We start from the raw sequence: 55067 nt of genomic DNA on the forward strand, positions 1-55067 counted from the left end.
CATACGATCGGCCGCGTCGATGGGCCGGGCATCACCGACGCCTTCACCCAGAAATATATCTTCCCCGGCGGCTACATTCCCGCCCTGTCCGAAATGATCCAGGGCAGTGAGGGCACGCGGCTGATGGTGACGGATGTCGAAGTGCTGCGGCTGCATTATGGCCTGACCATTCGCCAATGGTATGCCCGCGCGATGGCGCGCCGGGCGGATATCATCGCGCTTTATGACGAACGCTTCTTCCGCCTGTGGACCTTCTATCTGGCGGGCGCGGCGACGGTGTTCGAACATGGCAGCATGGTGAACTACCAGGTTCAATATACGCGCAATCGCCGATCCCTGCCGATCACGCGCGACTATATGGTGTCTGCCGAGGACGAACTGCGCGGCAAATAACCCCCCTGAACGCTGGCTGACAGCGCCGTTCCCGGACGGTTCAGTCAACCCAGTGCATCTTCTCATCCGTAGCCCCACTGAACGCCATGCGTCCGGGGGTGCTAGTGAGGAGAGAGAGGAAATGAACATCTTCGTGAAGGGCGCGACCGCGCTCGGATTGGCGATTACCGCGCTGGGCGCGACTGCCGCGCCCGCCCAGGCGCAATATCGCGGCGGCTATTATGGCTATGGCGACCGCGACTGGCGTGATGGGCGCCATGACCGCGATTGGGACCGTCGCGACGACCGCCGCTGGGACAATGACCGCCGCTATTGGCGCGATGGAAGGCGGAGCCATTATCGCTATCGCCAGCGCTGCTGGACCGAATGGCGCTATGACTATTATCGCGACCGGGACGTCCGGGTGCGTATCTGCCGCTGAGGCATAGCTGTCTGACTTGGAGCATCGTGCCTCTAATCTGAATCACCCAACCCCGTTCGGGTTGAGCTTGTCGAAGCCCTTTACTTCCTAAAAAGAAGTAGAACCCTTCGACAGGCTCAGGGCGAACGGAAATAGGAGGCAGTGCCGATAAACGCACGAAGCTCCGGGCACAGAAACACTTCCGCAACCCGATCCCTGATTGAAGCGGGGATCAGGTTGCGGCATCCTTGGTCGCATGAGCGATCCCATGCCCGTCATCCAAAGCCTTTTATCCGGGCTCCCCATCTTCCTGCTGCACCTCGCCTCCGCAACGCTGGCCTGGCTCGCGGCGTTGGCGCTTTATATGTGGATCACGCCGCACGACGAATTCGCCCTGATCCGCGCGGGGAACGAGGCCGCGGCGATATCGCTTGGCGGCGCCGCGATCGGGCTGACCATTCCGCTGGCGCTGTGTCTTGCCGGGTCGGTCAATGTCTGGGACGTGATCATCTGGGGCAGCGTCACACTGATCCTGCAACTCATCGCCTTCCGCTTCGTGGATTTCCTGCTCGGCTCCCTGTCGGCGCGGATCGAAGCGAATGAGCGGTCGGCCGCCGTCTTCCTTGCCATGATGAAAGTCGCGATCGCCTGCCTGACGGCGGCGGCCGTGGCGGGCTAAGCCATGGCGCGGCGGAGCGTCGGCTGCCTGCCGCTGATGCTGGGCGTCATATTGACGATCGCCTGGATCGGCGAGGTGACGCAACCGACGCCGCTGCGGGTCGAAAGCTTCGATCCCCGATCGCCCCGGCGCCCGATGCCCCAATGGAGCGATGAAGCCTTCGTGATCGAGGATCGGGCGGCCGCGCCATCCGACAGCATGGGCACTGCCTTCGCCGTCGATCGGGACGGCGCCTGGCTGACCGCCGAACATGTCACCCATGACTGCTCCCGCATCGGGCTGGAGGACGGTGGCGTCGCCCGCGCCGTGTCCCGCATCGTGGAGAGCCGGGAAGCCGACGCCGCGCTGGTGCGCGACGGCCTGCCCAGCGATCACGCGCTGCCGCTGTCGGATCGCGTGCCCGCGCCGGGATCGCTCGGTTTCCACATGGGCTTCCCTGCCGGGCACGCGGCGCTTGTCGTATCAGAACTGATCGGCGCGGCCAGCGCCCGGCGCGGACGGACGCAGGAAACCCAGCCGGTGCTCGCCTGGGCAGAAGTCGCGCGCTTGCCCGAAAGCGACGATACATTGTCCGGGATCAGCGGCGGCCCCGTCTTTGCCGAGGATGGCCATGTCATCGGCGTCAACAGCGCGGCGACCGACCGGCGCGGCCGCATTCTGACCACCGCGCCCGACGCCATGATCCGGCTGGTGCACGCCAGCCGTGCCGTCAATGACCAGCCGGTCGCCTATCCCTTCGCGGGGCTGGCCGATGCCGAGACGCGCTTTGCCTCCTGGCTGGAACAGGGGGTGATCCGGCGCATCTTCTGCGACGTGGACGAAGCGCCCCGGTTGACGGCGGCGCGGCCAAAAGGCTAGGCGGCGCGAAACGAAGGATCTGAAACAGCCATGAGCGACACGCCTCCCGACCGCCTCTCCACCAACCCGCGCAGCCCCCATTTCGACATGGACGTGCTGCAACGGGGCATCGGCATCCGCTTCAAGGATCGCGTCCGCAACGATGTCGAGGAATATTGCATTTCCGAAGGCTGGATCCGCGTCGCCGCCGGCAAGACCAAGGACCGCCACGGCCAGCCGCTGACGATCAAGCTATCCGGCCCGGTCGAAGCCTGGTTCGAGCGTGGGGCCGACGGCGAAGAGGAACAGCCCGCCGACGCCGAGTGAGTCGGCCTGGCCTCGATAGGACCGGCACCTCCCAATAACTTCCGTTCGCTTCGAGCGAAGTCGAGAAGCGGTTGCACATAACGGGCCCCGACTTCGCTCGACACGAACAGAGGTCGCTCAAACCCGTCAGCGCAGCCGCGCATCCCGCTTCACATCGGCGATGATGTCGCGCAACGACCGCCCGGAAGGCGCGGCATCCGCGAACTGCATCGCCCGCATATCCATTTCCAGCTTCGGCTCGTGCGCCGCCTTGCGCAAGGATCGGCCAAGGCTCGCAAGGCGCAGAGACGGCTCCTCTCCGTCAGCCTTGATCACCGCCTTTGTCGGCTTCCAATCCTCGGCATCCGCCTTCGCCAGCCGCACGCTAGTGCCAAGCGCGGGATCGGGCTCGAACGCATGCAACTGCGGCTTGGAAGGATAGATGAAGCCAAAGGTCGGATTGGTCCGCGCGCCCATCTGCCCGGTCGGGCTGTGCCATACGCGCACCTGGCTCCAGTCTCCCGCATCGGACACATCCAGCGCCAACACATCTTCCTCAATCGCGCCGGGCACCGACCAGTTGGCATGACGGATCAGCACGCGCCGGTCGTCCAGCACCTTGCTGACCACCGCGACATGACCAAGGGTCATCGGCCCATAGGGGCGAAAGGTCATGACGGCGCCGCGCCGGGGCACGTGCCCACGGGCATAGCGGTCCTGCGCCTGATCCCACCATGTCAGCGCATCGCCCCGGATATTCACGCCGGACACGATCCGCGCATAGGGCACACATTGCAAAGCGGTTGCGCCGAATACCGGCGTGGCGACCAGCGCCGCCAGCAGCCAAGCCGCCCCGCGAACATATCGAAACATTATTTGCGACCTCAAACCACTGAGAATCGCCCCACCGCCGATCACATTATCCGGCGGCTCTTATGAACTGGTTAAACTGTCAGAAAGCAGCGCCAGCGGCGGCAGCGGCCGGGTTCACGCGATCGGCCATGGCGATCTGAACCGGCGCGGCCTCACCGGCATGGCCGGGATAGATGAAGCCCTTGGCGGCGTTCGAGCGCAGGCCAAGGCCACCGATCGGGCCGTACCACACGCGCACGTCGGTCCAGTCATTGTTGGGCGACACGTCGATGGCGCGGACATTGCGCTCGATGCCGCCGCGATAGGACCAGTTGGCGTGGGTCAGCAGCACTTCGCGATCGCTGACCACCTTGCTCACCATGGCGACATGGCCGACGGGCATGGAACGGCTGGCGGCGAAGGCCAGGACAGCGCCTTCGCGCGGCTCATGACCACGGTCATAGCGGCCCTCCGCCTGACCCCACCAGGTATTGGCGTTGCCATAAAGTGCGATGCCGGAAACCTGACGCGCATAGGGTGCGCACTGCAGAACGCCAGCGGCGGCAGGGGTCACGATCAGGGCGCCGAGCGCAAGCACGGCAGTCGCGATAAATGCGCGAAAAGCACCGACCATGTGTGAAACGACCCCCGACTTGTTGTGCGTTATCAGCCCCGTGGCGTCTTTAGCGCAGAGCCAGGATGAGTTGAGAAGCGCCAAGCGGTGAATTGTTGCGGAGGCGGGTTAACCTGCGGAACGAAAAAGCTGGCCCGCCGTTACCGTTAACCGTGTTGCTAGACCCAACGCGTTGAAAAGACTATCTTCCGTTCCCGTCATCCACACCTGCCCGCCGGTTTCTCTTAACCGGCCGAACAATGCAGCTCGCCGCGACGGGTCGAGGTGAGCCGCCACTTCGTCGAGCAGCAAAACCGGCGGCTGGCCGCGATGAGCGGCGACCAGTGCGGCATGGGCAAGCAGGATCGATAACAGCAGCGCCTTCTGCTCGCCAGTCGAACAGAGCGCCGCCCCCTGACCCTTGGCCGCATGGGTGACGGAAAGGTCCTGCCGGTGCGGTCCCGACAATGTCCGCCCCGCCGCCGCATCCCGCCGCCGCTCCCGCGCCAGCCGCTGCGCAAGCGGTCCATCGCCCTCCTCATCCCCGTCGATCGCCAGTAGCGGGCGGGCAAAAGGCTCATCGGGCTGGCCAACAAGTTCCACGCCCAGCCGGGCAACCAGATCGGCCCGCGCGGCGGACAGCAACGCGCCATGCTCCTCCATCTGCGCCTCCAGCGCCGTCAGCCATGACGGATCGGCGCGCGGCAAGTCCGACAACAGCCGATTGCGCGCCCGCATCGCCGCCTCATAACGGGCGCTGTGCACAGCATGTCCCGGATGCAGCGCCAGCGTCAGCCGGTCCAGAAACCGCCGCCGTCCGCCGGGGCTATCCATGAATAGCCGGTCCATCGCCGGGGTCAGCCACACGATCGCCAGATGATCGGCCAGCGCATTGGCCGACGAAGCAACGCCGCCGATCCGCACCTGACGTCGATCGGGCGCTTGGGGCGAAGTGCCGGTCCCCAGCACCACCCCGTCCACTTCCGCCGCGATGCCAAAACTGCCCGGCCCACCCTGCCGCGCCATGTCGCGCAACGCCGCGCCGCGCAGGCCGCGTCCAGGCGCCAGCATCGACACCGCCTCCAATATGTTGGTTTTCCCCGCGCCATTTTCGCCGGTCAGCACGATGAAAGCATGATCGGGAAGGATCAGCGCATCCGCATGATTGCGGAAATCGCTCAAGGTCAGGCGGCCGATCATCGCTCCGCTCTAGCGACGCTCGCGACAAACGGAAAGCGCTTCAGCAGCGCTTGCGCGTCACCGCCGCCCCGTCATTGATGATGGTGAGTTCGCGGCCATTGGCCGATGGGCGCAGTTCCAGCTTCTTGGTCCAGCTATCGCCCTCTCCGGTAAAGGCGGCATCGACCTTCACCTTGCCGCCGACTCCGGTCGCAACCCCCGTCACCGTCCCGACGCTTTCATGGAAGATCAGGCTGTCCGGCGTCACCTTCAATTCCAGTTCAGCCGACCGATCGCCGCAACGGTCGTTAAGGCCGGTCCAGCTCCCCTGCAACGCCGCAGGAATTGCGCCAACGCGCGACGCGGTTCCCGTCCTGTCCGCAGCGGCGGAGGAGACAGATGCGTTGTCGCCCGGTTGGGGCTGCGTCTCATTGCCCGCCGCCAGCGTCTCATCCTGCGCAGGCGTTTCGTTGCTGACATCATAGGTCGCCTGCTCATCGACGATGTTGGTCGACATGCGGGGCTTTTCCCCGCCCTTGTCGTCACATGCGGCGAGCAACAGCAAGGGCATGGCAAAAAGCAGGCGCATCCGTAATGAACCGGCGGGGCGGTGAAGGGTTCCAGCTACAGGCTTGCCACCGGCACGGCTTGGGGTCATCACCCTAGCTCTGCCGCGAAAGATGGAGACGGGTGATGATGAAGCGCGCGATGATCGCAATGGCCGTTGCCGCCACCATGTCGGGATCGACCGGCGCCACCGCGGCGCTGTCGGCCGGTGCCAAGGCGCCCGATTTCACCACGCGCGGCGCGCTGGCGGGCAAGACCTTCACCCTTACCCTGTCCCACCAGTTGAAGCATGGTCCGGTCGTCCTCTACTTCTTCCCCAAGGCTTTTACTCCCGGCTGTTCCGCCGAGGCACGCGAGTTCGCGACACACATCGATGATTTCAGGAAAGCGGGCGCGACGGTAATAGGCATGTCGGCCGATCCGGTGGACGACCTTGTCGCTTTCTCGACCAAGGAGTGCGCGGGCAAGTTCGCGGTCGCCTCGGCCGGGCCAGACATCATCGCGGGCTATGACGTCGCGCTTAAGATGGCGCCGGGCATAACCGACCGCACCTCTTACGTCATCGCGCCCAACGGCCGGATCGTCTTCGTTCACAGCGAGATGAATTATACCGGCCATGTAAAGAGCACCCTCGCTGCCGTACAATCGATGAAGGCGAAATGATCGGATTGTAACGAGAGCCGGTCGAAAGACCCCGTTCGCCCTGAGCCTGTCTAGCCGAAGGCCGGCGAAGCCAACGGCTGTTCTTCTCTTCAAAAGAAAGCTTCGACAAGCTCAGCCCCAACGGGAAACTTCATACCCTTCCCCCACCTTTCACATAGCGCCCAAACCAGTCCAACGTGGCCGCCCAGGCTTCCTTCGCCGCCACCTCATTATAGCTGGGTCGGTAATCCGCCATGAAGCCATGATCAGCCTCCGGATAGACGGTGATCGCGTCCGGCGGCGACTTGCCCGCCTTCTTCAGCGCCGCCCGCATCGTCTCGACATCAGCGACAGGGATGCCCTTGTCCAACCCGCCATATTGCCCCAGCACCGGCGCCTTCAATGCAGCTGCCTGCTCCACCACGCTCAACGGCTGCAACGCTGTCTTCTCACTGACCAGCCGCCCATAGAATGCGACGCCCGCATCCAGTTGCCCACTGTGCGCTGCATAAAGCCACACGATCCGCCCGCCCCAGCAGAAGCCGGTAATGCCCCGCCGTGCCGCATCGCCGCCATGTTTGCCCGCCCAGTCATAGGTCGTGTCGATGTCGGACAACACCTGCGCATCGGGCGCCTTCGACACGATGCTGCTGATCAGCTGCTGGATATCCGCGATCTTGGTCGCATCGCCATGCCGCGCGAACAGATCGGGCGCGATCGCATAATAGCCTTCTCGCGCAAAGCGGCGGCAGATATCGCGGACCCATTCATGGACGCCGAAAACCTCGTGCACTACGACGATAACCGGCGCGTTCTTCACCTTCTCCGGCCGCGCCACATAGGCGGGCATGGCAAAGCCATCACTCGCCGCGATCGAAACCGTCTCCTGCGTTAGTCCTTCGCCCGATGTCTGCACGGCGCTGCTCGACACCGGGCGGCATGCGGCGGCGAAGCCAGCCGCGAAGGCGCCGGTCATCAGCAGCTTGCGCCGGTCGAGCCCGGTGCTGTCGATCCAGCTGCGGTCTTCGGGCAGGCGATCCATGGGGCCGGGTTCTGCATTCTCACTGCTCATCGCGCTTCCTCTCCGCTGCCCCCCGGCCGCCGCAGATTATCGGCCCGTCCGCCCAGCGCAAGCGGTCAGGCCAGGAAATCGCCGCTCGCGATTCGCTCCAGCCCCGCGACATTGCGCGCATAGACATAAGTCCATGCATCGATCGACCCCGCCGCGCTTCGGATCTTAATCTGCTCCCGCGCGAATTCATGAGGCGCGGGAAAATGCGCCGCGCACTCCTCATGCTCGTCAAGGATGGCAAGGATGCCGTCAGGATCAGGCAACCGGTACAGCTCACCCGTGACAATTCCGTCAGCATCGGGAACGAAGCCGGGATAATAATCGATCCGGTAAAGCGCACCGCTCGCAATGGCAGCACCCGCAAATTCCGCCACTGATGCCAGCCAGCGAGCCATATCCCCTGAAAACCCGGGCCGGAGAGACCCGTAGACGAATAGCAGAGGCTGGCTCATTGCGCGTAATCGCTAACAATAAAAAAGCCGCCCTGACAATAGCCGGGCGGCCTTTTTGAAATTCCCCGAAGACGAGGAATGAAGGGGAGCGATTAATCGCTCAGGCGTAGAGCACCGAGTAGAAGGTCAGCAACTGTGCGCCAACCGCAACCATCAAAGCAACGCCCTGCATAGTGTGCCGCATGTTTCGTTTCCTGCAATTTTTGTTTTGCGCCCTGTTTGGACAAGAACGCATATGATGGAACACGCCCTTTGCCTCAATCGCAAAGGACGCGTTCGCAGTTGCAGCAAATGCAACAGCCCTGTCACCCCAATGCAACGATCATCGCTTGGGCCGCGGCGGGCGCACGCACTTTGGCCCCGCTGATGTAGAAAACGAAGACGTCACCATTATCCGCCATCGCTTGCGCCTTTTTTGCCCAGCCGCCAATTTCCCTGGACGAATAGCCGGTCGCTTCCTCCTCCCGCGTGCGCATCAGGCGGCAATAGGAAAAGCCCACATCATGGCCGACAATGGCAGGATATTCGTCATGGTCGGCCAGCACCACCGCCGCACCCGCATCGCGCGCCAGTTGCAAAAAGGCGGGATCATCGAAACTTTCGTGCCGCACCTCCAGCGCATGGCGCAGCGGGACGCCATCGACGCTATCAGGCAGCAGCTTCAGGAAAGCACCGAAATCTTGCGGCTCGAATTTCTTGGTCGGCATGAACTGCCACAGGATCGGACCCAGCCGATCGCCGAGTTCCGCGATCCCCTGCCCCACGAACTTGCCGATCGATTCCCCGGCCTCCCCCAGCACGCGGCGATTGGTGCAGTATCGCGACGCCTTAACCGCGAACTGGAAGCCGTCGGGCACCGCCTTGGCCCAATTGGCGAAGGTCGCGGGCTTTTGCGTGCTGTAATAGGTGGCGTTGATCTCCGTCGCGGTCAGATGCTGGCCGACATAGGCCAGTTCATCCTTCTGCCGCAGCCCTTCGGGATAAAAGGTGCCGCGCCATGGCTCGAACGTCCATCCGCCAATGCCTACCCTGATGCGTCCCGCCGCCATGGCACTCTCCTTTCAGCACTTATCCTGACGGCTGAACGCTGCCCGGAACAGAGCAAATGTCAGGAAGCCGCCTTGCGCCGCAGGCCGATCAGCCACGGCTTCACTCCGCGTGTCGGCCGCGCCGTTCCATCCAGCCTCTTGGCGCGAATGATCGTCACCGGCTTAACGATCATCTGCCCCCGCATCGGCCCCGATCCGCAGCAGGTCGGCATGGCCAGGATGCGGCGCACGACATCCATGCCAGCAACCACATGGCCGAAAGCGGCATAGCCGATATAATCCCCCCGCGCGTCCATATTGGGCGTCGCGCCCGCCGTGATGAAGAAATTGCCCATCGCCGAATTCGGCCGGTTGGGCCGCGCCATCGACAGGGTCGCGTCGAGATGCCGGATGCCGGTCTTGCTGGTCGGCTCATGCGGGATCGGCGGCAGGGACCGGCGCGCATCGGTATCGATTCCACCCTGGATCAGCCCCAGCCTCGCATCGCTCTTGCGCCGCGCCGCCCGGTAAAAGGTGACGCCATCGAACCGGCCGTCATCGACATAGGCAAGGAAATTGGCCGAAGTGCGCGGCGCCCGCTTGTTGTCGACTGCAACCACGATCGTGCCAACCGACGTCTCTATCGCAACGCGCGTATAGCCGGGGGTAGGACGATTGCCGGGCATGCTCCATGCAGCCGCCGGAAACACCATCAACAACAGGGCAAGTGCGCGCAACAGGGCAGCAGAAATCGGCGGTCTAACCAAGGATCTATCGTCTCCATTCCAAAGCACACGGGCGATGATCGCGCTACAGGACGAACCGTGCGCTCGCCAGTGGCCAACGGGACGTCTCCCGTCCCCGATCAGTCCGCCTTATGCCGTCCGTTAAAAAAGGAGGTGAGCCGGAATAAAAGCGCGACGGCACGCGTAAGCGTCGCATCATGGCAACGCTTCTCCACCTCGACCGCTCGCCCCGCCCGCCGATCGCCGCCCGAGATGCAAAGCGGCCAATGCGGGTCGCCCTATTTTCCGGCAATTATGACTGCGTACGGGACGGCGCGAATCAGGCGCTCAACCGGCTGGTGGATTATCTTCAGGCGCGCCATGGCGTAACAGTGCGCATCTACACCCCGCGCGCGCCAAAGCCCGCCTTCGCCGCCGTTGGAGATATCCAGGCCGTTCGTTCGCTCGGCTTGCCGGGACGGCCCGAATATCGGCTGGCCCTGGGCCTTACGTCCGCCGCGTGCGCCGATCTCGACAGCTTCGCCCCCGACATCATCCACCTATCAGCGCCCGACTGGCTTGGATGGCAGGCGCTCGGCTACGCCCGGCAAAATGATCTGCCCGTGATCGCCAGCTTGCACACGCGCTTTGAAACCTATGCGGACTATTATCGCCTGTCCTTCCTGCGCAAGCCGATCGAGCGCTATCTCGACCGCTTTTATGGCCGGTGCGACCGCATATTGGCGCCGACGCTGCCCATCGCCGATGAGTTCGCCAGCGCTTATGGAGAGGCAAAGGTTTCGATATGGGGCCGGGGCGTCGATCGCGCGCGCTTCCATCCGTCACTCCGATCCGACGCGGTGCGCGCGGCCTATGGCTATGATCGCGAGGATGTCGTGCCGCTCTTCTTTGGCCGCCTCGTCCTGGAAAAGGGGCTGGACGTCTTTGCTGAGACGATCGCGCTTCTGCGTCAGCGTCACCCTGGGCTGCGTCCGCTGATCGTGGGAGAGGGACCGGCCCGCGGCTGGCTGGCACAGCGCCTGCCCAATGCGACCTTTGCCGGGCATCTGGAGGGGGAAGCGCTCGGCACCGCCATCGCCAGCGCCGACATATTGATCAATCCCAGCGTCACCGAAGCCTTTGGCAACGTCAATCTCGAAGCTATGGCGAGTGGACTACCCGTCGTGTCGGCAAACGTGCCGAGCGCCGCCGCTCTTGTCACCCATGATGTCACGGGCCTGCTGGTCGAACCGAAAGACGCGGCCGCCTATGCCGCCGCCGTCGAACATTTGATCGGCGACCCCCGCCGCCGCCGCCGCATGAGCGCGATGGCCAGCGCGGCTGCCGAACGCTATGACTGGGACGATGTCCTTGCGCCTGTTTATCAAGCCTATGCCGATTGCCTGGCGGATGCCCCACCGTCCGCCATGGCCCGGGAACTGATATCATGCGCTGGCTGAAAAGCGGGACCGGCGGCCCGATCGGCGACGACCTCACCGCCATGCGCCGCTATGCCCGCTCCCTCGCGCGCGACGATCAGGACGCGGACGACGTGGTCCAGGACGCGCTGGTGCGCGCAATCGAGCGGCAGAACAGCTTTCAACCCAGCCGTAGCAGGCGCCAATGGCTGCTCGCTATCGTCCACAATGTCTTCATATCGGGCAAACGGCGCGAAGCCGCCGAGGCGCGGCGCGACGCGCGCTTTGCCGAAACGGTGATGGCGCATGTCGATGCCGGGCAGGAACATAGGGTGCAGCTTGCCCAATTGGGGCAATCCTTCGCCGCGCTGCCGGACCATCATCGTTCGGTCCTGCACCTGATCGCTGTCGAAGGCATGACCTATCAGGAAGCGGCCGAGGTGCTGGACGTGCCGGTGGGCACCATCATGTCACGGCTGGCGCGGGCGCGGGCGGGCTTGCGCAACTCCGGCAGCGTCGATGGGCGGGCGACGTTGCGTCTGGTTGGAGGACAGGATGACTGAGGAACCCGCCGATCACGAATTGCACGCCTATATCGATGATGAACTGGACGATGCCGGACGTTTTGCCGTGGAAACGCATCTTGCCGCCCGCCCTGATCTCGCGGCGCGAGTAATGGCCGACCTCAGCGCGCGGACCGGGCTCCGTCTGCTGGCGCATAGGAAGGAACAACTCTCCGGCCATTTGCTCGACGACAGCGCAGCGCTTGCGCCTTCGAAAGCCCGGCTTTTCTGGCGCAGGGCAGCGACGGTCGGCGGGACCGGGACAGCGGCCGCGCTGGCATTGCTGCTTGCGACCGGGCCTAGCCCGCCCGATTATGTCGATATGGCCGTCGCCTCTCACCGGGTCGCGCTGATCCGGGCGCACATGGCTTCGCAAATCGAAGGGCAGGCGCTCGACCATCATGAGCTTCTGGCGCGAACCCACATCTTCCTGCCCACACTGCCCGCCGACTGGAACGTGACCGACGTTCAGCTTTTCCCGGCGGGGAAAAGTCCCGCCCTTCTCGTCGCGATCAGAACCGGCGCGGGCGAGCGCCTGTCCATCTTCGCGACACGACAGAAAAGCGACGCCCCCGCCATCCCCGACACGGTACGCGAAGGCAACCAGTCCGTCGCCTACTGGCGACGCGGCGACATGTCCTATGCCCTGACAGGCGAAGGCGATCCCGGCACGATCGACCAGGAGGCGGAACGGCTGAACCAATATTGGTCCTGACCCGGCTGGATACGGAAGCTTTTGATATTAGGTGGCGGAGAGGGAGGGATTCGAACCCTCGGTACCGTTTCCGGCACGCCGCATTTCGAGTGCGGTGCATTCGACCACTCTGCCACCTCTCCGCAGAAGGTCCAGCATGTGCCGTCCCGGTCGAGCGGCGGCCATTAGCGAATGATGACCGGCTTGCCAAGCGGCCCGCACCGTATTTTTCTTGTAACACTCAGCAAGCACCCTAAATTGCTTTTCATGACCGACACCACTGCAATCTTCGGCGCCGATGTCAGCGCGCCACCTGTTGTCCACGCGCATTTCAGCATCGGCGATGTCGTAAAGCATCGCCTCTTCGCCTTCCGTGGCGTGGTGTTCGACATCGATCCCGTCTTCGCCAACAGCGAGGAATGGTATCAGGCGATTCCCGAACAATCCCGGCCGGACAAGCATCAGCCCTTCTATCATCTGCTCGCCGAAAATGGCGAAACCAGCTATGTCGCTTATGTAAGCCAGCAGAATCTGATGGCCGACGACAGCGGGGAGCCGGTGGATCATCCGGCGATCGCGGGGATGTTCGGGACCTATGCCAACGGCAAATATCAGCTGCGCCCGCTCCATCGCCATTAAGGCGCCGTCCCGCGCACGGGCATGGTGGCGGATCGCCGCCGCCCTCGCGCTGCTGCCCGGCCTCGCCGGACTCGCGGCTGCGCAGGCGCCGACCGAGCGCCCCGCGCAGGAACCGCGGATCAATGCCGATCCGACCTTCCCCTTCGCCAATGAAGTCACCGCCTTCGCCAAGGCGAATGAGAGAGACAGCGGCGCGCCCGGCGCCATCCTCTTCCTCGGCAGCTCCAGCATCAGGCTGTGGGACACAAACGCGGGCTTCCCTGACCGAAGCACCGTCAATCGCGGTTTCGGCGGTGCGACGACGCCCGACGTCCTGCGCCACTATGCCCGGCTCTTCCCCAAAGCCGCGCCCCGATCGGTACTCGTCTATATCGGCGAGAACGACCTCGCCGCCGGAGCCACCCCCGACACCGTCGCGCGCAACATACTCACGCTGCTGAAAAGGCTGCGCGCCGATTATCCCAAGGCGCGCATCGCCTATCTGTCGCTCAAACCCTCGCCCATCCGATGGACGCTCTGGCCGAAAATGGCGGCGGTCAACATGACCGTCGCAGCGCGCAGCCGGGTCAGCGGTTTTGAATATCTCGATGTCGGCAGCAGCCTGCTCGCCCATGACGGCCTGCCCGACGCATCACTGTTCGGCCCGGACGGGCTGCACATGAACCCGCGCGGATACAGCCGCTGGAACAGGTTGGTCGATGGCTGGCTCGACCGGATGGAGATGGCGGCGGCACCGGCATCGCGTTCGGCATCACTTTCCAATTGATCCACGGCCCAGCAACATTATTACCATACATCTGTAAAACACACCCAAAGGGGGACGATGCTGGTGACCACTGATTCGGCCAAGGCCCTGCCCATGCCCGCTCCCATGGCGGAACTGACGCTTCGCGGTGTCATTCTGGGTGCGCTGATCACGCTGCTCTTCACGGCGGCCAACGTCTATCTGGGGCTGAAGATCGGCCTTACCTTCGCGACCTCCATTCCCGCCGCCGTCATCTCCATGGCGGTGCTGCGCCTGTTCGCGACCGGAACGATCCTTGAAAACAACATCGTCCAGACGATCGCGTCGGCGGCGGGCACGCTCTCGGCGATCATTTTCGTCCTGCCCGGCCTCGTGATCATCGGCTGGTGGCATGGCTTTCCCTATTGGCTGTCCGCCTTCACCATCGCGCTCGGCGGCATATTGGGGGTCATGTATTCCGTGCCGCTCCGCCGCGCGCTCGTTACCGGCTCCGACCTCCCCTATCCCGAGGGCGTCGCTGCCGCCGAAGTGCTGAAGGTCGGCGCCGGCTCCCGCGAAGGACTGGAAGAGAATAAGCGCGGCCTCTCCGCCATCCTTATAAGCGCCCTCGCCGCCGCCGCCTTCTCCATCACCGCCAAGACGAAGCTGATCGCCGAAGAAGCCGCCACCTTCTTCAAATTCGGCGCAGGCGCGACGTCTGTCTCGACCAGCTTTTCCATGGCACTGATCGGCGTCGGCCACCTCGTCGGCCTGTCGGTCGGCGTCGCGATGTTCGTCGGCCTGCTGATCAGCTGGGTCGGCCTTGTCCCCTGGCTTACCGCGCCCCTGCCAGCGGGAGCCGACATCGCCGAGGTTGTCGGCACCACCTTCCGCATGAAAGCGCGCTTCATCGGCGCGGGCACCATCGGCGTCGCGGCGATCTGGACCCTGCTCAAGATATTGGGACCGATCATCAGCGGCATCCGCTCCGCCATCGCAGCAGCGCAACGGCGCAAGGCTGGCGAAGGCGCCCTGCTCGAACTCACCGAGCGCGACCTGCCGATCGGCATCGTCGGCGGCACCATCCTCGCCTCGCTCGCGCCGATCGCGGTGCTGCTCTGGTATTTCGCACAGGGCGGGCCGATCGCGGCGAATCCGGTGCCGATCCTCATCCTGACGCTCGCCTATATCCTCGTCGCGGGCATCGTCATCGCGTCGGTCTGCGGCTATATGGCGGGCCTGATCGGCGCGTCGAACAGCCCGATCTCCGGCGTCGGCATCCTCGCCGTGCTGGGCGCCTCCCTGATCCTCGCTGCCATCTACGGCTCGGGCGGCGATCCGAAACAAAGCCAGGCGCTCATCGCCTATGCCCTGTTCGTCACCGCGATCGTGTTCGGCATCGCCACCATCTCCAACGACAATCTTCAGGATCTGAAGACCGGCCAGCTGGTCGGCGCGACCCCCTGGAAGCAGCAGGTCGCGCTGGTCCTGGGCGTCATCTTCGGCGCCCTCGTCATTCCGCCAGTGCTCGATCTCCTCAACAGCGCCTTCGGTTTTGCGGGCGCTCCCGGAGCCAAGGCCACCGCCCTGCCCGCGCCCCAGGCCGCGCTCATCTCCGCATTGGCAAAGGGTGTGCTGGGCGGCGATCTCGACTGGGGCCTGATCGGCACCGGCGCGCTGATCGGCGCCGTGGTCGTCGCCATCGATGAACTGCTCGGCAAGGCAGGCAAGCTCCGCCTGCCCCCGCTCGCGGTCGGCATGGGCATTTACCTGCCGATGGCGCTAACCCTGCTGATCCCGGTCGGCGCGGTGATCGGCCACCTCTACAATCGCTGGGCGCGCCGCCAATCCAACCCCGACTTCGCCGAGCGCATGGGCGTGCTGATGGCGACCGGCTTCATCGTGGGCGAAAGCCTGTTCGGCGTCGCCTTCGCCGGCATCGTAGCCGCCACCAACAGCGACGCCCCGCTCGCGCTGGTGGCGGAAAATGAGTGGGCCGTGCCCGCCGCGCTGCTGATCTTCGCGGCGGTGATCGCGGCACTCTATGCGCGGCTGCGCCACTGGGCGAGCGCACCGCTTGGTTAGGGGGGAAGCGACCCGTTTCGACCACATTCGGTCGCTAGAGCTTCACGCATACTTTCGGATAGCCGACACACTGCAGGCTTGTTGATTCACCCAGGTGCACCCTCTATAGGGCTCGCATTCGCAAGGACCCGGTGAAAGTCCGGGTGGCTATTCCGGCCGCTGATCCGCCGGATAACAACATGCACTGCTCCTTATGCGCTGTTCAGCGCTCGTGCCCTGTTGTGGATTTTCAATGACATTAGATCTTACTACTTACCGTCGCCATTGGTTCACTGACGGTATCGCCGCCCGCCGTGACATCCTGGCAGGCATCGTCGTCGCGCTCGCGCTTATCCCTGAGGCGATCGGCTTCTCCATCATCGCGGGCGTCGATCCGCGTGTCGGTCTGTATGCTTCTGTCGCCATTGCGATGACCATCGCTCTCATAGGCGGTCGACCGGGGATGATTTCGGCAGCTACAGCAGCCGTCGCAGTCCTTGTCGTGCCACTCGTGCGGGATCACGGTGTCGAGTATCTGTTCGCCGCCACCATCCTGATGGGCGTCATTCAGATCATCGCTGGTCTACTGCGGCTGGATCTTGTCATGCAGTTCGTGTCGCGCTCGGTCATTACCGGATTCGTTAACGCGCTCGCCATCCTGATCTTCATGGCTCAGCTTCCGCAACTTACCAATGTCGGATGGGAGACCTACGCGATGGTGGCTGGCGGCCTTGCGATCATCTACGGGTTCCCCCGCATCACAAAGGCGATTCCTTCGCCGCTGGTCGCAATTCTGGTGCTGAGCGCGATTAGCATTGGTCTGGGTCTCCCGGTCAATACTGTGGGCGACATGGGTAAGCTGCCAGAGGGTCTGCCCAGCCTGGTCCTGCCCAACGTCCCTCTGACAATGGACACGCTGCGGATCATCCTACCATATTCGCTTACGATGGCAGCGGTCGGACTGCTGGAGTCGCTTCTCACTGCGCAGATCGTCGACGATATGACGGACACTGACAGCGACAAGCGGCAGGAATGCGCCGGGCAGGGCGGTGCTAACATTGTTGCGGCTCTGTTCGGCGGCATGGGCGGCTGCGCGATGATCGGCCAGTCGGTGATCAACGTAACCTCGGGCGGCCGCAGTAGGCTGTCGACCTTCGTCGCTGGCGCGTTTCTCCTCTTCTTGCTGGCGGTGCTAGGACCTTATGTCGGTCGCGTGCCGATGCCTGCTCTGGTCGCCGTAATGGTCATGGTGTCGATTGGGACGTTCAGCTGGAACTCGATTCCAAACCTGCGCCGACATCCGCCCACCTCGTCGGTCGTTATGCTGACCACCGTAATAGTGGTCGTCGCCACACATGATCTGTCGCTCGGAGTGCTTGCCGGTGTGCTGCTCTCCGGCATCTTCTTCGCCGGCAAGGTGCAGCGCATGTTCTCTGTCCAGCGCGAAGTATCGGTCGACGGCACACAGGCGACCTATCGTGTCAGGGGTGAGATCTTCTTCGCATCCGTGGAGCGGTTCAGGCGCGCGTTCAACGCAGAGGACACCGCAGAGAAGGTGCGTATAGATATCGCCGATGCGCACTTCTGGGATATTTCCGGTGTCGGCGCACTCGACAAGATCGTAGCACGGTTGCGCCGAGACGGTCGTTCAGTCGAGGTGGTCGGCTACAACCGCGCCAGTGCAGACATTGTAGATCGCTTCGCACTTCATGACAAAACCGGCTTTGAGCTGGGTGTGGTTCCCCACTAAGCCGATGGGCAGCTTTTGACGATCAACAGCTAAAGACTGCCCTTCCGCTCTCCACCCAAAACCGTCGCCCCCTCTAGGCCGCAGCAATGAAGAGGGCGGCAAATCATTTCGCCGCCCCTCCAATCACCTCTTGGCAAACCACGCCGTCAGCGCAGGCTTCAACCGCGCCCGCGTTTCGATCCGGGTCTTGATGGCGGAGATCGACCGATCCACCACCTTGCGCGATTCCGGGGTCAGATACTGGGTCGCATAGGCATCCAGCTTCACCGCCATCGCCGGATCAGCCGACCCGCCGCCCAGCCGCGCAATCGCCTGGGACCGCGCCGACACATCGATCAGCGCCTCATATTGCTGCCGGTGCGCCAGCACATAGTCCACCGCCAGCATCGGATGCTCCCCACCCACGGAGGAGATGATCGCCGCGCTGGTCGTCTTGCCCGGCTCATCCGTCATGGCGAGGTCGAGCGCCTTGCCCCCCAGCGCCTCATCCTTCGCCGCGCCCAGCAACGCGAACAGCGTGCTCCGGTCCAGCGCGCTCGTCGCGCCATTGGCCATCGCCCGCAGCTTATCCCAGGTCGCCGCATCCGCATTCCGCGCGATGATGCGCAGCCACACATTGCGCAGCGGCCCTTCCATCAACGCAGGCTCGGCAAAACGCCGCCGCGCCTCGGCAACAACCGCCTTGTCACTCATGCTACCCAGCGTCGAGACCAGCGCCGATCGCAGCACCGGCACCTGCGCGCCTTCGCCCGGCTTCGCATCATAGCCGACGCCCTTCAGCACCGCCCCCAACTTGCGCGAGGCATAGGCCGCCACTCGCGCCTGCGCCACCTTGTCGCCCTCCAGCATCGTATAGACGCTGTCCAAATAGTCCGGCACCTCGGCCAGCACAGCCGGGCTCGCATTGGCGGGCACCGCGTCCACCATGTCCAGCGCCAACCCGATCGGCTGATAACCGCCCAGTCCCAGCTGGAAATTATCCGCCATCAGCCCGATCTGGTCCATCGACGACAGCCGGGTAAAGCCCGCCGCCAGCGCCTTCACATTCGCCTGCGGATAGAGCGAGCGATAATAGCCCGTCTGCCCCGCATTGATCACATAGGGCCCGCAACCGGGCAGCGTCACCGAAGCCGTCCCATTCAGGATCAGCCGCTGCGGCGCCCCGCCGATCGTCTGCGCCATCACAGGCACGTTCCAGCGGAGCGGCGCCTTGTCCTTCCGATCGCGGCTGAACTCACCCTGCGACAGCGCCAGCAAAGTCGATCCGCCCCGGCACTGCGCGCTGTCCACCTTCACCAGCGGGATACCCGGCTGGCTGGTAAAGTCATGCGCGATACCGACCAGCCCCTTGGCCCCCGCGCCCTCGACTGCCTTCCACAGGTCGTCGGTCACGGTATTCCCATAGGCATGCGCCTTCATGTAGCCGCGAATACCCTCGCGCCACACATCCTCGCCCGCATAGCCTTCCAGCATGGTGATGACCGCCTCACCCTTTTCATAGGTGATGTCGTCGAACGCCTGGTTCACCTCATCGACGGTATGGATTTTCTGCACCACCGGATGCGTGGTCACCAGCGCATCCAATGCCATCGCCCGCTCACGCCCACCCACGCGGGTCAGCAGCATTTCCCAATCGGGCTGCAACTTGTCGCTGACCTTGGTCGCCATCCAGCTCGCAAAGCCCTCGTTGAGCCACAAATCGTCCCACCAGGCCATGGTGACAAGATCGCCGAACCATTGATGCGCCATTTCATGCGCGACGATCGAGTAAATGGTCCGCTTCGTCCCCTCCGACGTGAATTTCGGATCGACCAGCAGCGCCCGCTCGAATGTAAAGATCGCCCCCCAATTCTCCATCGCGGAGAAGAATTGGCTCTGGCCAGGCCCCGCGACATTATCGAGCTTGGGCAGCGGGAAAGGCACGCCGAAATAGTCGTTATACCAGGGCAGGATCGCCGCCGACGCATCCAGCGCCAGTTGCGCCTTGCCCGTATTCCCCTTGCCGGTGATGACGCCCACCTCGGTCGCGCCTGCCATCTTCGTTGCGCGCTCCAACTCGCCCAGCCCGAAGAACAGCAGATAGGATGACATTTTCGGCGAAGTGCCAAACGTCACCCGCGTCCTGCCACCGCCCATATCCTGCGACACCTTGACCGGCATGTTGCTGACCGCCAGCTGCCCAGTCGGCACGATCGCGGAAAGATCGAACGTCGCCTTATAGCTCGGCTCGTCAAAGCTCGGCACAAACCGCCGCGCGTCCGGCGCCTCGAATTGAGTAAACAGAGCCCTCTTCTGCGCCCCCGCATTGTCCTTGTAATCCAGCGCGAACATCCCGTTCGCCTGCGTGTTGATGACACCGCCATAGGCTATGTCCAGCTTGTAGGTGCCCGGCTGCACCGGCTTGCCAAAATCCAGCGTTACGGTCTGCGCATTGGCATCGATCTTCGCGGCACCCACCATCGCCTTGCCTTGCGCAGGCGTCAGCATAACACCGCCAATGCTAAGGTCAGCCGCATTCAACACCAGCACCGGCATCGCCTGCGCGACATTCAGGTCGACCGTCACCTTGCCCGTGAATTTGAGGTTCGCCGCATCCGGCACCACCTCAATGGCATAATGACTGGGAGCCGCCCCACGCGGCAACTGCGTCGTGATCCCCGGCGCAGGCCCGGCGGGCGTTTGGGCGATAGCAGGCTGAACAAGGGCAAGCGGCGCGGCGGCCAGCAAGAGGGACGAAATTTTGGAAAGAGACATCAGGTTCGCAACTCCGACACGTTGAGAACGGCACGGCCCGTGCGGCCATGTGCCATGATAGTTGCGGGATCGAACCTTTCTCGCCTGCGGTCAAGCGGTTGTCGGAATTTTGTTGTTCGTTTGTTTAACAGGAAGAGCTTGGGATGAGTTACTCGACCTCTCGCGAGATGCCAGCATTCGTCGGCATGACGCTAATTTTGATTTCCGTCATCCCAGCGGAAGCTGGGATCTCAGGCCGCTACATGATGAACTTAAACAAATCCCGCCACTCCGGATTGCCGGCCTCAATCAACGCAATCTTCCAATCGCGCTTCCACGCCTTCAGCGCTTTCTCGCGAGCGATGGCGAAGTCGATCTCCCCATGCTCTTCGGCAAGCACCAGCCGGTGCAGATTATATTTCCGGCAGAACGCCGAACCTTCGCCCCGCCGATGCTGATCCACCCGCGCCGCAAGGTCAGTCGTCACCCCGACATACAGCACGCCACGCCGCCTGTTGGTCATGATGTAAGTCCAACTGCGGCGCATTGAACAAGCTCACTCCAAGCCTCACGAGATGCCAGCGTTCGCTGGGATGACGGTTCAAAATTGGCGTCATGCCAGCGAACGCTGGGATCTCAAGCCGCTATACCGAACAGACGCGGCCTCAACCCCGCCCCCGATACCCCGGCACATCCTGCGCAGGCAGCCACAACCCCTCAGGCGGCTCGCCCGACTGCCAGAACACATCGATCGGAATCCCCCCGCGCGGATACCAATAGCCCCCGATCCGCAACCACAAAGGCTGCATCTCGGCAAACAGCCGCTCGCCGATCCCCACCGTACAATCCTCATGGAAAGCGGCATGATTGCGAAATGCCCCCAGAAACAGCTTCAGCGACTTCGATTCGACGATCGTCGCGGCGGGCGCATAGTCGATCACCAGATGGGCAAAGTCCGGCTGCCCCGTCACCGGGCACAGTGACGTAAATTCCGGCGCGGTAAAGCGCACCAGATAGGGCTTCCCCGGCCGGGGATTGGGGACATAATCGAGAACCGCCTCCTCCGGGCTCACAGGCAGCGCGCTGCTTTGGCCCAGATGGATCGGTGCCATGTTTTCGGGTATATCGGTCATGACCGGCCATCTACGCCATTGCACGCCTAATGTCACCGCAACCTGATCCCGCCATGCCGTTCATCTCCCGTTCAGCGTCATCATTGCCTTGGCTGCTTGCCATGGGGATGCGTCCTGCCGCCTTGATCACCTTGCCGCTGCTGCTGGCCACGCCTTCGCTCGCGCAGGAACAAGGCGGCAGTGATCCCGTCTTCACCCTGCCGCGCACGTCCCAGCCGCCAGCCGATCCCAGCCGACAGGGGCCAGAACTGGACGTATTCCGTGGCGCGCCGGTGACGCCGCCAGCCAGCACGCCCGTCATCACCCCGCCCCCGCCGGTCGTCGCGCAACCCCAGCCCCAACCAGCAGCCCCCGCCCAGCCGCAGCGCCCGACCACAACAGCGCCGCGCCCGGCCCCCGCTGAACCCGCCACGCCCGCCCGCGAGCCCGAAAGCAGCCGCCCCGCGCCCCAGCCCAAGGCACCGCAATCTCCGGCACCCCAGTCTCTGGCACCTCAGCCCGCGCCAGCGGAACCCGCCGCACCGCAAGCCGCCCCTGCCCCAGCGCCCACCACTCCCGCCGCCGAACCCCCGCTCAGCCCGCCTGCGGATGCCTCTTCCTGGGGCTGGATCGCAGGAAGCATCGCTTTGCTCGCGGCGATCGTGGCCGCCGCCTGGCTTTTCCTGCGCCGCCGTCCCGAAGAAGAACAGCAGCCCTTCGTCGAAGAGCAGAAATCCGCGCCAACACCCCCGCCTCCCGCGCCCCAACCCAAGGCGCCACCTCCCGCACCCGCCGCCGCTACCATCCAGCGGCCATGGATCGACCTCACCCTTGAAGTCCGCAGCGCCCGTCTCTCGCTGATGGGCGCCACGATCGGCTACGTTCTGACGCTCCACAATCGCGGCAACCGCAGCGCGGACGACATTTTGATCCGCACCTTCATGGCCAATGCGGACACCAACCAGCAGGCGCAGCTACAGCAGTTCTTCGCCGGAGCCACCGGACTACCGGCTCATTCCGCCGTCTCGCTCGCCCCAGGGCAAAGCCACAGCCTGACCGGCGAGCTGCGCCTGCTGCCCGACCAGATCGCGCCCGTGCAGATGGGCGACCGCGCGCTGCTCATCCCGCTTGTCGCCTTCGACGCCCAATATCGCTGGTCCGACGAACCGGATGGCGCTCCTGTCGGATCAGGCCGCACCGGCCGCGCCTTCATCATCGGCCAGGAAAAAACCCCGCCCGCCGACCGCCTCGCCCCCTTCCGCGTCGATCAAGGTCCCCGCCAGTTCCGCACCCCCGGCAGCCGCGCCACCGCGCTTGAACTGGCGAGCTAAGTCTCCCGCCACCCCTCATCCCAGCGAACGCTGAGATCTCAGGCCAGTTCGCGCCACTCCTCACGAGATTCCAGCCGTCGCTGGAATGACGACTTAACAATAGGGGAGACGAATGCCCCCAACACCCTTCCCACACCCTCATCACCCGCCTAAAAAGGTCGCCACGCACCAACAAAAGAGGCGGCATGGACATCCTCATCTCCACCGATTGGCTCGCAACCCAACTGGGCCAGGACGACCTCAAGATACTCGACGCCAGCCTGTTCCTGCCCGGCACCCCGCGCGATCCCCGCGCCGAGTTCGAAGCCGCCCACATCCCCGGCGCCGCCTATCTCGACCTCCCCAGCCTTTCCGATGCAGACGACCCGCGCCCCGGCATGTTGCCAAGCGACGCCTTCATGACCGAACGCTGCCGCGCGCTCGGCATCAACGCGGACAGCCGCGTCATCCTCTACGACAACAGCCCGACGCACAGCGCCGCCCGCGCCTGGTGGATGATGCGCCTCTATGGCGTGGGGAAGTCCGCCGCGATCCTGGACGGCGGTCTGCCGAAGTGGATCGCCGAAGGCCGCCCGACGGAAAGCGGCTGGCCCGTCATATCACGCGGCGACGCCACCGCCCGACGCGCGGAGGGTCAGGTCCGCACCAAGGACGACCTGCTCACCAATCTCGACAGCCATACCGCGCAGGTCCTCGACGCGCGCGGCGCGGCCCGCTTCACCGGCGAGGAAAAGGAACCCCGCCCCGGCATGGCATCGGGCCATATCCCCGGCTCCCGCAACATCCCGTCCGCCTCCCTCTTCAACGCCGACAACAGCATGAAGAAGGGCGATGAACTGCGGCAACTGTTCCTCGACGCGGGCACCGACTTCGCCCGCCCCATCATCACCAGCTGCGGCAGCGGCGTGACAGCGGCGATCGTCCTCGCGGGCCTCGAGTTGCTCGGCAAGACGGACGTCACCCTCTATGACGGCAGCTGGTCGGAATGGGGCCTCGATCCCTCGACACCAAAGGCCACGGGGCCAGCCGCATGAGCAAGGACCGCAAGCCGCTCACCCAATTGGCGCAGGCGGGACGCAAACCTGAATGGACCGGCATGCCCGGCCAGCCCGGCGCGATCGTCAACCCGCCGGTCTGGCGCGCCTCGACTATCCTCTATGACGATGTCGCCCATCTGCGCAGCGCGGCCCGCAGCAGCACGCACGAACGGCTCTTCTACGGCCGCAAGGGCACGCCCACCGCCTGGAGCCTCGCCGACGCGCTCACCGAAATGGAACCGGGCGCGGAAGGGACGATGCTCTTCCCCTCCGGCGTCGCCGCGATCGCCTGCGCGCTGCTTTCGGTCCTGAAACCCGGCGACCAGCTGCTCATGGTCGACAGCGCCTACGACCCCACCCGCAACTTCTGCGAACAGATACTAAAAAATTACGGTATCGAAACGATCTACTACGACCCCCTCGCCGATTCCGTTTCAATTCGCCAACTCCTTAATGAAAACACCCGCGCCATTTTCCTGGAAAGCCCAGGTAGCCTGACTTTCGAAGTGCAGGACATCCTCGCCATCACCACCCTCGCCAGGGAAAAGGGCATCGTCACTCTCCTCGACAATACCTGGGCCACGCCCTTCTTCTTCCCCGCCCTCGCCCACGGCATCGACATCACCATCCTCGCCTGCACCAAATATATCGTCGGACACAGCGACGTCATGCTCGGCTCCGTCACCGCCACCCCGGAATATTTCCCCAAGCTCCGCCAAACAGCCCATCTCCTCGGCCAAATGGTCAGCCCCGACGACGCCTGGCTCGCCAGCCGTGGCCTCCGCACGCTGGGCGTCCGCCTGAACCAGCATCAGGAAAGCGCGCTCCAGATCGCTCGCTGGCTCGCCGAACAACCCGACGTGGCCCGCGTCCTTCACCCCGCACTGCCAAGCTGCCCCGGCCATGAGAACTGGGCGCGTGACTTTTCCGGCTCCAGCGGCCTTTTCAGCTTCGTCCTGAAAGGCGGCAATGAAGAAGCCCGCGCCGCGCTGATCGATGGCCTCGAACATTTCGGCATAGGCTATAGCTGGGGCGGTTTCGAAAGTCTGGCCTTGCCCGTCGATCCAGCACGCTACCGCACCGCCACCATATGGCAGGCGGAAGGCCCGCTCGTCCGGCTGCAGATCGGTCTAGAAGATCCCGCCGATCTCATTGCCGACCTCGATGCTGGTCTCGCTCGTTTCCGCAAGGTCCGGGGATGAGCCGGAGCCTCCCCAACCTGCTGGCATTTCTGCCCGGAAATCCGGCGATCGTTCATCCCCTTGTAGCGCTCACGATCGTGGGGGTTCTATTCCTGATCGCCGATGGAATTGCCCATATCGCCGCCCCGCGCCTGCGCCGCCGGGCACGACCATTAGGGGAAGCGTTGGCCGGACATTTCCGCCCCATCCTTCGCCACAGCCTTGGAAGCGGTCTTTTCGCCCTAGCTGTCATGCTATGGCCCGTCGGCGCGCTCGCCCACCTCATCCTTGGCGGAGCCTTCGCGCTCTCCGTCGCCTTGCTCGCCGTCCATATCCTGCGCAGCCTCGCCATTCCGCGCTGGGCTGTCGTTCCGCTCGCCCTGTTGCTGTTCATCATGATCCTTTCCGGCAGCAGCGGCGGCTTCGCGCCCGTTGCCGACATGCTTGATGGCATTGGCATAGACCTTGGCAAACGGCGGATCACGTTGCTTGGCCTTGTCAGCACCGCTGCGATCTGCGTCCTGCTTTTTGCGCTGGTGCGGCTCGCCAATCGCCTGTTCGCTCGCAGCATCGACCGTGCCAAAGGGCTCGATCCCACGCAAAAGCTGCTCGCTCAAAAGCTCGCCGCCATCGCCGCCGTCGTCGCCGCCTTCTTCATCGGCGTCGATCTGCTCGGCATCGACCTTACTGCCTTCGCCGTCTTTTCCGGCGCACTGGGCCTGGCGGTCGGTTTCGGCCTGCAAAAAACCTTCGGCAATCTGTTCGCCGGTATCATCCTGCTCATGGACCGCTCGATCAAGCCGGGCGACGTCATCGTTGTCGGCGACAGCTTTGGCTGGGTGAACAAGATCGGTGTTCGCGCCGTCTCCGTCCTAACCCGCGACGGTAAAGAGCATCTGATCCCGAACGAAAATCTGATGACGCAGGAGGTGGAGAACTGGTCCTATTCCGACCGCAATGTCCGCATCCGCATTCCAGTCGGCATCGGTTACGACAGCGACCTCAAGCTCGCGCAGGAGCTCATGCTTCGCGCCGCGCAGGAAAGCCCCCGCGTCCTGCGCAATCCCAAGCCCAATGTCTGGCTGACGGGCTTTGGCGAAAACCGCGTGGAACATGACATATTGGTGTGGATCAGCGACCCGGAAGGGGGCGTCGGAAGTGTCAAATCGGACGTGCTGAACCGCCTCTGGCTGTTGTTTCGCGAGCATGGGATCACGATCCCCTATCCACAGCGGGTGGTGCACCAGGCTGCGCCAAGCGCTCAGCCTTTTGTTGCAGAGTAGCAACATTTTGGACGTAAAAGACAACCAATAGCAATAATTTCTTGTGCAGCGCGGCATGCGTCGGCATGTCGAGCCTGTTCAGGTCATCCGGTCCGGCCCTTTGCGGGAATAGAGAATTCGGGATCCTGACGCAGGCGGGACCATCGCAGAAAACCATCAAGGGGAATCCAATGCGTAAGTCCATTCTCGGCCTCTCGGCCGTCGCTCTCGCTGCTCTGTCCGTCCCGGCGCTCGCCCAGGACGAGGCTGCGCCAGCGCTCACCGTCACCGGCAACGCTGCCGTAGTCAGCGACTATCGCTTCCGTGGCATTTCGCAGACCGACAAGCGTTTCGCGCTGCAGGGCGGCATCACCGTCTCCCACGAATCGGGTTTCTATGTCTCAACATGGGGCTCGTCCATCGACGATTATGTGGCCGCTGGCAGCGATCAGGAACTCGACCTGATCGCAGGCTATTCGCGGACCTTCGGCGCCGCGACCGTCGATGTCGGCGTGCTCTATTATTACTATCCCGGTTCGGGCGGCGCGAACACCGACTTCGTTGAGCCCTACGCTTCGGTCAAGGGAACTTTCGGCCCGGCAACGGCTAAGCTCAGCGCCGCCTATGCACCCAAGTCGCGCGCCCTTTCCGTCGATGGCGGCCTGACCCGCGAAGACAATCTCTATGTTGCGGGCGACCTGTCGGCCAGCGTTCCCAACACGCCGCTGGGCGTTTCGGCGCATCTGGGCCACAGCTTCGGTCCCAGCTACCTCACCATCGGTGACGAATATACCGATTGGAGCATCGGCGCGACCTACACCTGGAGCCACCTGACCTTCGGCGTCAGCTATGTTGACACCGACAAGTCGCTCTACAGCCCCAGCGGCCGTAACATCAGCAAGGCTGGCGTAGTGGGTTCGATCACCGCCTCCTTCTGATTTCTTCGATTATTGAATGATGGGGCCGCGATCTCGATGATCGCGGCCTTTTTCGTGTCCGGAGTTATACGGGGTCGCGCACCTTCATTCGCCCGTTTATACAGGGCGCCATGTCCGCGTTCCTGCTGTTCCTGATCTTCGCCGCCACCGTCACCGCGATGGAGGGCTTTGCCTATGTCATGCACCGCTGGGTGATGCATGGGCCGGGCTGGTTCTTGCACGCCAGCCATCATCGTCCCCGCAACGGGATGTGGGAAGCGAATGACCTCTATTTCGTGATCTTCGCGCTCCCCTCGATCCTGCTGCTGCTGGGGGGCGTGCAATGGGGCTGGGGCGATTGGGCGACAGCCTGCGGCGCGGGGATCGCGGCTTACGGCCTCATCTATCTCGGCTTTCACGACATCCTCGTCCATCAGCGGATCACTCACCGGCATGTCTCCCGCTCGCCCTATATGAAGCGGATCGTTCAGGCACACCGGCTGCATCATGCGGTCGAAACGCGCGAGGGCTGCGTCAGCTTCGGCTTCCTGGTCGCCCCGCGGCCGGAGGAGCTCAAAAGGCAACTGGCGCAAGCGAATCGGCGGAAGGGCGTGCGGAAGGCACGCGGGCTCATGGAAGCAGAGTGACCAATCGGTTCATTTCTGGCCCATTGGCAGCGACGGCGGCAAGCTGAATGGCACGCATCGGCCTGCTGGGCGGCTCCTTCAATCCGGCGCATGGCGGCCATCGCGCAATCTCGCTGTTCGCTGCGAAGGCGCTGCGGCTGGACGAAGTCTGGTGGCTGGTCTCGCCGGGCAATCCACTCAAGCCCCGTGCTGGCATGGCGTCCCTCCCCGCGCGCCTCGCCCATGCGCGCCATATCGCTCGACGCGCGCCGATTCGGCCCACCGCGATCGAGCAAGCGCTGGACACCCGATACACCACCGATTCGCTGAAAGGGATCAGGCGTCGATTCCCCCGCAATCAGTTCATCTGGCTGATGGGCGCGGACAATCTGGCCCAGTTCGGCCAGTGGAAAGATTGGCGCGGCATCGCGCGACAGATGCCCATTGCCGTAATCGCCCGGCCCGGCTATGATGGACTTGCCCGTGGCTCTGGGGCCATGGCCTGGCTGCGGCGTTTCGTCCGGCCCGCGCGCCAGAGTGCAGACTGGACGGATTGGAGACCGCCGGCGCTTGTGCTTTTGCGCTTTCGCCCTGATCCAAGATCGGCGACCCTGCTGCGGCAGGCGAAACCCCTCTGGCATCGCGAATATGAACATGCACGCGTGCGCGATCCGCTCACGCGCCGGTTGATTGTCTAGAATGGAGCATTTTTGACCAGACCACATCCTGCCAACGACCCGGCTGATGCCGACAGCGTTGCCGCCCTGCACGACCTTGTCCTGAAATCGCTCGACGATGACCAGGCGCAGGAAACCATCTCCATCCCGCTTGAAGGCAAGAGCAGCATTGCCGACCATATGGTGATCGCCAGCGGGCGTTCATCGCGTCAGGTCGCGTCGATGGCGCAGAAGCTTGCCGAGCGCATCAAGCAGGCCACCGGCCGATCCGCGCGCGTGGAGGGACTGCCGGTCGCTGACTGGGTGCTGATCGATGCGGGCGACGTGATCGTCCACCTGTTCCGGCCCGAAGTGCGCAGCTTCTACAATCTGGAACGGATGTGGGGCTTTGTCGACGCGCCGGTAGCTGGCACGGCCTGAAGGTTTCTGCTGCATCGGCTTCGCTCACCAATGCATGCAGACCTTCGACAAGCGCGCACTGACCCGTTAGGAGCGTGAGCCATGCTCCTCCACATCATCGCGCGCGGCAAGATCGGACGTTCGGCCGAAGCGGAACTGGTCGAACGTTATGTGAAGCGGCTGACCATGCCGCACAAGATCACCGAACTGCCCGACCGTGGCGGCAAGCTGCCGCCCGCTCCGACTGGCACTATCACCGTGATGCTGGACGAGAAAGGCCGCCAGCTCAGCTCAATGGACTTCGCCAAAAGGCTCGAAGGCTGGCGAGACCAGGGCGCGCGCGAATGCCGCTTCCTGATCGGCGCGGCGGACGGCTTTGACGACGAAGCCCGCGCCGGGGCTGACCTGCTGATCGCCTTTGGCGCGATGACCTGGCCGCACATGATGGCCCGCGCTATGCTAGCCGAACAATTGTGGCGCGCCTGTTCCATCCTTTCGGGCCACCCCTATCATCGCGAAGGCTGATGCCGCCACCGCTCGACATGGATGGGCGTTTGCGCCTAGTCAGATATCGCCGGTCGCCAGCAGGACCGGCAGGGGGCAAGGGGTGAAAAGGTCAACAGCCTTCGCGGCGATCATCGGCGGCGCAGCGGTCATCGCCGCCGCGCGCCTGGCGGCGGCTCCTCAAGCAGGCATCATCCTTGGCGGCACGGGCGAAACCAGCCTGCGTCAGGAACAGGCTGCGCTGAAGGCGGCCCGCATCCAGTCCGAACAAGCACGCGAACGCTCCCAGCGCTTGGAACAGCAGGCAACGGCCGCGCGGGACGAAGCCGAACAGGCGCGCCGCCGCGCCGCCGCCATGGCTGCCCGTATCCAGCAGGCCGAGGCTGATATTCAAGCGGCCCAAGCGCGTATCGCGATCATAGCCCGCATGCAGCGTTCGCAAGCAGCACGGCTGGCGGCCAAGCAGGAGCCGGTTGTCCGCTTGACCGCCGCCCTTCAGATGATGGCGCGGCGGCCTTTGGCCCTGGCGCTGGTGCAGCCGGGGTCGCTGAGCGATGCCGTCCACATGCGCGCCGTGCTGGGACAGATATTGCCCGTCATTCAGGAGCGCACATCTGGCTTGCGCGCTGAACTGGAGCGCAGCCGCGCCTTGCGTGAGACGGCCGAGCAGGCCGCCGCTTCACTCGCGCAAAGCCAAGCCGATCTCCGCAATAGCCAAGCCGCTTTACGCACGTTGGAAACGCAAAAGCGGCTGGCGGAGAGGGACTATCGCTCCAACGCCAATCTGGAGAGTGACCGCGCGCTCGCCTTGGGCGAAAGAGCCCGCGACATCGTCGATCTGATGGACAGCCTCCAGGCGGCAGGCGATCTACGGGAGGAACTGGCAGCGCTCCCCGGCCCGCTGCTCCGGCCAGCGCGCCCAGACCTCGCCATGGCGCCTGCACAGGCAAGGCAGCGCAGTGCGGGCGGACCTCCACCCTATCGCTTGCCGGTGATGGGCCAGCTGGTCACCGGCATGGGTGAATTGTCGGAAAGCGGCGTCCGGTCGCGGGGCCTCACCATCGTCACCCAGTCGGGCGCGCTCGCCGTCGCACCTACGGCGGGGCGCGTCGTCTTCGCAGGACCTTATCGCGGCTACGGCCAGATCATGATCCTCGATCATGGCAGCGGCTGGACCACATTGATCACCGGATTGCATCGGCTTTCCGCCGCCGTGGGCGATGATGTGCGACAGGGCGATCCGCTAGGCAACGCCGGAAGCGGGCGTCCGACCATCACGATCGAACTGCGTCGCAATGGCCGTCCGGTCGATATCGTGCCGTTGGTCGGGCTAGGCTGAAAGCGCTAGAGAGCGCTGCGTTTAATTGGACGCAGGCCGCGCGCCCTAGTTTTTTGTTTTCGCATCGTTTTAGGCGCAAAACCGGTTCCCACTTTTGCGCACGATGCTCTAGCGCCGCCAGCGCGCCCAGATGGCCGTCGGCAACTCTAGCCCTCTTGCTTCCTCGCGCACGGCCAATTCGCCCGCTTCGACCGTGCCCGGAAGGTCGGCAAAGGCCTGCTTCAGCAATTCCCCGATCGCCAGCGCGGACATGCGCACAGCATAGACGGTCAGGAACAGGTAGCGACTGTCGGCATCCAGCAGGCGGCGGCAATCCGCGATCAGATGGGGCAAATCCTCTTCCAGCCTCCAGATTTCACCGTCCGGCCCACGGCCATATTTAGGCGGGTCGAGCAATATGCCGTCATAGCGCCGCTCTCGCCGGACCTCTCGGGCGACAAACTTCGCGGCATCGTCAACGATCCAGCGAACAGGGCGGTCTTCCATCCCCGACGCGGCGGCATTGGCCCGCGCCTGCGCCACCGACTTCTTCGACGCATCGACATGCACCATCTGCGCGCCGGTAGCCGACATCGCCAATGTACCGACGCCGGTATAGCCGAACAGGTTCATGATCTGCGGCTGCTCCAGCCCGGCCGTCTGCTCGCGCATCCAGTTCCACACCGGCGCCATATCGGGAAAGAAGCCGAGATGTCGGAAAGGCGTGCAACTCGCCTGAAACGTCACCTCGTTCCAGCTGAGCGGCCAACCTTCAGCGGGCACCGGGCGATCATAGAACCAGCGCCCGCCGCCCTCTTCATCCGATCCCGGCACGAATTCGCCATCGGCCTGCCAGTCGGCACTCGCGGGCGCCCACATCGCCTGCGGCTCGGGTCGGATGAAACGATAACGGCCATAGCGTTCCAGCTTGCGGCCATGACCCGAATCGAGCAGGCCATAGTCGGCCCACGGCTCACCGATGAGCGTGTCGAGCTTCATGCTCGCGGCGTAGCGCGCTCCGCGACATAGGCGGTGATCGCCTCAAAGGTCGCGGGCAGCTTGGCATAGGCTTCCTCACGGGCGAACAGGTCACCCATGCGGGCAGGCAGAGGCGGACGAAGCCCGGTGGCGCGCTCCACGGCGTCGCGGAACTTGGCTGGATGCGCCGTCGCCAGCGTGACGATCGGTACGCCTGCCTCAACCTCCATCTCGCGCGCGGCGGCAAGGCCCACGGCGGTATGGGGGTCAATAACCTGACCCGCTCCGTCAAAGGCCCAACGAATCGCCATGTTCATTGCATCGCCATCGACGCGCGCCGAAGCGAACAGCTTAGCCGCGCCAGCCCGCTGCGCATTGGTGAGCCGCATCGCCCGGCTGGTCTCAAACCCCTTCATCTGCTCAGCCAGCGCCGGGCCGCCACGGCCACCTGCATCGAACAGCAGTCGTTCGAAATTCGAACTGATCTGGATGTCCATGCTGGGCGTGGAGGTCTGAACGACCTGGCCCTGGCTATAGTCGCCATCCGCCAGCGCGCGGTGCAGAATGTCGTTGACGTTGGTCGCGACCATCAGCTTCGCAACGGGAAGCCCCATCTGCGCCGCGACATAACCAGCGAACACGTCGCCGAAATTGCCGGTGGGGACCGAAAAAGCGACCTGCCGCTCCGGCGCGCCCAGCCTTACGGCGGCGTAGAAATAATAGACCACCTGCGCCATCAGCCGCGCCCAGTTGATGCTGTTCACGGCCGACAGATTGAACTTCTTCGAAAAGGCAGGGTCGTTGAACATCGCCTTCACGAGCGCTTGCGCGTCGTCGAAGCTGCCCTCAATCGCGATATTATGGACATTGGGCGCGCGCACCGTGGTCATCTGGCGCCGTTGTACGTCGGACACGCGGCCTTCGGGGTGCAGCATGAAGATATCGATCTTCTCGCGCCCTGCAACGGCGTCGATCGCCGCCGACCCGGTGTCGCCCGACGTCGCACCGACGATCGTCAGATGATCGTCCCGGCGAGACAGGAACCGCTCGAACAGCTGCCCCAGCAATTGCAGTGCGACATCCTTGAACGCCAAGGTCGGGCCATGGAAAAGTTCGAGCAACCAATGCTGGTGGTCCAGCTGAACCAGCGGCGTCACCGCGTTGTGGCTGAACCGGCCATAGGCGGCAGTGCACAGCTCGCGCAGTTCATCTTCACTGAGCGAGCCCGCGACATAGGGGGCCATGACGCGGACGGCGGTTTCCACATAGGAAAGCCCGGCGAGCGCGCGTATGTCCGCCTCCGAAAAGCGCGGCCAGCTTTCCGGAACATAGAGGCCGCCGTCGGACGCCAGCCCTGCCAGCGTCACATCCTCGAAACCCAGCGCAGGCGCGCTTCCCCTGGTGCTCACATATTGCATGATGGGGAAGCGCGGTAACGAGGCCGGAGCGTTGGAGCAAGCCTTTACGACGGATCGGCCGATGGAGGCATCCGCTTGCGAAGCGCAAGAACGTAGATAACCACGGCCACCGCCGCGAAGAAGAACCACTGGATGGCATAAGCGAGGTGATTGTTCGGAACGTCGTTGACGCTCGGCGGGGCGACCGGTTTCAACCCTTCCGGCGCGCGCTCCGCGATCAACATCGGCCGCAGCGGAAGGACATTGGCCGTGAACCGCGACAACAACGTCCGGTGATCAGGCTCTTCGGATATCCAGCCGGTGACCTGGCCGCCTTTCCAATTTGGCCTCAGGTTCGGCTGCTTGGCGACGCCCAAGGCAACGAGCGCACCAGGCCCTTCTGCCCCGGTGGCGCATTGTGCGATATAGCGGTAGCCGACCGACCCATCGGCAGCCCTTCCCGCCTCCGTCTGCCAACCAACGACATTCAGGCAATGAATGGAAGAGCGCCGGAACAGAAGCACGGGCGGAACAGGTGGCATTTGCGGGAAGCTGACAGTCGGCTTGGCTGGATTGGCCGACGCAAGGGCCAGCATCGCCTCCTTCTCGCCGCGGCGTTGCAACTGCCAGATGCCAAGGGCGATCATGACCAGCACGGCGCCTGCCACGATAATGCTGGCAAAAAGGGGGACGCGACGCGCGGTCATAGCTTGACCGCCGACGATATGGTCGCCCCGGTCAAAGCGGACGGGCCGAGTTGCCGGCAGGCAGGCACGGCACTCGCATTCGGCAGCCGAACGCCGGGCAGAGAGAGGCTGGACGGCTGGAGAAGCACTGGTGCGGAAAGAAGCATAACGACAGGCATAATTATCTTCCGCCCAAAAGAAAACGGCCGGTTGTTACCGGCCGTTTGCTTGATGGATAAGACTCAGTCCTTAGCCGCCGTGCATCGGAGCGCCCCAGCCGCCCCACACATAGATGGCGACGAACAGGAACAGCCAGACGACATCGACAAAGTGCCAGTACCAGGCAGCAGCCTCAAAACCGAAATGCTGGCGGGGAGTGAAGTGCCCCTTATAGACGCGGACCAGATTGACGATCAGGAAGATCGTACCGATCAGAACGTGGAATCCGTGGAAGCCCGTCGCCATGTAGAAGGCCGAGCTGTAGGGGCTGCCGCCGAACGGGAACGGCGCGTGCATATATTCATAGGCCTGGATCGAAGAGAAGAGCAGACCGAGGATCACCGTCAACCACAGGCCGGTTTTCAGACTCTCACGATCTCCATGAATAAGCGCGTGATGCGCCCAGGTGACGGTTGTGCCCGAGCAGAGCAGGATCAGCGTGTTGAGCAGCGGCAGCTCAAACGCGTTCATCACCTCGATACCCTTGGACGGGAACAACCCTTCGATCGGAGCAAGCTGGCTCGGGAAGAGCGAGAAGTCGAAGAACGCCCAGAACCAGCCGACGAAGAACATGACTTCCGAAGCAATGAACAGGATCATCCCATAGCGCAGATGCAATTGCACCACCGGCGTATGGTCACCGGCATGCGCCTCTGCGATCACGTTCGCCCACCAGCTATACATGGTGAACAGCACGCCCGCGACGCCGATCAGGAATACCCAGCCACCGCCGGCAGGCATGGCATCAGGGTGCATCCACATGATCGCGCCGAGCGCCATTACCAGCGCCGACATGGACCCGAATAGCGGCCAGATGCTGGGCGGTAGAATATGATAATCGTGCTGCTTGGCGCCTGCCATGACGTACTCTTCCCTGTTCGCGTTCGCGTTATCGTGGATTGCCTTAGCTCGGCTTCTTGTCCTGCTCAACAGGATAGAAGGTGTAGCTTAGCGTAATTTGCTGAGTGTCCCTATTGTCGGGATCATTCAGTATTTTGGGATCAACATAATAAATCACCGGCATGCGGACCTGCTCGCCCGGCTGCAATGTCTGCTGGGTGAAGCAGAAACACTGAATCTTGGTGAAGTAGGCGCCGGACTGGATCGGCGTCACGTTGAAGCTGGCCGTGCCCGTAACAGGCTTATCCGACATGTTCTTCGCGATGAAGATCGCCATGTCGCGCGCGCCAACGGTCACCGTATCCGTCCGATGTTCGGGATAGAATTGCCAGGGCATGCCAGGTTGAACGTTGGAATCGAACCGGATCGACATTGTATGGCCGATCGCAGGCTGCAACTTGACGTCAGCAGCAGCGCGCTGCGTCGTGCCGCCATATCCCGTCTGCTGGCAGAATATCCGGTAGAGCGGGACCGATGCGAAACCGAGCCCAAGCATAGCCAATCCTACCCCCGTCATAGTGATGAGGGTGCGGCGGTTCCGGCGATCCCGATCAAAAGGCGACGGTGGCAAGCTGGCCATTATTGCCCCGCGCCAATCTTCACGATCGTGATCGCGTAAAAGAGAATGACGAGCGCCCCGAGCAACAGCCCAGTGACAATGGCGCGCGACTTCTGCCGACTGCGTACCTGCTTTTCCTCCTCGGGCGTCATGCCAGCAACCAACGATCGATGACAACCGCTCCGAACAGAAGGAAAAGATAGAGGATCGAATATTTGAACAATCGGCGTTCAGGACCCATGCGGCTCGGATCCATTTCCCGGCGCCGGTAGACCTGAAAGGCGAAGATCACGAACAGGCCCGTACCGAACAAGGCAGTTACGCCGTAAATCAGACCCGTAAGGCGAAGCAGAATGGGTGCCATCGCCGCGGCGGCCATGATTGCGGTGTACAACCATATCTGACGGCGCGTAGCAACTTCACCTGATACGACGGGCAACATCGGGATGTTTGCCGCAGCATAGTCGGTCTTCACGAACAGCGCGAGTGCCCAGAAATGCGGCGGCGTCCAGAAGAAGGTGAGCATGAAAAGCGCCACCGGGAGGGCGCCGACGTCACCTGTGACTGCAGCCCAGCCAATAACGGGAGGAAAGGCCCCCGCAGCACCGCCGATGACGATGTTCTGTGTTGTCCGGGGCTTGAGCCAAATAGTGTAAATGAAAACATAGAAAAGAATCGACACCGCCAGGATGGCAGAGGCGAGCCAATTCGTCGCCACGCCCATCAGCAGGACCGAGAAGAAGGAAAGGCCGACGCCGAAATGAAGCGCCGACTGCCGGTCCATACGGCCAGCGGGCAGTGGACGGTTGGCGGTCCGCTTCATCTTTGCGTCAATATCCGCCTCATACCATTGGTTGAGCGCCGCCGCTGCGCCAGCGCCCAGCGCTATGCACAGGATGGCAGTGAAGGCGAGTACGGGATGGATTTGACCGGGCGCCGCGAGCAGCCCGCAAAGACCGGTGAAAACGACCAATGTCATCACGCGCGGCTTGGTCAACGCGACAAAGTCGCGCCAGTGCGCGGGAATCGTGGAAGCGGCGCTCCCGGTCATGAACGGCGAACTTGCCATATGCTCCTCATGCGGCAGCCCGGCACCATCACAGGCGCCGGGGCTGCTAACTGCGGGTCCGCGATATTCGTCGCCACCCGGCATCCTGCTGGATGCATTCTTTTCGCCGATCGTCAGTCGATGACCGGCAATGTTTCGAACTGGTGGAACGGCGGCGGGCTGGGCAGTGTCCATTCCAGCGTCGTCGCGCCTTCGCCCCACGGATTGCCTTCTGCCTTCTTGCCAAATGCAAGCGACCAGAAGACGTTCACGAAGAAGATCAACACGCCCACGGCCATGATCTCATAGCCATGGCTGGCCACGCTGTTCCAATAGGCAAAGGCCTCCGGATAGTCGGGATAGCGACGAGGCATGCCCGACAGTCCGAGGAAGTGCATGGGGAAGAACAGCAGGTTCACGCCCACGAAGAACACCCAGAAGTGCAGGTGGCCGAGGAATTCGCTGTACATGCGGCCCGACATCTTCGGGAACCAATAGTAGAAGCCCGCGAAGAGACCGAAAACGGCGCCCAGCGACAACACATAATGGAAGTGGGCAACAACATAATAGGTGTCGTGCAGCACGTCATCGACGCCGCCATTTGCCAGGACCACGCCGGTAACACCGCCCACGGTGAACAGGAAGATGAAGCCAAGCGCCCAGACCATCGGGGTCTTATAGCTGATCGAACCGCCCCAGATCGTCGCGATCCAAGAGAAGATCTTGATGCCGGTTGGAACGGCGATAACCATCGTCGCAGCCGTGAAGTACATCTTCACGTTCACCGACATGCCGGTGGTGAACATATGGTGCGCCCAGACGACGAACCCGACGACGCCAATCGCGACCATGGCATATGCCATGCCGAGGTAGCCGAACACCGGCTTACGGCTGAAGGTCGAGATGATCTGGCTGACGATACCAAAACCAGGCAGGATCATGATGTACACTTCGGGGTGTCCAAAGAACCAGAAAAGATGCTGGTAAAGCTCCGGATCGCCACCCCCGGCGGCATCGTAGAAAGTGGTGCCGAAGTTACGATCGGTCAGCAGCATGGTGATCGCGGCGGCAAGAACCGGCAGCGCGAGCAGCAGGAGGAAGGCGGTGACCAAAACCGACCATACGAACAACGGCATCTTGTGCAGGGTCATGCCCGGCGCGCGCATGTTCAGGATGGTGGTGATGAAGTTGACGGCACCCAGAATAGAGCTGGCGCCCGCGATGTGCAGCGACAGGATAGCCATATCCACAGCTGGCCCCGCAGAACCGCTGGTCGAGAGCGGAGCATAGACCGTCCAGCCCGTGCCCGCGCCATTACCCGTACCACCAGGAACGAATGTCGAACCGAGCAGCAGAGAAAAAGCGGGGATCAGCAGCCAGAAGCTAATATTGTTCATGCGCGGGAAGGCCATGTCCGGCGCACCGATCATGATCGGCACGAACCAGTTACCAAAGCCACCGATGATGGCGGGCATGACCATGAAAAAGACCATGATCAGACCGTGCGCGGTGATCAGCACGTTCCAGAGGTGATAGGCCTGGTCCATCGTGGCCGAAGGACCATCAGTCATCTGGGCCCAAGTGTGGAGATACTGAATGCCGGGCTGCGCAAGCTCAGCACGCATCAGACCCGAAATCGCGCCGCCGATCACGCCGGCAAGGATCGCGAAGATCAGATAGAGAGTGCCGATGTCCTTGTGGTTCGTCGACATGAACCAGCGCTGGAAGAAGGCTGGCTTGTGATCGGCGTCATGATGATCATGAGCATGATCGCCGTGATGATCTGCAGTAATCGTGGTCATGGCGTTATGCCCTTACATCAAAGCTTTTCGGCGGGAGCGGCGGCAGGCGCTGCGGGAGCGGCAGCCGTAGCTGCCGCGTCAGCGCCCCTAAGCTTGCCGCCCTGCGAGAGAACCCACTGGTCAAACTGGGCAGGAGGCAGCGCCTCGATCGCGATCGGCATGAACCCGTGACGCGCGCCGCACAGTTCAGAACACTGCCCGTAATAGACGCCCGGCTTCTCAATGGTGAAGGTCTTCTCATTGAGACGGCCAGGAACAGCGTCCATCTTCACCCAGAGCGACGGGACCGCAAAGGCGTGGATCACGTCAGCACCGGTGATGATCAGCTTGATCGGGCGGCCAGCAGGAAGAACCATGCGGTTGTCAGGCGCGAGCAGATAAGGCTCGCCATTCGCCTCGGCCTTTTCCCTGGGAAGCATGTTCGAGACATATTCAGGAATGCCGTTGTCGGGATATTCATACCCCCAATACCACTGGTAGCCGGTGACCTTCACGGTCAGCGCATCCTTGGGCGCGGGCTTGTACTGGTCAGCCAGCAGGCCGATCGAGGGCACCGCGATAACAAGGAGGATCACTACCGGAACCACGGTCCAGATCACTTCGATCAGCGTATTGTGCGATGTTTTCGACGGCACCGGATTGGCGCTGCGGCGGAAGCGGATCATCACATAGAGCATCAGGAGGGCCACGAAGACCGAAATGATCGTGATAAGCGGCAGAAGCAGCACGTCGTGCAACCAGCGAGCGGTATGACCCGTGGGGGTGAACTGTTCCTGCAGTGTGATCTCGCCGGGGCGCGGCATGCCGATGCCTTCGGTCGGCTTCATGCGGGGCGGCGCGGCAACCTTGGCCGCAGGCGCAGCCTCGGCAGCGGCCGCATTGGCGCCCGAGTCGGCCGGTGCGGCGGCATTGCCCGCAGCGGCGGCTGCGACGGCGGCATTGTCCTGCGCCAGCGCCTGACTGTTCAACACCGCAGCTGGCGCAAAGGCCAGCAACCCGGCGAGAACGAGCGATTTCACCATTTTCATAAGCGTCTTCTTACCCCGTAACCCCTTGGCGCCGCTGCAACGAAGGCGCGCGCATGCGCATCCCCCTCCGCCCGGTCGGTCTGCCGCGGCTTATAGGCATGGTTTTTTCCTGCCTCAAGCGGGCAGGAGCAGATTTTCTTCGCTGTTGCAACGCCCCGGTCGTCCGCCTATCTCGCACCTCGCGCGCAGGGGCGCGTTCATGGGCATTACCCATGTTAGAAATTGATGTGCAGATGGCCCCGAAAATAGGCCTGGGCATGTACTGATGGATCGAAGAACCGGATGACCGACGAGGAAGTACTGGCAGAATTCAGGGCCGCAGGAGCGCTGCTGGAGGGGCATTTCATTCTGTCCTCGGGCCGCCGTAGCGCCAATTACCTGCAATGCGCGCGGGTATTGATGAACGCCGAACGCGCAGGCGGCCTCGCGCGCGCAGTCGTGCAGAAGCTGCCCCGCGAACTGCGGCAGGACATCGACCTTGTCGTCTCGCCCGCCATGGGCGGCCTTATCATCGGCCATGAAGTCGGGCGCGCGCTCGACAAGGATGCCGTATTCCTGGAACGGCCCGAGGGAAAATTCGAGCTGCGGCGCGGCTTCGCCATAACGCCCGGCCAAAAAGTGCTGATGGTCGAAGACGTCGTTACGACCGGGCTGTCGTCGCGCCAAGCGATCGAAGCGGTGGAGGCCGAAGGCGGCATCGTTGTCGCCGAGGTGGCGCTGGTCGACCGATCCGCAGGAGAAGTGGATCTGGGCGTCCCCTTCTACCCGCTCGTCAGCATCAATTTCCCTGTATATGAAGCAGATGATGTCCCGCCGGAACTAGCGGCCATCCCCGCCATCAAACCTGGAAGCCGGAAACAATAGGCATCATGCAGCAAACTCCCGCCCACCTGCGCCTGGGTGTCAACATCGACCATGTTGCCACCATCCGGAATGCGCGGGGGAGAACATCCTGATCCCGTCAAGGCGGCGTTGCTGGCCGTGAAGGCGGGGGCCGATGGCATCACCGCGCACCTGCGCGAGGATCGGCGGCACATCCGGGACGAGGATATCGCCACGCTGATGGCGGCTCTTAAGGTTCCGCTGAACCTTGAAATGGCCGCAACGCGGGAGATGCTGGACATTGCGTTGAAGCATCGCCCGCACGCGGCATGCATCGTGCCTGAAAAGCGCGAGGAGCGGACGACCGAGGGCGGTCTGGATGCCGCCGGGCAGATCGAGGCGCTGCGACCGATCGTCGGCGCGCTGGGGGACGCGGGGATTCGCGTCAGCCTTTTCATCGAACCTGATCCGGCGCAAATCGAGGCAGCGATGCGCCTAGGCGCGCCGGTGGTGGAGTTTCACACTGGGCGCTATGCGCATATTTCCGGCTCAGCGCGCGCTGAAGAGTTGCGGCGCATCTCCGATGCTGCTGCGCTTGCGGCCAAAAATGGTATCGAACCCCATGCTGGTCATGGCCTCACTTTCGACAATGTAGGCCCGGTGGCGGCAATTCCGCAGGTGGCCGAACTCAACATCGGCCACTTCCTGATTGGCGAGGCCATTTTCAGCGGGTTGGAAAGCAGCATCCGCGAAATGCGGCGGCAGATGGACCTGGCGCGTTGATCATCGGCCTCGGCTCCGACCTATGCAACATCGAGCGGATCCAAAATTCGCTCGATCGCTTTGGCGAGCGGTTCGAGCAGCGCGTTTTCACCGAAGTCGAACGCGCCAAGGCAAACCGCCGACCGTTCACCAAGGCCGGGACGCTCGCCAAGCGTTTCGCCGCCAAGGAAGCCTTTTCCAAAGCAGTGGGGACGGGCTTTAATCGTGGCGTGTTCATGAAGGACATCGGCGTCGTCAATCGCCCCGGCGGCGCACCGACGCTCGAGCTGACCGGCGGCGCGCTCGCACAGCTTCAAACAATGCTGCCCGATGGACACAAGGCGGTCATTCACGTCACGCTAACCGATGATCATCCATGGGCGCAGGCATTCGTCATCCTTGAGGCCCAGCCCCAGTGACCACGGCACCACCAGCATCCGAGAAGCCATCCATGACGGCAGCCGACATGAGCGAGAACGACCCGCTTTCCACAGAAGAACCGGCGGCGGCATCGCCAGCGCGGACAGACAAGAGTGCGATCGACTGGTGGCATGAGGTGAAGAGCATCGCGCTTCTGATTCTGGCGGTCCTGGCCTTTCACAGCTTCGTCGCCAAACCTTTCTACATCCCGAGCGAGTCCATGATGCCGGTGCTGCTGAAGGGCGACCGGCTGGTGGTCAGCAAATTCCCTTATGGCTGGTCCTATGTTTCGCCCAGTTTCCACCCCCTGCCCTTTCTGAAGGGTCGCATTTTCGGCCACCTGCCTGAGCGTGGCGACATCGTCATCGTGTCGCCGCATAATCGGCGGGAGGACTATATCAAGCGGGTGATCGGCCTGCCGGGCGACATCATCGAGGTCCGGGGCGGACAGGTCATCCTGAACGGCACCGCTGTTCCCCAGAAGGCAATCAAGCCGGCACTGATCCCGATCGATGGCAACGCCCCCTGTTCCCCCACCCAGTTCCCTGGCGCCCGCATCACGGGGGCGGACGGGCGAGAATATTGTCAGTTGCCTGTCCGGCAGGAAATCCTGCCCAATGGCAAAAGCTATGTAACGATCGACATGGGGCCGAGTGCGCTGGACTGGTATGGTCCGGTGCGCGTTCCACGCGACCATGTCTTCCTGATGGGTGACAACAGGGACAATAGCGCCGACAGCCGCGCGCCGCTTGAGGAGAACGGCCTTGGAGGACCTGTCCCTTGGGAAGCGATTGGCGGACGGGCGGAGTTCATTACTTTTTCGCTCGACGGCAATTCCAGCTGGAATCCCGTTACCTGGATTCACGCGCTGCGTAGTGGCCGGGCGGGGAACAGCTTACGCCCGGAGAGCGTTCCACCCCCGAAATAATACATCTGCAAAGGGGCTGGTGATTGAGCGGGAAACACGTCCACATTGAGCAACCGGGTCCGAGTGAACTGCGCAGCCCGCTCGTTCAGCATGAGATAAAGCGCGCGGGCGTGTGGATCGCCATGGCGGTCGCCGTCGCACTGTTGGCATTGCTCGCGCAACCGATCATGCTCATCCTTGGAGCGCTGGTCCTGACCAGCATGATGGACGGCGGCACGCGGCTACTCGGCCGAGTCTTGCCGATCGGCCGAGGCTGGCGCCTTACGATCGTGCTCCTCTCCGCCCTGCTGTTCCTGGCTTATACATTCTACCTGACAGGCGCGAGTTTGGCCGCGCAGGCGCAGGCCATGCGCACGATCGTGGAGACTCAGGTCACCCGCATCGGTGGCTGGATGCAGCAATTGGGCGTGACGACGACACCTAATGATTTCAAAAGCCTGGCGACGCAGGCTTTCAATTCGATCGGTCGGGTCACTGCGGCGGTCGGCACCGTCATGGGCGCCGTGACCAGCGGCGTAATGATGCTGGTGCTCGCGATTTTCATTGCGGTGGAGCCACGTCTCTATGAGCGCGGCGTCGCTTGGATGCTGCCCATGAGCAGCCGTTTAAGCTTCTATAATGTCGTCGACAGGATGGGTTGGACGCTACGACGTTTGATGTTCGGCCGACTGATTGGCATGGCGGTAGAGGGCGTTGGAACTTGGCTGCTGCTGCTCGCGGGGGGTGTCCCAATGGCTGGCCTGCTGGGAATCCTGACCGGGCTGTTCGCTTTTCTGCCGAACATCGGGTCGATCATATCGGGCGTATTGATCGTGCTCGTCGGATTTTCGGCGGGGGTGGACGCCGGGATCTACGCCTTTTTCGTGTATCTAGTAGTGCAGATCGTCGATGGTTACCTGATCGTTCCCATGGTGGCGAAGCGGGCAACCGACCTTGCCCCCGCGCTGGTCCTGGCCGCGCAGATATTGTTCGGCGCGCTGTTTGGAATAATGGGCCTGTTCCTGGCCGACCCGATCGTGGCGATGATCAAGGTCTATCTGGAGGAACGGTCCAAGGCGATGAACGATGGTTCCGAATCAAAGGGGATCGTCGTCGCCGAATAAAAAAGGGTCCGAAAACCGGACCCTTCTATTCTTTACATTTCGGCGATGCGATCAGCGGCCGGGAAGCGGCGGAGGAGCCGCGCCCTGCTGCATCATCTGCTGCATCCGCATGATGTCTGCCTTCGATTTGAAATCGTGCAGTTGAACATCGAAGACCAGCACGGAATTGGCGGGGATAGGTCCAGCCGCCTGCTCACCATAGCCGAGCTGCGGCGGGATCCAGAGACGGTACTTGCCGCCCTTCTTCATCTTTTGCAGACCTTCGGAAAAGCCCGGCACAACGCCATCGACCGGCATCGCGGTCTGGGCATTTTCGTCGAAGACAGTGCCATCGAGCAAAGTGCCCTTATATCCAACCAGCGCCACGTCCGCTGCGGTGGGGCTGGGGCCAGTGCCCTCTTCCAGAACCTTGTACTGGAGGCCCGATTCGGTCGTGACTACACCTTCCTCCCCGGCATTGCGGGCGAGGTAGCTGGCAGGCGAAGGCTCGACCCCGCGCTGCCCGGCCCAGGCCAAGCCACCCGCGGCGATCGCCACGGCGGCAACACCGATCCAGAGACGCGTCAGCGACCCCTTGGCGATGGGACGAAGGGGAACAGCGGTCGTGGACATGGACCTAAGCCTCGCAGATGCGGATGATCAGCAGAAAGAGGCGGAGAACCGCCGCCCCTTAAAAACGAACGTCTTAACGAACGCCGTCACGCTCAGCGCGCTTGCGCTCCAGCTTGCGCGCGCGGCGAACCGCAGCGGCCTTTTCGCGGGCGCGCTTTTCCGAGGGCTTTTCGTAGTGACGGCGCAGCTTCATCTCGCGATACACGCCCTCACGCTGCAGCTTCTTCTTGAGCGCGCGCAGGGCCTGGTCGACATTGTTGTCGCGAACGATGATTTGCATAATCCAGTCAAACTCCAGTCGAAAACGGGCGGTTCGTCAGGAAAAAAACCCTTCCCGACGGGCCTACCGAAAGTAATAGCGATGAGTCGTCGCAGGGCAGCCTGCGCCGTGTGGGGCGCGCCCTACCAGCAGAGTCGGCCAAATTCAACCCCAAAGCCGTTTCGCTCGACAGCAGCGCCGCCGGGGAGGATAGTTACGGCGACAGGGTATAGGAGGACCACCATGGCAACCGCCGCTTCCGCTGATGACATGCCCATCGAAGAATGGAAAGCGCGCCAGCAACTTGCTGCATGCTACCGCATATTTGACCACATGGGATGGTCAGAACTTATCTACAATCATATCACGCTGCGCGTGCCCGGCGACGACAGCGCGTTCCTGATCAACCCGTTCGGCTTGCTTTATTCCGAGGTGACGGCGTCCAACCTCGTCAAGATCGACATTGACGGGCACATATTGGACGGCAGTCCCTATCCAGTGAACCGCGCCGGTTTTACCCAGCACAGCGTCTTCCACCGCCACCTACCCGACGCCCACTGCGTCATCCATTCACACACGACCGCCGCCATGGCGGTCAGCGCGACACAGGAGGGGCTGCGTCCCACCAATTTCTATGCCGCCGCCTTTGCCGGGCGAATCGCCTATCACGATTTTGAAGGCATCACCCTGCGCCCCGAAGAAGGCGAGAGGCTGATCGCCAATCTCGGCGACCGGCGGCTAATGATGCTGCGCAACCACGGTACGTTGGTCATGGCGGACACCCTTCCCAAGGCATTCCTCATGCATTGGATGCTTCAGCGCGCCTGCGAGATACAGGTAGCGACGGGTTCGGCAGGCACCCCTGTCGACATTCCGGACGAAGTGATTGCCGTGCATCAACGCGATATCAGCGGCGTGCAGTTGCCTGTTGGACCGGGCGTTCCCGATTTTGAAGCAATGGTTCGGTTGATCGATCGGATCGATCCAGGATGGAAAAACTGACGTTCAACTCAACGCGATTCGCAATCTGGATCAAGGACAAGCGGAGAAAAAGAACATAGCGTGAACTTATGACTGCCCTTTCCATTCCGCAGAAGCTGAAAATCCTCGCCGACGCGGCCAAATATGATGCATCATGCGCATCCTCCGGAACGAAGAAGCGCGATAGCCTGTCAGGGCAGAAGGGCGGCTTGGGTTCGACCGAAGGCATGGGCATATGCCATGCCTACGCACCTGACGGGCGATGCATATCGCTGCTCAAGATTTTGCTGACGAACAGTTGCATCTTTGATTGCCACTATTGCATCAATCGCCGGTCGAGCGACGTTCGCCGGGCGCGCTTCACCGTGGGCGAAGTGGTCGAACTGACGCTGAGCTTTTACCGGCGCAATTATATCGAGGGACTTTTCCTGTCCTCCGGGATCATACGATCGCCCGATTATACGATGGAACAGCTGGTGGGCGTTGCCCGAGCGCTGCGGGAAGAGCATGACTTTCGCGGTTATATTCATCTCAAGACGATCCCCGACGCCGATCCGGAACTGACCCATCAAGCAGGACTTTTCGCTGACCGGCTGTCGATCAATGTCGAGATGCCGACCGAGCAGGGGCTTCGGCGACTGGCGCCAGAGAAAGATGGAACGCGGATCGAAGGCGCGATGAGCGGGCTGCGCACAGCCATCGAAGATACGCGCGATGCGAGAAAGCGCTACCGCCACGCGCCGCGATTTGCCCCCGCAGGACAATCCACGCAGATGATCATAGGGGCCGACGGAGCAGATGACCGGGCCATCATCCGGCGTGCGCGATCTCTATATGACCGCCATGCTCTACGGCGCGTCTATTACAGCGCCTTTTCGCCCATTCCCTCGCCGAGCAGCGTCCTTCCGTTAAAGCGTCCTCCACTGCTGCGCGAACACCGCCTGTATCAGTCGGACTGGATGATGCGCTTTTATGGTTTTTCAGTGGATGATCTTGAGCAAGCGACCGACCCCACAACGGGGCATTTGCCCCTCGACATTGATCCCAAGCTGGCCTGGGCCTTGCGGCACCGGGCCATATTTCCGGTAGATGTGAACCGCGCGCCGCGTGAGATGTTGCTGCGCGTGCCGGGCCTTGGCGTAAAAGCCGTCGATCGCATATTGGCGAGCCGCAGGGTCCGCCGCCTTCGGCTGGATGATGTCGCGCGGGTGACAAATTCGATTGCCAAGCTGCGGCCTTTTTTGGTCGCCAGCGATTGGAGGCCGGTTCACCTGACCGACAAGGCAGACCTTCAACGGCAGCTCACCCCTCCCCCTTCGCAACTGGAGCTTTTCGACTGACGGTAGTTTTCCTTATTGATAAGTCCGGCACTTCGTGATTTCTTGAGATTCAAGAAAATCGAGGGGAAGGCGCTGGTGGCAACGGCATTCAACAATGATTCCGCACGATCTCATGGCGGGCGGTATGCCAAGCGCATGAGCAGCCATCTGGCTATTGCGCTTGTTGTTTTTTGCCTTCTTCAAATTGGCATCGTCGCCAGGATGGGCGGCTCGCTGGTGCTACACCTCGCCCTGATCATCGCAATCGGCGGCTTTGCAATGGTGGCGAGGGACATGGAACGCCGGTGGGAATTACTGGATGAGAGCGGCCTGTCGATGTCGGGCCTGGACCTTCGCTTTCGCAGAGATGTCGCGCAGGTCTGGCTGACGAGCATCGCCAGCAGCCTGCTGTGGATACCGGTTGCCATCATCTTCCGCTTCCTGTTCGGCTGAACCAGCGGACCCAAAGCTCTTCGCCTTTCGTTGTGTCCTCTAAATCAAGAGGAGCACATCATGGCCAATGCCACGATTTTCGACAAACTGAAGCAAGATCATGACGCCCATCGCCAGCTGTTTGAGAAAATGGCTGACGCGAAGGACGATAACGATCGGCTGGAGAAGCTGTTCGAGCAGTTCCGTGTGGAAGTCACCGCACATGCGGCGGCGGAGGAAGAAACGCTATATGCAACGATGCTCTCCCGTCCCGACCTGCGTGAAGATGCACAGCATAGCGTAGCCGAGCATAAGGAAATCAACGATTATCTGGAGGAGCTGCAGGAGCAGACCTTCAACGGCTCTGAATGGCAGGAGACCTTCGCCAATCTGAAGAAGCGTTATCTCCACCACATCGAGGAGGAGGAAGAGGAGATGTTTCCCGATGCGGCAGCGGAGTTGACGGATGAGGAGGAACTGAAGCTCGCCGCCACCTTTGCCCGGCGCAAGCCCGCCGAACTGGAGCGAGCGGAATCGTCGGATTGATCTCTCATGTATCAGGTGCTGCTGAGCAGGCCGGATGATTTCGACGGGTGGCGCGATGCCGCCCGTCGCTTCGTCTTGGCTGGTGTGCCTGCTCAGGATATTGATTGGCGGGTCGAGGGAGAAGGCGGGTCGCTGCTGGCCTTCGATCCGCCGCCAAATGGCGGCGGAGCCTTTTCAGTGCCGCGCGCCTTTCTGGAATTGGCCGAGAGCGCAATACTGCATCGGGATGGAGAGCGCTTTGCCTTGCTCTACGCCCTTTTGATAGAGGTGCGGCAAATCCCCGCACGCCTGGACGATAAAGCCGATCCCCTGGTCCGCCGTGTCGAGATGCTGGCAAAAGCGGTTCGGCGCGACATGCATAAGATGCGCGCCTTTGTCCGATTCCGCGAAATGCAGGATGATGACGGAACCCGTTTCGTCGCCTGGTTCGAGCCCGAACATCATATCGTCCGCGCCAATGCCGGGTTTTTCGTGCGGCGTTTCGCATCGATGCGGTGGTCGATCCTGACGCCCGACCTCAGTATCCATTGGGATGGCGAAAGGTTGGAAGAAAGCCCCGGCGCTTCAAAGGCAGATGCGCCGGGCGGCGACCCGGTCGAGGAAATCTGGAAAAGCTATTATGCTGCGACATTCAACCCCGCCCGGCTCAAGCAGCGGGCCATGCTGTCCGAGATGCCCAAGAAATACTGGCGCAACCTGCCGGAGGCGGCGCTCATCCCCGACCTTGTTGCCGGGGCGCAGGCACGGGAAGCGGCCATGATCGCCACTCCTCTCAAGATACCTGCCCGCGCCAGCAACGCGGCTGCCGCTTGGACGAGATTGCGCGAGGAGGCGACGGGCTGCACCCGCTGCCCCCTTTATCGCGACGCCACCCAGACTGTGTTCGGCGAAGGCCCTATCGATGCGCCCCTTGTTCTGGTGGGGAACAGCCGAGCGATCAGGAAGACATTACAGGCCGCCCCTTCGTAGGCCCGGCGGGCCAGTTGCTCGATCAAGCGCTAGAGGATGCACGGATCGATCGGGCGAGCGTCTATGTCACGAATGCCGTCAAGCATTTCAAGCATGAGCGGCGAGGCAAGAGGCGCATCCACCAGACGCCTGAGACACCCGAGATTGCTGCCTGCCGCTGGTGGCTGGATCAGGAATTGGACCTCGTTCGCCCGCGCGTCGTCGTCGCTCTGGGTGCAACTGCTGCGCGCGCCATATTGGGTAAGGCCGTGACGATCAGCCGCACGCGAGGTGCGCCGATTCCGCTTGAGAATGGCACCGAAGCTTGGGTGACAGTGCATCCGAGTTTCCTGCTGCGCATCCCCGATGAAGCGCGAAAGGCGGCCGAGCGAGCGCGCTTTGTCGAAGATTTGCGAGAGATAGGAGAGCGGGTAAAGACGCTAACCCGATGATCATTGCTTGACCGATGATCCTGCCCCGGCAACATCGCGATGTTCACGCCGGAGGATTTTAGCGCTTCATGTCTATCGCCTATCTCAATGGCCAATTCGTGCCGCTCGCCGAAGCGCAGGTCTCGGTGCTGGATCGCGGCTTTCTGTTCGCCGAGGCCGTTTACGAGGTGACCGCCGTCCTTGATGGCAGACTGATCGACAGCGCGTCGCATCTGGTGCGGCTTGAACGTTCGGCGACAGCGATAGGGCTTAGCCTTCCCGTCTCCCTTGCCGAGATTGAAGCGGTGCAGAAGGAACTAGCGGCGCGCAATGAGCTTGATGAGGGCTTGATCTATCTGCAACTGACGCGGGGCGCCGACGCAGGGCGCGACTTCCTGCCATCATCGGCTTTGCAGCCAACGCTTGTGATGTTCACGCAGGCCAAGCGCTTTCTCGATTCTCCCGCTGTGCAGAACGGCATTGCGGTTGTCACGACACCCGACCTGCGGTGGGCGCGGCGTGACATCAAGAGTGTTGGCCTGCTGGCTCAAGCGATGGCAAAACAGATCGCGGCCGAGGCGGGCGCACAGGAAGCCTGGATGGTGGAGGACGGCTTCATAACCGAAGGCGCTTCTTCCACGGCTTTTCTCGTTACAGATGAGGGCATCATCACTCGCCCCTATTCGCAGGTCGTGCTTGCCGGATGCACCGGCGCCGCACTCACTGTGCTGGCCGAAGAGAGCGGGATGAGCGTCATCCACCGTCCCTTTTCCGTGGCGGAAGCGAAGGAAGCCCGCGAAGCCTTCATCACCAGCGCATCGACGCTCTGCCAGGCGGTCGTGCGTATCGACGGGGCCAAGATCGGCGACGGCAACCCCGGCCCGGTCGCCACCCGGCTACGCCAGCTCTACATCGATTTTGCGCGCCGGACGGCAGTCTGAAGCAGCAACTGAGGATAACAACATCCATTTTGGATGTGTCACCTCTCCTCCATCGCCTCCCGCCATTTCGGCGAAAAGCCAAACCATTTTGGCGGCAGCCAGGGCCAAGGCTCGTGAAATCGGGCGGGCCAGCAGATGACCGGACAATAAAGGGAAGCTGGCATATCCAATCCGGAGGAAAGAGCAGGCGCGCTGCCGCGATATTGCGATAGGTTCGGAACAAAGCAGGGACAGGAGTAACAGGTGGAAATGGATCGCCCCCGGACTGAATTTGGATCCAGCAGCGAGGAAATCTATGGGATGAGAGACCCTCGCGCGGGACTCCTCATTCTGGCTGACGACGTCTTTCTGGACGATGTCGCAGGATTGGCGGAGGCCGCCCAGTTCCGGCTCCTCGATATAGTGCCGCTGGGTCAGGCGATGCTTCGGCTCGACATGCAGGTGGGGTGCGACGTCATTCTGCTCTTCTGCACAAACCCGTCCGCATTGCTCGAGCGATTGCTGGTGCAGGTGGAGACGCTGGCGGTGCAGAATGACATGTCCGTCATTCTGGTTGCCGGTCTCGACACGGTCGATCTTGCCTTCGCCTGCATGCGGAGCGACCGCACGCAACTGCTCTGCACGCCGGATCACACCGACCTCGCCGCCGCTTTGCTGACTGCCGGGGGAACGACGCCCCAGCGCACACTTCATGAGGTCAATCAGGAAAGCGAAGGCGTCCGCCTGCAACAGCTGAGCGAAGAGGTCAGCCGCCTTGCGCGGACGCTGGAGGCGCTGACATCGCGACCGCGCCACGCGACTCCCTCCTTCGCATTGGGGCCTCGCATTTCGGATCGGGCAAGCGACTATATCGGCATGCCGACCGTGGAGACGATAGGTAATCAGCCAGCCGTTACCGACGAAGCAGCGCTGGGTGCCGCGCAGGTGCGGGACATGCTGCGCGCGCGGCGGTTGCGTGAGGATTTCCTGCCCGGCGAACTGTTTGCCGATCCGGCATGGGACATGCTGCTGGATCTACTGGCCGCGCGTCTGGAGCAGGAACGCGTTTCCGTTTCCAGCCTGTGCATCGCGTCGGCAGTGCCGCCCACCACGGCGCTGCGCTGGATTCGGACGCTGACAGACAAGGGCATCGTTCATCGGCAGGCCGATCCGCATGATGGCCGCCGTGTGTTCATCGCCCTTGCGGAAGAGACGGCCCAAGCCCTGACACGCTGGTTCATGGCCAGCCGCCGTTTTCTTTGTGCGTGACTCGTTGATCATCAACGCTTGACCCGCGCGCTGATTGGCCTAGATAGGCGCGCTCCGGCTGCACCGGCATGGATGCGGTATCGGGCGATTAGCTCAGTTGGTAGAGCGTCTCGTTTACACCGAGAATGTCGGCGGTTCGAGCCCGTCATCGCCCACCATCCCTTATGCTGCCAGAAAGCCGTGCCGGATATTGCGGTGCGATGGAGCCGCTGCTAATCGACGCCATCATGATACAGCCGCCTGAAATTCTTCGAGTCACCAAAGCCCGCGTCTCATGCGACGGGTCAGGCGACATTCCCGCCGCTCTGGGTCACCCGCGCGTGTTCCTGGAGATTGACGAACATGGCTATGTCGATTGCGGTTATTGCGACAAGCGCTTCGTCCTGATTGGCGGTCCTGCCGATACGCCGGAAGTTGCGGGCCTACCTGACATCTCGTCCGGCGCGAGCATCTAAAGAAGCGCCCTTCGAATTTGATTGGGCTTGGGCTGTGTCGCTCCTATATCGGGCGGCATGACTGACATCGCTTCCCAGTTCACCGACGCGCGCGGCCTTCTCTATCGGCCGGGTTTGCTTGATCCCGATGGCGCGCAGCGGCTGACGGCGCAGGCGCTCGCCAATTGTGATGATGGCGAACTCTATCTGCAATATAGAGCCAGCGAGAGTTTCGGGTTCGACGATGGAAGGCTGAAAACAGCCGATTATTCGACCGATGCGGGCTTTGGCCTGCGCGGCGTATCGGGCGAGATGACCGGCTTTGCCCATGCCAACGATATTAGCAAAGCAGCGATCCGCCGGGCGGCCGAAACGCTGACCTTGTTGGACCCGGCCAAGGGCCAGCCCGCTCCGCCGCCACAGCGGACCAACCGGCATCTCTATACAGACGCCAACCCTCTGGACATCGTCCCGTTCGCCGAGAAGGTGACGCTGTGCGCTGCCATTGATGCCGCGGCGCGAGATCGTGATCCTCGCGTTGCGCAGGTTTCGGTCAGTCTGGCCGGGAGCTGGTCGGTTGTGGAAATCGTTCGTGCCGATGCCTTTACCGCCACCGACATCCGGCCACTGGTTCGGCTGAACGTATCGCTGATCCTTGAAGAAAATGGCCGCCGCGAAACCGGCAGTTTCGGTATTGGCGGACGCTATCTCTTTGATCAAGTGATGGATCCCGCGATCTGGAATCGGGCCATCGACGAGTCGCTCGCTCAGGCGAGAGTGAACATGCGGTCGGTCGCTGCGCCTGCGGGCGAAATGACGGTGCTGCTGGGGCCGGGCTGGCCGGGCGTACTGGTGCATGAGGCGATCGGCCATGGCCTTGAGGGTGATTTCAACCGCAAGGGCACCAGCGCCTTTTCCGGTCGGATCGGTGAGCGCGTTGCGGCTCCCGGCGTCACGGTGGTGGATGACGGATCGATCCTCAGCCGACGTGGATCGCTCTCGATCGACGACGAAGGCACGCCCACCCGAGAGAATGTCCTTATCGAGGATGGCATCCTTAAAGGCTATATGCAGGATCGCCTCAACGCCCGGCTTATGGGCGTGGAACCCACAGGCAATGGGCGTCGCGAAAGCTATGCCCATGCGCCGATGCCGCGCATGACCAACACGTTCATCAAAGGCGGCCATGATGATCCTGAGGAATTGCTGTCCCGCATGGGTTCCGGCATTTTCGCCAAGAGCTTTGGCGGAGGTCAGGTCGATATCGTCTCAGGCAAATTCGTCTTTTCCTGCACCGAGGCCTACAAGGTCGAGAATGGAAAGCTGGGCGATCCGATCAAGGGTGCAACACTGATAGGCGACGGACCAACGGCACTCACCAAAGTGATCGGCATCGGCAATGACTGGGCTTTGGATGAGGGCATCGGCATGTGCGGCAAGGGTGGCCAGACCGTTCCAGCGGGCGTCGGGCAGCCGACCCTGCTGATCGAAGGGCTGACGGTCGGCGGCACGGCGACCTGATATCTTGGCGCCGTGGGCTGCGGAACCTGCGGCCCACTACTTCTTTGTCCTTTTATGAACATGCTTACGGACAGCCATGACGCCGTGACCGCCGACTGGGCAGCTGCCCTGCTGGACTTCTGGTTCAATCAGGTCGGGGAGGAGGGCTGGTGGAAGCATGACCCGAAGCTGGACCAACAGTGCGCGACGCGCTTTTGCGAGCTGTGGGAGGAAAAACGCAAGTTGGCCGCCGAAACATTCCTTGATCGGGCTGATGACGCATTGGCGGCAGTCCTGCTATTCGATCAGTTACCGCGTAATATGTTCCGCGGCACCGCCGAGGCGTTCAAAACTGACGAACTCGCTCGAAGCGTCGCGCGCGGCGCCATTGCGCATGGCTATGACATCCAGATTGGCGGCGCGGGCCGCAGGTTTTTCTACATGCCGTTCCAGCATAGCGAAGATATCGACGATCAGAATCTGTCACTTAGTCTGTTCGAGGCAGCAGGCGATGCGCAGTCCTTGGAATATGCCCGTCAGCATCACGACGTCATCGCCCGCTTTGGCCGGTTCCCGCATCGAAACGCTGCGATTGGGCGGCCAACTTTGCCGGAGGAAAAAGACGCCGTCCATATGACGGCCAACTGGTAGGGAAAAGCTGCCCAATTTTTGGGCAGCGTAGGCAGACTGCCCATTTTTTTGGCGGGTGGTGTTTAAGGCCAGTCTAAAAAGCACGCTTTTAAACGGCGCTGACCAATTGGCACGCCTCTTGCTGGAATGTCGCCGCACACCATTAACAGGGGGCGACATGAAACTTGTCATGGCTATCATCAAGCCGTTCAAGCTTGACGATGTCCGCGAGGCACTCTCCTCGCTAGGCATCGCCGGCATGACGGTGAGCGAGGTGAAAGGCTTCGGCCGCCAGAAGGGGCAAACCGAAATCTACCGGGGCGCCGAATATTCCACGAACATGGTTCCGAAAATCAAGATCGAGGTCGTCTGCGATGACGATCTTGCACCGCGCGTAGTCGAAGCGGTCCAGGCGGCCGCCAATTCCGGCGCGATCGGCGATGGCAAGATCTTCGTTCTCGATGTCGGTCAGGCCGTGCGCATCCGCACCGGCGAGACCGGCGAAACCGCGCTGTAAGAAGGGGGAATAATGACCTTTTCCAAGAAATTCTGCGGCGTGATGGGGGCGGCTGCGCTGACCCTTCTCGCAGCCGCACCGGCGCTCGCCGCGCCGATAAAGGCGCCAGACGCCGCTGCAATGGCCAGCATGGTCAACAAGGGCGACGTCGCCTGGATGCTGATCTCCGCCGCGCTGGTCCTGATGATGTCGATTCCGGGCCTTGCCCTGTTCTACGGCGGCCTGGTCCGTACCAAGAACATGCTGAGCATCCTCATGCAGGTGTTCACGATCGTTTCCGTGGCTGGTCTGGTCTGGACCTGCTGGGGCTATTCCATCGCCTTCACCTCGGGTGGCGACAATCATTTCTTCGGCGGTCTATCCAAGGCGTTCCTGATGGGCGTCGATGGCACGACCTCGGCGGCGACGTTCAGCAACAACGTCTATCTGCCCGAATTCGTGTTCGTCGTCTTCCAGATGACCTTCGCCATGATCACCCCGGCGCTGATCGTCGGTGCGTTCGCGGAGCGCGTGAAATTCTCCTCGCTGATCGTGTTCGTCGTGCTGTGGCTGACCTTCATCTACTTCCCGATGGCGCACATGGTGTGGTATTGGGCTGGCCCGGACTTCCTGGCTGATGCTCCTACCGACTATGGCATGCTCTGGGGCTGGGGCGCGCTCGACTTCGCGGGCGGCACCGTGGTCCACATCAACGCGGGTATCGCGGGCCTCGTCGGCGCCATCATGATCGGCAAGCGCGTCGGCTTCCCCAAGGAGCCCATGCCGCCGCACTCGCTGACCATGACCATGATCGGTGCCAGCCTGCTGTGGGTCGGCTGGTTCGGCTTCAACGCCGGCTCCAACCTGGAAGCCAATGCCGTCACTGGCGTCGCCTTCATCAACACCATGGTCGCCACCTGCGCGGCAGCGGTCAGCTGGTCGCT

At 62.6% G+C, this 55067-nt stretch carries 60 protein-coding genes, 2 tRNA genes, 2 pseudogenes and 1 other annotated feature (2 of these 65 running past the window's edge); of the genes and pseudogenes, 41 read left to right on the plus strand and 23 right to left on the minus strand.

Translation table 11 applies throughout. The features are described from left to right. The 5 genes from ACWNC0_RS20335 to ACWNC0_RS20355 all read left to right on the plus strand — a co-directional run. Window positions 1–393, plus strand: partial view of a class I SAM-dependent methyltransferase gene (locus ACWNC0_RS20335; protein ID WP_449474260.1) — the 3' portion only. The gene continues 849 nt to the left of window position 1, outside the view; 393 of the gene's 1242 nt are visible here — the last part of the coding sequence; its start codon lies beyond the left edge, outside the window; the stop codon is at window positions 391–393. Window positions 394–514: 121 nt separating this feature from the next. Further along, window positions 515–814 (plus strand): hypothetical protein, encoded by a 300-nt coding sequence (locus ACWNC0_RS20340; protein ID WP_449474262.1) that lies wholly within the window; start codon window positions 515–517, stop codon window positions 812–814. A 235-nt stretch (window positions 815–1049) separates the two neighbouring features. After that, window positions 1050–1472, plus strand: coding sequence for a DUF350 domain-containing protein (locus tag ACWNC0_RS20345; protein ID WP_449474264.1), 423 nt, complete (start codon window positions 1050–1052; stop codon window positions 1470–1472). Window positions 1473–1475: 3 nt separating this feature from the next. Beyond that, complete coding sequence (locus tag ACWNC0_RS20350; RefSeq protein ID WP_449474266.1) at window positions 1476–2330, plus strand: S1 family peptidase; 855 nt, start codon at window positions 1476–1478, stop codon at window positions 2328–2330. A 30-nt stretch (window positions 2331–2360) separates the two neighbouring features. Beyond that, window positions 2361–2636 (plus strand): DUF3297 family protein, encoded by a 276-nt coding sequence (locus ACWNC0_RS20355; RefSeq protein WP_196224644.1) that lies wholly within the window; start codon window positions 2361–2363, stop codon window positions 2634–2636. A gap of 126 nt (window positions 2637–2762) precedes the next feature. On the opposite strand, the gene ACWNC0_RS20360 is transcribed toward ACWNC0_RS20355, so the two are convergent. The 4 genes from ACWNC0_RS20360 to ACWNC0_RS20375 form a co-directional block, all read right to left on the minus strand. Beyond that, on the minus strand, window positions 2763–3488 hold the full coding sequence (locus tag ACWNC0_RS20360) for a CHAP domain-containing protein (protein WP_449474268.1): 726 nt from the start codon (window positions 3486–3488) through the stop codon (window positions 2763–2765). Between the two features lie 79 nt (window positions 3489–3567). Then, on the minus strand, window positions 3568–4101 hold the full coding sequence (locus tag ACWNC0_RS20365) for a CHAP domain-containing protein (RefSeq protein ID WP_449474270.1): 534 nt from the start codon (window positions 4099–4101) through the stop codon (window positions 3568–3570). Window positions 4102–4209: 108 nt separating this feature from the next. Further along, window positions 4210–5280 carry a DNA replication/repair protein RecF gene (gene recF, locus ACWNC0_RS20370; protein WP_449474271.1) on the minus strand — a complete coding sequence of 357 codons (1071 nt, stop codon included), beginning with the start codon at window positions 5278–5280 and terminating at the stop codon, window positions 4210–4212. A 40-nt stretch (window positions 5281–5320) separates the two neighbouring features. Continuing rightward, entirely contained in the window at window positions 5321–5917 is a 597-nt protein-coding gene (locus tag ACWNC0_RS20375) for a hypothetical protein (protein WP_449474683.1), read from the minus strand. A gap of 38 nt (window positions 5918–5955) precedes the next feature. Between ACWNC0_RS20375 and ACWNC0_RS20380 the strand changes: the two genes are divergently transcribed. Then, a complete protein-coding gene (locus tag ACWNC0_RS20380; protein ID WP_449474684.1) occupies window positions 5956–6489 on the plus strand; it encodes a peroxiredoxin in 534 nt (177 codons plus the stop codon). 130 nt (window positions 6490–6619) lie between these two features. Here the strand turns inward: ACWNC0_RS20380 and ACWNC0_RS20385 are convergent, their stop codons facing one another. The 4 genes from ACWNC0_RS20385 to ACWNC0_RS20400 form a co-directional block, all read right to left on the minus strand. After that, complete coding sequence (locus ACWNC0_RS20385) at window positions 6620–7540, minus strand: dienelactone hydrolase family protein (RefSeq protein WP_449474273.1); 921 nt, start codon at window positions 7538–7540, stop codon at window positions 6620–6622. Between the two features lie 65 nt (window positions 7541–7605). Beyond that, on the minus strand, window positions 7606–7992 hold the full coding sequence (locus tag ACWNC0_RS20390) for a gamma-glutamylcyclotransferase family protein (protein ID WP_449474275.1): 387 nt from the start codon (window positions 7990–7992) through the stop codon (window positions 7606–7608). A 305-nt stretch (window positions 7993–8297) separates the two neighbouring features. Continuing rightward, entirely contained in the window at window positions 8298–9041 is a 744-nt protein-coding gene (locus tag ACWNC0_RS20395) for a DUF72 domain-containing protein (protein ID WP_449474277.1), read from the minus strand. A 59-nt stretch (window positions 9042–9100) separates the two neighbouring features. Continuing rightward, window positions 9101–9733, minus strand: a complete 633-nt coding sequence (locus ACWNC0_RS20400; RefSeq protein WP_449474685.1) for a peptidylprolyl isomerase — start codon at window positions 9731–9733, stop codon at window positions 9101–9103. A gap of 230 nt (window positions 9734–9963) precedes the next feature. Here ACWNC0_RS20400 and ACWNC0_RS20405 point away from each other — a divergent pair, with 230 nt between their 5' ends. Genes ACWNC0_RS20405 through ACWNC0_RS20415 form a run of 3 tightly spaced genes read left to right on the plus strand, consistent with a single transcriptional unit; the run spans window position 9964 to window position 12441 of the window. Continuing rightward, the gene (locus ACWNC0_RS20405; RefSeq protein WP_449474279.1) at window positions 9964–11205 is read left to right on the plus strand and encodes a glycosyltransferase family 4 protein; all 1242 of its coding nucleotides are present in this window, start codon (window positions 9964–9966) and stop codon (window positions 11203–11205) included. Next, a complete protein-coding gene (locus ACWNC0_RS20410) occupies window positions 11193–11726 on the plus strand; it encodes a sigma-70 family RNA polymerase sigma factor (protein ID WP_449474281.1) in 534 nt (177 codons plus the stop codon). Before ACWNC0_RS20405 ends, ACWNC0_RS20410 begins: the two co-directional genes overlap by 13 nt. Continuing rightward, window positions 11719–12441 carry an anti-sigma factor family protein gene (locus ACWNC0_RS20415; RefSeq protein WP_449474282.1) on the plus strand — a complete coding sequence of 241 codons (723 nt, stop codon included), beginning with the start codon at window positions 11719–11721 and terminating at the stop codon, window positions 12439–12441. The genes ACWNC0_RS20410 and ACWNC0_RS20415 overlap by 8 nt, the downstream gene beginning before the upstream one ends. A gap of 32 nt (window positions 12442–12473) precedes the next feature. Here the strand turns inward: ACWNC0_RS20415 and ACWNC0_RS20420 are convergent. Continuing rightward, window positions 12474–12563: transfer RNA gene (locus ACWNC0_RS20420), tRNA-Ser, on the minus strand. Between the two features lie 124 nt (window positions 12564–12687). Here ACWNC0_RS20420 and hspQ point away from each other — a divergent pair. The 4 genes from hspQ (at window position 12688) to ACWNC0_RS20440 (ending at window position 17597) form a co-directional block, all read left to right on the plus strand. Next, the gene (hspQ, locus tag ACWNC0_RS20425; RefSeq protein WP_196224676.1) at window positions 12688–13059 is read left to right on the plus strand and encodes a heat shock protein HspQ; all 372 of its coding nucleotides are present in this window, start codon (window positions 12688–12690) and stop codon (window positions 13057–13059) included. Then, a complete protein-coding gene (locus ACWNC0_RS20430; RefSeq protein WP_449474284.1) occupies window positions 13016–13825 on the plus strand; it encodes a GDSL-type esterase/lipase family protein in 810 nt (269 codons plus the stop codon). Before hspQ ends, ACWNC0_RS20430 begins: the two co-directional genes overlap by 44 nt. A gap of 105 nt (window positions 13826–13930) precedes the next feature. After that, on the plus strand, window positions 13931–15868 hold the full coding sequence (locus tag ACWNC0_RS20435) for an OPT family oligopeptide transporter (protein ID WP_449474686.1): 1938 nt from the start codon (window positions 13931–13933) through the stop codon (window positions 15866–15868). A gap of 121 nt (window positions 15869–15989) precedes the next feature. Continuing rightward, window positions 15990–16045 (plus strand) — a sequence feature (sul1 is cis-regulatory element that is thought to sense ions involved in sulfur or methionine metabolism; They are found in Alphaproteobacteria). Between the two features lie 55 nt (window positions 16046–16100). Next, complete coding sequence (locus tag ACWNC0_RS20440; protein WP_449474286.1) at window positions 16101–17597, plus strand: SulP family inorganic anion transporter; 1497 nt, start codon at window positions 16101–16103, stop codon at window positions 17595–17597. A gap of 123 nt (window positions 17598–17720) precedes the next feature. On the opposite strand, the gene ACWNC0_RS20445 is transcribed toward ACWNC0_RS20440, so the two are convergent. From ACWNC0_RS20445 to queF, 3 genes are all read right to left on the minus strand, one after another. Then, entirely contained in the window at window positions 17721–20351 is a 2631-nt protein-coding gene (locus ACWNC0_RS20445) for a M1 family metallopeptidase (RefSeq protein ID WP_449474288.1), read from the minus strand. A gap of 238 nt (window positions 20352–20589) precedes the next feature. Beyond that, entirely contained in the window at window positions 20590–20877 is a 288-nt protein-coding gene (locus tag ACWNC0_RS20450; protein ID WP_449474290.1) for a GIY-YIG nuclease family protein, read from the minus strand. 118 nt (window positions 20878–20995) lie between these two features. Beyond that, on the minus strand, window positions 20996–21442 hold the full coding sequence (gene queF, locus ACWNC0_RS20455; protein WP_449474687.1) for a preQ(1) synthase: 447 nt from the start codon (window positions 21440–21442) through the stop codon (window positions 20996–20998). A gap of 122 nt (window positions 21443–21564) precedes the next feature. On the opposite strand from queF, the gene ACWNC0_RS20460 reads away from it, so the two are divergent. From ACWNC0_RS20460 to ACWNC0_RS20505, 10 genes are all read left to right on the plus strand, one after another. Next, window positions 21565–22773, plus strand: a complete 1209-nt coding sequence (locus ACWNC0_RS20460; protein WP_449474292.1) for a hypothetical protein — start codon at window positions 21565–21567, stop codon at window positions 22771–22773. A 185-nt stretch (window positions 22774–22958) separates the two neighbouring features. After that, window positions 22959–23807 carry a 3-mercaptopyruvate sulfurtransferase gene (gene sseA / locus ACWNC0_RS20465; RefSeq protein ID WP_449474294.1) on the plus strand — a complete coding sequence of 283 codons (849 nt, stop codon included), beginning with the start codon at window positions 22959–22961 and terminating at the stop codon, window positions 23805–23807. Continuing rightward, window positions 23804–25012, plus strand: coding sequence for a cystathionine beta-lyase (metC, locus tag ACWNC0_RS20470; protein ID WP_449474295.1), 1209 nt, complete (start codon window positions 23804–23806; stop codon window positions 25010–25012). The genes sseA and metC overlap by 4 nt, the downstream gene beginning before the upstream one ends. Further along, window positions 25009–26274: a mechanosensitive ion channel family protein gene (locus ACWNC0_RS20475; RefSeq protein ID WP_449474297.1), complete on the plus strand. Its 1266-nt coding sequence runs from the start codon at window positions 25009–25011 to the stop codon at window positions 26272–26274. The genes metC and ACWNC0_RS20475 overlap by 4 nt, the downstream gene beginning before the upstream one ends. 170 nt (window positions 26275–26444) lie before the next feature. Then, window positions 26445–27191: a TorF family putative porin gene (locus ACWNC0_RS20480; protein ID WP_449474298.1), complete on the plus strand. Its 747-nt coding sequence runs from the start codon at window positions 26445–26447 to the stop codon at window positions 27189–27191. Window positions 27192–27301: 110 nt separating this feature from the next. Beyond that, window positions 27302–27817 carry a sterol desaturase family protein gene (locus ACWNC0_RS20485; protein ID WP_449474299.1) on the plus strand — a complete coding sequence of 172 codons (516 nt, stop codon included), beginning with the start codon at window positions 27302–27304 and terminating at the stop codon, window positions 27815–27817. A gap of 47 nt (window positions 27818–27864) precedes the next feature. Then, window positions 27865–28494 carry a nicotinate-nucleotide adenylyltransferase gene (locus ACWNC0_RS20490; RefSeq protein ID WP_449474301.1) on the plus strand — a complete coding sequence of 210 codons (630 nt, stop codon included), beginning with the start codon at window positions 27865–27867 and terminating at the stop codon, window positions 28492–28494. Between the two features lie 12 nt (window positions 28495–28506). Then, on the plus strand, window positions 28507–28893 hold the full coding sequence (rsfS, locus tag ACWNC0_RS20495) for a ribosome silencing factor (RefSeq protein ID WP_449474303.1): 387 nt from the start codon (window positions 28507–28509) through the stop codon (window positions 28891–28893). Between the two features lie 81 nt (window positions 28894–28974). Then, window positions 28975–29397 (plus strand): 23S rRNA (pseudouridine(1915)-N(3))-methyltransferase RlmH, encoded by a 423-nt coding sequence (locus ACWNC0_RS20500; protein ID WP_449474305.1) that lies wholly within the window; start codon window positions 28975–28977, stop codon window positions 29395–29397. A gap of 82 nt (window positions 29398–29479) precedes the next feature. Continuing rightward, window positions 29480–30715: a murein hydrolase activator EnvC family protein gene (locus ACWNC0_RS20505; protein ID WP_449474307.1), complete on the plus strand. Its 1236-nt coding sequence runs from the start codon at window positions 29480–29482 to the stop codon at window positions 30713–30715. A 108-nt stretch (window positions 30716–30823) separates the two neighbouring features. Here ACWNC0_RS20505 and ACWNC0_RS20510 read toward each other — a convergent pair whose 3' ends face one another. The 9 genes from ACWNC0_RS20510 to coxB form a co-directional block, all read right to left on the minus strand. After that, complete coding sequence (locus ACWNC0_RS20510) at window positions 30824–31693, minus strand: class I SAM-dependent methyltransferase (protein WP_449474309.1); 870 nt, start codon at window positions 31691–31693, stop codon at window positions 30824–30826. After that, complete coding sequence (gene thrC, locus ACWNC0_RS20515) at window positions 31690–33090, minus strand: threonine synthase (protein ID WP_449474312.1); 1401 nt, start codon at window positions 33088–33090, stop codon at window positions 31690–31692. Before thrC ends, ACWNC0_RS20510 begins: the two co-directional genes overlap by 4 nt. 44 nt (window positions 33091–33134) lie before the next feature. Further along, window positions 33135–33776, minus strand: a complete 642-nt coding sequence (locus tag ACWNC0_RS20520) for an SURF1 family protein (RefSeq protein ID WP_449474313.1) — start codon at window positions 33774–33776, stop codon at window positions 33135–33137. A 228-nt stretch (window positions 33777–34004) separates the two neighbouring features. After that, window positions 34005–34835 (minus strand): cytochrome c oxidase subunit 3, encoded by an 831-nt coding sequence (locus ACWNC0_RS20525; protein ID WP_449474314.1) that lies wholly within the window; start codon window positions 34833–34835, stop codon window positions 34005–34007. A gap of 43 nt (window positions 34836–34878) precedes the next feature. Continuing rightward, window positions 34879–35454, minus strand: a complete 576-nt coding sequence (locus ACWNC0_RS20530) for a cytochrome c oxidase assembly protein (protein ID WP_449474315.1) — start codon at window positions 35452–35454, stop codon at window positions 34879–34881. Then, the gene (locus ACWNC0_RS20535; RefSeq protein ID WP_268934763.1) at window positions 35454–35585 is read right to left on the minus strand and encodes a hypothetical protein; all 132 of its coding nucleotides are present in this window, start codon (window positions 35583–35585) and stop codon (window positions 35454–35456) included. Before ACWNC0_RS20535 ends, ACWNC0_RS20530 begins: the two co-directional genes overlap by 1 nt. Further along, a complete protein-coding gene (locus tag ACWNC0_RS20540; RefSeq protein WP_449474316.1) occupies window positions 35582–36502 on the minus strand; it encodes a heme o synthase in 921 nt (306 codons plus the stop codon). Before ACWNC0_RS20540 ends, ACWNC0_RS20535 begins: the two co-directional genes overlap by 4 nt. Before the next feature lie 113 nt (window positions 36503–36615). Next, window positions 36616–38283, minus strand: a complete 1668-nt coding sequence (gene ctaD / locus ACWNC0_RS20545) for a cytochrome c oxidase subunit I (protein ID WP_196224696.1) — start codon at window positions 38281–38283, stop codon at window positions 36616–36618. A 17-nt stretch (window positions 38284–38300) separates the two neighbouring features. Then, the gene (gene coxB, locus ACWNC0_RS20550; protein ID WP_449474317.1) at window positions 38301–39311 is read right to left on the minus strand and encodes a cytochrome c oxidase subunit II; all 1011 of its coding nucleotides are present in this window, start codon (window positions 39309–39311) and stop codon (window positions 38301–38303) included. A gap of 282 nt (window positions 39312–39593) precedes the next feature. Between coxB and pyrE the strand changes: the two genes are divergently transcribed. From pyrE to ACWNC0_RS20575, 5 genes and pseudogenes are all read left to right on the plus strand, one after another. After that, window positions 39594–40175: an orotate phosphoribosyltransferase gene (pyrE, locus tag ACWNC0_RS20555; protein ID WP_449474318.1), complete on the plus strand. Its 582-nt coding sequence runs from the start codon at window positions 39594–39596 to the stop codon at window positions 40173–40175. A 5-nt stretch (window positions 40176–40180) separates the two neighbouring features. Further along, window positions 40181–40916, plus strand: a pseudogene (locus ACWNC0_RS20560) (pyridoxine 5'-phosphate synthase). Then, window positions 40913–41314: a holo-ACP synthase gene (gene acpS, locus ACWNC0_RS20565; RefSeq protein ID WP_196224700.1), complete on the plus strand. Its 402-nt coding sequence runs from the start codon at window positions 40913–40915 to the stop codon at window positions 41312–41314. The pseudogene ACWNC0_RS20560 and the gene acpS overlap by 4 nt, the downstream one beginning before the upstream one ends. 32 nt (window positions 41315–41346) lie before the next feature. After that, window positions 41347–42243, plus strand: coding sequence for a signal peptidase I (gene lepB, locus ACWNC0_RS20570; RefSeq protein ID WP_449474319.1), 897 nt, complete (start codon window positions 41347–41349; stop codon window positions 42241–42243). 23 nt (window positions 42244–42266) lie between these two features. Continuing rightward, entirely contained in the window at window positions 42267–43346 is a 1080-nt protein-coding gene (locus tag ACWNC0_RS20575) for an AI-2E family transporter (RefSeq protein ID WP_449474320.1), read from the plus strand. A 51-nt stretch (window positions 43347–43397) separates the two neighbouring features. On the opposite strand, the gene ACWNC0_RS20580 is transcribed toward ACWNC0_RS20575, so the two are convergent. Further along, the gene (locus ACWNC0_RS20580) at window positions 43398–43958 is read right to left on the minus strand and encodes an FKBP-type peptidyl-prolyl cis-trans isomerase (RefSeq protein WP_449474321.1); all 561 of its coding nucleotides are present in this window, start codon (window positions 43956–43958) and stop codon (window positions 43398–43400) included. Window positions 43959–44031: 73 nt separating this feature from the next. Further along, window positions 44032–44238, minus strand: coding sequence for a 30S ribosomal protein S21 (rpsU, locus tag ACWNC0_RS20585; protein WP_004208618.1), 207 nt, complete (start codon window positions 44236–44238; stop codon window positions 44032–44034). Between the two features lie 222 nt (window positions 44239–44460). Here rpsU and ACWNC0_RS20590 point away from each other — a divergent pair, with 222 nt between their 5' ends. From ACWNC0_RS20590 to ACWNC0_RS20650, 13 genes and pseudogenes are all read left to right on the plus strand, one after another. Beyond that, window positions 44461–45219, plus strand: coding sequence for a class II aldolase/adducin family protein (locus tag ACWNC0_RS20590; RefSeq protein ID WP_449474322.1), 759 nt, complete (start codon window positions 44461–44463; stop codon window positions 45217–45219). 68 nt (window positions 45220–45287) lie between these two features. Next, the gene (locus ACWNC0_RS20595) at window positions 45288–46538 is read left to right on the plus strand and encodes a putative DNA modification/repair radical SAM protein (RefSeq protein ID WP_449474323.1); all 1251 of its coding nucleotides are present in this window, start codon (window positions 45288–45290) and stop codon (window positions 46536–46538) included. A gap of 75 nt (window positions 46539–46613) precedes the next feature. Further along, on the plus strand, window positions 46614–46970 hold the full coding sequence (locus tag ACWNC0_RS20600) for a hypothetical protein (RefSeq protein WP_449474688.1): 357 nt from the start codon (window positions 46614–46616) through the stop codon (window positions 46968–46970). A 60-nt stretch (window positions 46971–47030) separates the two neighbouring features. Continuing rightward, complete coding sequence (locus tag ACWNC0_RS20605; protein ID WP_449474324.1) at window positions 47031–47495, plus strand: hemerythrin domain-containing protein; 465 nt, start codon at window positions 47031–47033, stop codon at window positions 47493–47495. 6 nt (window positions 47496–47501) lie between these two features. After that, window positions 47502–48895: pseudogene (locus ACWNC0_RS20610) on the plus strand (UdgX family uracil-DNA binding protein). Window positions 48896–48963: 68 nt separating this feature from the next. Continuing rightward, on the plus strand, window positions 48964–49815 hold the full coding sequence (locus ACWNC0_RS20615) for a D-amino-acid transaminase (protein ID WP_449474325.1): 852 nt from the start codon (window positions 48964–48966) through the stop codon (window positions 49813–49815). Window positions 49816–50115: 300 nt separating this feature from the next. Further along, on the plus strand, window positions 50116–51063 hold the full coding sequence (locus ACWNC0_RS20620; protein WP_449474326.1) for a MarR family transcriptional regulator: 948 nt from the start codon (window positions 50116–50118) through the stop codon (window positions 51061–51063). Between the two features lie 82 nt (window positions 51064–51145). Continuing rightward, window positions 51146–51221, plus strand: a tRNA-Val gene (locus ACWNC0_RS20625). A gap of 69 nt (window positions 51222–51290) precedes the next feature. Beyond that, a complete protein-coding gene (locus tag ACWNC0_RS20630) occupies window positions 51291–51518 on the plus strand; it encodes a zinc-finger domain-containing protein (RefSeq protein WP_196226624.1) in 228 nt (75 codons plus the stop codon). A 57-nt stretch (window positions 51519–51575) separates the two neighbouring features. Further along, window positions 51576–53018 (plus strand): metalloprotease TldD, encoded by a 1443-nt coding sequence (gene tldD, locus ACWNC0_RS20635; protein ID WP_449474327.1) that lies wholly within the window; start codon window positions 51576–51578, stop codon window positions 53016–53018. 54 nt (window positions 53019–53072) lie between these two features. Beyond that, window positions 53073–53648, plus strand: coding sequence for a DUF924 family protein (locus ACWNC0_RS20640; protein WP_449474328.1), 576 nt, complete (start codon window positions 53073–53075; stop codon window positions 53646–53648). Window positions 53649–53805: 157 nt separating this feature from the next. Continuing rightward, window positions 53806–54144 (plus strand): P-II family nitrogen regulator, encoded by a 339-nt coding sequence (locus ACWNC0_RS20645; RefSeq protein WP_196224712.1) that lies wholly within the window; start codon window positions 53806–53808, stop codon window positions 54142–54144. Between the two features lie 12 nt (window positions 54145–54156). Further along, window positions 54157–55067, plus strand: the 5' portion of a protein-coding gene (locus ACWNC0_RS20650) for an ammonium transporter (protein ID WP_449474329.1). It continues 514 nt past the right edge of the window; only the first 911 of its 1425 coding nucleotides appear in the window; it begins with the start codon at window positions 54157–54159; the stop codon falls past the right edge of the window.

This window comes from Sphingobium chungangianum (genome assembly GCF_977014255.1).

Excerpts from the sequence above, each read along its gene's own strand:
- ACWNC0_RS20340 (WP_449474262.1), top strand. The coding sequence starts at position 515 with ATGAACATCTTCGTGAAGGGCGCGACCGCGCTCGGATTGGCGATTACC.
- ACWNC0_RS20345 (WP_449474264.1), top strand. The coding sequence starts at position 1,050 with ATGAGCGATCCCATGCCCGTCATCCAAAGCCTTTTATCCGGGCTCCCC.
- ACWNC0_RS20350 (WP_449474266.1), top strand. The coding sequence starts at position 1,476 with ATGGCGCGGCGGAGCGTCGGCTGCCTGCCGCTGATGCTGGGCGTCATA.
- ACWNC0_RS20355 (WP_196224644.1), top strand. The coding sequence starts at position 2,361 with ATGAGCGACACGCCTCCCGACCGCCTCTCCACCAACCCGCGCAGCCCC.
- ACWNC0_RS20360 (WP_449474268.1), bottom strand. The coding sequence starts at position 3,488 with ATGTTTCGATATGTTCGCGGGGCGGCTTGGCTGCTGGCGGCGCTGGTC.
- ACWNC0_RS20365 (WP_449474270.1), bottom strand. The coding sequence starts at position 4,101 with ATGGTCGGTGCTTTTCGCGCATTTATCGCGACTGCCGTGCTTGCGCTC.
- recF (WP_449474271.1), bottom strand. The coding sequence starts at position 5,280 with ATGATCGGCCGCCTGACCTTGAGCGATTTCCGCAATCATGCGGATGCG.
- ACWNC0_RS20375 (WP_449474683.1), bottom strand. The coding sequence starts at position 5,917 with ATGACCCCAAGCCGTGCCGGTGGCAAGCCTGTAGCTGGAACCCTTCAC.
- ACWNC0_RS20380 (WP_449474684.1), top strand. The coding sequence starts at position 5,956 with ATGAAGCGCGCGATGATCGCAATGGCCGTTGCCGCCACCATGTCGGGA.
- ACWNC0_RS20385 (WP_449474273.1), bottom strand. The coding sequence starts at position 7,540 with ATGAGCAGTGAGAATGCAGAACCCGGCCCCATGGATCGCCTGCCCGAA.
- ACWNC0_RS20390 (WP_449474275.1), bottom strand. The coding sequence starts at position 7,992 with ATGAGCCAGCCTCTGCTATTCGTCTACGGGTCTCTCCGGCCCGGGTTT.
- ACWNC0_RS20395 (WP_449474277.1), bottom strand. The coding sequence starts at position 9,041 with ATGGCGGCGGGACGCATCAGGGTAGGCATTGGCGGATGGACGTTCGAG.
- ACWNC0_RS20400 (WP_449474685.1), bottom strand. The coding sequence starts at position 9,733 with ATGGTGTTTCCGGCGGCTGCATGGAGCATGCCCGGCAATCGTCCTACC.
- ACWNC0_RS20405 (WP_449474279.1), top strand. The coding sequence starts at position 9,964 with ATGGCAACGCTTCTCCACCTCGACCGCTCGCCCCGCCCGCCGATCGCC.
- ACWNC0_RS20410 (WP_449474281.1), top strand. The coding sequence starts at position 11,193 with ATGCGCTGGCTGAAAAGCGGGACCGGCGGCCCGATCGGCGACGACCTC.
- ACWNC0_RS20415 (WP_449474282.1), top strand. The coding sequence starts at position 11,719 with ATGACTGAGGAACCCGCCGATCACGAATTGCACGCCTATATCGATGAT.
- hspQ (WP_196224676.1), top strand. The coding sequence starts at position 12,688 with ATGACCGACACCACTGCAATCTTCGGCGCCGATGTCAGCGCGCCACCT.
- ACWNC0_RS20430 (WP_449474284.1), top strand. The coding sequence starts at position 13,016 with ATGCCAACGGCAAATATCAGCTGCGCCCGCTCCATCGCCATTAAGGCG.
- ACWNC0_RS20435 (WP_449474686.1), top strand. The coding sequence starts at position 13,931 with ATGGCGGAACTGACGCTTCGCGGTGTCATTCTGGGTGCGCTGATCACG.
- ACWNC0_RS20440 (WP_449474286.1), top strand. The coding sequence starts at position 16,101 with ATGACATTAGATCTTACTACTTACCGTCGCCATTGGTTCACTGACGGT.
- ACWNC0_RS20445 (WP_449474288.1), bottom strand. The coding sequence starts at position 20,351 with ATGTCTCTTTCCAAAATTTCGTCCCTCTTGCTGGCCGCCGCGCCGCTT.
- ACWNC0_RS20450 (WP_449474290.1), bottom strand. The coding sequence starts at position 20,877 with ATGCGCCGCAGTTGGACTTACATCATGACCAACAGGCGGCGTGGCGTG.
- queF (WP_449474687.1), bottom strand. The coding sequence starts at position 21,442 with ATGGCACCGATCCATCTGGGCCAAAGCAGCGCGCTGCCTGTGAGCCCG.
- ACWNC0_RS20460 (WP_449474292.1), top strand. The coding sequence starts at position 21,565 with ATGGGGATGCGTCCTGCCGCCTTGATCACCTTGCCGCTGCTGCTGGCC.
- sseA (WP_449474294.1), top strand. The coding sequence starts at position 22,959 with ATGGACATCCTCATCTCCACCGATTGGCTCGCAACCCAACTGGGCCAG.
- metC (WP_449474295.1), top strand. The coding sequence starts at position 23,804 with ATGAGCAAGGACCGCAAGCCGCTCACCCAATTGGCGCAGGCGGGACGC.
- ACWNC0_RS20475 (WP_449474297.1), top strand. The coding sequence starts at position 25,009 with ATGAGCCGGAGCCTCCCCAACCTGCTGGCATTTCTGCCCGGAAATCCG.
- ACWNC0_RS20480 (WP_449474298.1), top strand. The coding sequence starts at position 26,445 with ATGCGTAAGTCCATTCTCGGCCTCTCGGCCGTCGCTCTCGCTGCTCTG.
- ACWNC0_RS20485 (WP_449474299.1), top strand. The coding sequence starts at position 27,302 with ATGTCCGCGTTCCTGCTGTTCCTGATCTTCGCCGCCACCGTCACCGCG.
- ACWNC0_RS20490 (WP_449474301.1), top strand. The coding sequence starts at position 27,865 with ATGGCACGCATCGGCCTGCTGGGCGGCTCCTTCAATCCGGCGCATGGC.
- ACWNC0_RS20500 (WP_449474305.1), top strand. The coding sequence starts at position 28,975 with ATGCTCCTCCACATCATCGCGCGCGGCAAGATCGGACGTTCGGCCGAA.
- ACWNC0_RS20510 (WP_449474309.1), bottom strand. The coding sequence starts at position 31,693 with ATGAAGCTCGACACGCTCATCGGTGAGCCGTGGGCCGACTATGGCCTG.
- thrC (WP_449474312.1), bottom strand. The coding sequence starts at position 33,090 with ATGCAATATGTGAGCACCAGGGGAAGCGCGCCTGCGCTGGGTTTCGAG.
- ACWNC0_RS20520 (WP_449474313.1), bottom strand. The coding sequence starts at position 33,776 with ATGACCGCGCGTCGCGTCCCCCTTTTTGCCAGCATTATCGTGGCAGGC.
- ACWNC0_RS20525 (WP_449474314.1), bottom strand. The coding sequence starts at position 34,835 with ATGGCAGGCGCCAAGCAGCACGATTATCATATTCTACCGCCCAGCATC.
- ACWNC0_RS20530 (WP_449474315.1), bottom strand. The coding sequence starts at position 35,454 with ATGGCCAGCTTGCCACCGTCGCCTTTTGATCGGGATCGCCGGAACCGC.
- ACWNC0_RS20535 (WP_268934763.1), bottom strand. The coding sequence starts at position 35,585 with ATGACGCCCGAGGAGGAAAAGCAGGTACGCAGTCGGCAGAAGTCGCGC.
- ACWNC0_RS20540 (WP_449474316.1), bottom strand. The coding sequence starts at position 36,502 with ATGGCAAGTTCGCCGTTCATGACCGGGAGCGCCGCTTCCACGATTCCC.
- ctaD (WP_196224696.1), bottom strand. The coding sequence starts at position 38,283 with ATGACCACGATTACTGCAGATCATCACGGCGATCATGCTCATGATCAT.
- coxB (WP_449474317.1), bottom strand. The coding sequence starts at position 39,311 with ATGAAAATGGTGAAATCGCTCGTTCTCGCCGGGTTGCTGGCCTTTGCG.
- pyrE (WP_449474318.1), top strand. The coding sequence starts at position 39,594 with ATGACCGACGAGGAAGTACTGGCAGAATTCAGGGCCGCAGGAGCGCTG.
- lepB (WP_449474319.1), top strand. The coding sequence starts at position 41,347 with ATGACGGCAGCCGACATGAGCGAGAACGACCCGCTTTCCACAGAAGAA.
- ACWNC0_RS20580 (WP_449474321.1), bottom strand. The coding sequence starts at position 43,958 with ATGTCCACGACCGCTGTTCCCCTTCGTCCCATCGCCAAGGGGTCGCTG.
- rpsU (WP_004208618.1), bottom strand. The coding sequence starts at position 44,238 with ATGCAAATCATCGTTCGCGACAACAATGTCGACCAGGCCCTGCGCGCG.
- ACWNC0_RS20590 (WP_449474322.1), top strand. The coding sequence starts at position 44,461 with ATGGCAACCGCCGCTTCCGCTGATGACATGCCCATCGAAGAATGGAAA.
- ACWNC0_RS20595 (WP_449474323.1), top strand. The coding sequence starts at position 45,288 with ATGACTGCCCTTTCCATTCCGCAGAAGCTGAAAATCCTCGCCGACGCG.
- ACWNC0_RS20605 (WP_449474324.1), top strand. The coding sequence starts at position 47,031 with ATGGCCAATGCCACGATTTTCGACAAACTGAAGCAAGATCATGACGCC.
- ACWNC0_RS20615 (WP_449474325.1), top strand. The coding sequence starts at position 48,964 with ATGTCTATCGCCTATCTCAATGGCCAATTCGTGCCGCTCGCCGAAGCG.
- ACWNC0_RS20620 (WP_449474326.1), top strand. The coding sequence starts at position 50,116 with ATGAGAGACCCTCGCGCGGGACTCCTCATTCTGGCTGACGACGTCTTT.
- ACWNC0_RS20630 (WP_196226624.1), top strand. The coding sequence starts at position 51,291 with ATGATACAGCCGCCTGAAATTCTTCGAGTCACCAAAGCCCGCGTCTCA.
- tldD (WP_449474327.1), top strand. The coding sequence starts at position 51,576 with ATGACTGACATCGCTTCCCAGTTCACCGACGCGCGCGGCCTTCTCTAT.
- ACWNC0_RS20640 (WP_449474328.1), top strand. The coding sequence starts at position 53,073 with ATGAACATGCTTACGGACAGCCATGACGCCGTGACCGCCGACTGGGCA.
- ACWNC0_RS20645 (WP_196224712.1), top strand. The coding sequence starts at position 53,806 with ATGAAACTTGTCATGGCTATCATCAAGCCGTTCAAGCTTGACGATGTC.